The organism is Micromonospora sp. NPDC005194, from assembly GCF_040608335.1.
Lineage (GTDB): Bacteria > Actinomycetota > Actinomycetes > Mycobacteriales > Micromonosporaceae > Micromonospora.
In genome coordinates this window covers 1-52981 of sequence record NZ_JBEXIA010000041.1, presented here as the reverse complement: position 1 = coordinate 52981, position 52981 = coordinate 1, and the positions used below count along the sequence as shown (strand labels likewise).

Sequence of the window (52981 nt, the reverse complement as noted above, 5' to 3'; positions counted from 1 at the left end):
AGCTGTACCGGATGGTGCGCGAACTCGCGACCGAAGCCCGGCAGCCCATGCCGCGCCTGTACGCCTCGGCGCCGACGCGCTCGCCGCCGCCCGCGCCGGCATCCGGGTGTACGGGGTGGAGGCCGACCCGGTGACCGCCGCGATGGCCGCCGCCAACGCCGCCGCCGCGGGGCTGGCCGAGCTGTTCACGGTCGAGTGCGGCGACGCCACCGCGTTCGACGTCTCCCGGGTCGACGGCGTCTTCTGTGACCCGGCCCGACGTACGAGCGGCACCGGTCGGCGGATCTTCGACCCGCGCGCCTACTCGCCGCCGTGGGACTTCGTCACCGGGCTCGCGGAACGGGTGCCGCGCACGGTGGTGAAGGTGGCGCCGGGCCTGGACCACGCGCTCATCCCGGCCGACGCGGAGGCGGAGTGGGTAGGCGTGGACGGCGACCTGGTCGAGGCCGCGCTCTGGTGTGGCGACCTGGCCCAGGTGCCCCGCCGCGCCACGCTCTACCGGCAGGTGGGCGCCGAGACGCACCGTTTCCAGCTCACCGGCTCGGGCGCCACCGAGGCGCCGGTCGGGCCACCGCGCCGCTACCTGTACGACCCGGATCCGGCCGTGGTCCGCGCGCACCTCGTCGCCGAACTGGCCGACCAGCTGGACGCCACGCTGGGTGACCCGAGCATCGCCTACCTCTACGCCGACCGGCCGACGCCCACCCCGTACGCCCGGTGCCTGGAGATCACCGACGTGCTGCCGTTCTCGCTCAAGCGCCTGCGGGCACTGCTGCGGGAACGGCGGGTGGGCCGGGTGGAGATCCTCAAGCGGGGCTCCGCGCTCACCCCGGAGCAGTTGCGGCGGGATCTGCGGCTGGCTGGCGACCAGGCGGCGAGCCTGGTGCTCACCCGGATCGCCGGTGCCCCGACCGTGTTGGTCGGCCACCCGGTCCACTAGCGTCGTCGTTGTGGCGGGACAGGGCACTCCGGCGACGGCACTACTGGTCAAGCGTGGGATCGCGTATCGCACCCATCCGTACCGGGTCTCCCCGGACGCGCCGAACTACGGCGCGCTGGTCGCCGAGGCGCTCGGTGTGGCACCCGAGCGGGTGTTCAAGTCGCTGGTGACCGAGGTCGACGGCGCCCTGACCGTGGCGGTCGTCCCGGTCACCGGCGAGCTGGACCTCAAGGCGCTCGCGGCGGCGGTCGGCGGCAAGCGGGCGACGATGGCCGACCGGGCGGTCGCCGAGCGGGCCACCGGCTACGTGCGCGGCGGGATCAGCCCGCTCGGGCAGCGCCGGCGCCTGCCCACAGTGCTGGACGAATCCGCGCTGGATCTGCCGACGATCTACGTCTCGGCTGGTCGGCGCGGTCTGCAACTCGAACTGGCCGCAGCGGATCTGGTGGCGCTGACCGACGCCCGCGCCGCGCCGTTGCAGACCCACTGACGACAGTCGTTACGTCGACTCCCGCGTGGGATACCCGGGGAGTAACAGTCGCGTTGCTGAATTGTTATGGCTTCCAACAAACTTGGCACCTGCGCGGTCTTGTGGGACCAGTGTGACGCGAAATACGTTGCCGGACACAACAAAACAACACCTCCCCCACCTCCGAAAGGACCCTGCACATGCGTAAGGGGATCCTCACCATCGCCGCCGTGGGCCTGCTCGCGACCGGCGGTTTGACCGCCTGCGGCGACGACTCCGGCTCCGACAAGGCCAGCTCCGCCAAGACCCCCAAGATCGGCGTCATCCTCCCGGACAGCAAGTCCTCCGCCCGGTGGGAGACCGCGGACCGCAGGTTCCTGGAGGAGGCGTTCAAGGCCGCCGGCGTCCAGTACGTCATCCAGAACGCCCAGAACGACAAGACCGCCTTCCAGACCATCGCGGACCAGATGATCACCAGCGGCGTCACCGCCCTGATGATCGTCAACCTGGACTCCGGCACCGGTAAGGCCGTCCTCGACAAGGCCAAGTCGCAGGGCGTCGCCACCATCGACTACGACCGGCTCACCCTGGGCGGCTCCGCCCAGTACTACGTCAGCTTCGACAACGAGACCGTCGGCAAACTCCAGGGCGAGGGCCTGTCGAAGTGCCTGACTGAGAAGAACGCCAAGAACCCCGTCGTGGCGTACCTGAACGGCTCCCCCACCGACAACAACGCCACCCTGTTCAAGGCCGGCTACGACTCGGTGCTCAAGCCGAAGTTCGACTCCAAGGAGTACGTCAAGGGCCCCGAGGACGCCGTGCCGGCCTGGGACAACGCGCAGGCCACGACGATCTTCGAGCAGCAGCTCACCAAGGCCAACGGCAAGATCGACGGCGTGCTGGCCGCCAACGACGGTCTCGGCAACGCGGCCATCTCGATCCTGAAGAAGAACAAGCTCAACGGCAAGGTGCCGGTGACCGGCCAGGACGCCAGCACCGAGGGCCTGCAGAACATCCTCGCCGGTGACCAGTGCATGACCGTCTACAAGGCCGTCCGCGAAGAGGCGAAGGCCGCCTCCGACCTGGCCATCGCGCTCGCCAAGGGCGAGAAGAAGGACACCGGCCAGACGGTGAAGGACCCGGAGGGTGGCCGTGACGTCCCCTCGGTGCTGCTCACCCCGAAGGCCATCTACAAGGACAACATCAAGGACGTCATCGCCGACGGCTACGTGACCAAGGAAGAGGTCTGCACCGCGGCGTACGCCAAGGCCTGCGCCGACGCCGGCATCAGCTGACCGACGCCGCAGTACCCGCCGGGACGACCATCGCCGCCCGGCACGGGAGCATCCTCCCGTGCCGGGCGGCGCCCGCCGGACGGGCCCCGACCCTCCCTTAAGAAGGAGACCCCGTGTCCGCGACCCCCCTGCTGGAACTTCGCGGGATCGACAAGAGCTTCGGTCCCGTCCAGGTGCTCCGCGACGTCGCCCTGACCGTCCACCCGGGCGAAGTGACCGCACTGGTCGGCGACAACGGCGCCGGCAAGTCGACCCTGGTGAAGTGCATCAGCGGCATCTACCCCACCGACGCCGGCGAGGTCCTGTTCAACGGCGAACAGGTGCACATCGGCAGTCCCCGCGACGCCGCCGCCCTCGGCATCGAGGTCGTCTACCAGGATCTCGCGCTCTGCGACAACCTGGACATCGTGCAGAACATGTTCCTCGGGCGGGAGAAGCACAGCGGCATCGTCCTGGACGAGCCGACCATGGAACAGCTCGCCGCCGAGACTCTGGCGGGGCTCTCCATCCGCACCGTCACGTCGCTTCGTCAGCACGTGTCCAGCCTCTCCGGCGGTCAGCGCCAGACCGTGGCCATCGCCAAGGCGGTGCTGTGGAACAGCAAGCTCGTCATCCTGGACGAGCCGACCGCGGCGCTCGGTGTGGCACAGACCGCCCAGGTCCTCGAACTGGTCCGTCGCCTCGCCGACAACGGCCTGGCCGTGGTGCTCATCTCGCACAACATGAACGACGTCTTCGCCGTCTCCGACCGGATCGCCGCGCTGTACCTCGGCCAGATGGTCGCCCAGGTGAAGACCACCGACATCACCCACGCCCAGGTGGTTGAGCTGATCACCGCCGGGCGCTCGGGAGGCCTCGGCCTCGCCACGGACCCGGGCAGCAACGGCGACGGCCCGGAGCCGGCCGACTCGATCTCAGGAGGCGTCCGATGACCACCACCGCCGCCGTGCGGAAGGACGGCCCCGCAGCCGTCACACCGCCGCCGACCGTCGGGAGCCACGTCCGCAACTACCTCAGCCGGGTACGCGGCGGCGACGTCGGCGCGTTACCGGCGGTGCTCGGCCTGGTCGTGCTCTGCACCGTCTTCGCGATCATGCGGCCGTCGTCGTTCCTGTCGGCGGGCAACTTCGCCAACCTCTTCACCCAGGGCGCGGCGGTCACGCTGATCGCGATGGGTCTGGTCTTCGTACTGCTGCTCGGCGAGATCGACCTCTCCGCCGGCTTCGCCAGCGGCGTCTGCGCGGCCGTGCTGGCCAATGTGGTCACCGTGCTCGGGTACCCCTGGTGGGTCGCCGTGCTGGCCGCGGTCGCCACCGGTGTGCTCATCGGCACCAGCCTCGGCCTGCTCGTCGCGAAGATCGGCATTCCGTCCTTCGTGGTCACCCTCGCCGGCTTCCTCGCCTTCCAGGGCATCGTGCTGCTGCTCGTGAAGGAGGGCACCAACATCTCGGTCCGCGACGAGGTGCTGGTCGCGATCGCCAACCGCAACCTCGCCCCCGCGCTGGGCTGGGCGCTGACCGCCCTCGCGGTCGTCGGCTACGCGGCGGTGCAGTTGCTGCGACACCGCAACCGCGTGGCCCGTGGCCTGATCACCGACCCGCTCGCGGTGGTGGCGCTCCGGATCGGCGTGCTCGCCGTCATCCTCGGCACGGCGGTGTACGTCCTCAACCTGGAGCGCAGCCGCAACGTGCTGATCGTCTCGCTCAAGGGTGTGCCGATCGTGGTGCCGGTCATCGCGGTGCTGCTGATCATCTGGACGTTCGTACTCCAACGCACCAGCTACGGCCGGCACATCTACGCCGTCGGCGGCAACCGGGAAGCGGCCCGCCGGGCCGGCATCGAGGTCGACCGGATCCGGATCTCGGTCTTCGTCATCTGCTCGTCCATGGCCGCCATCGGTGGCATCGTCGCCGCCAGCCGGGCCAACTCGGTCGACCCGAACACGGGGGGCAGTAACGTACTGCTCTACGCGGTCGGCGCGGCGGTGATCGGCGGCACCAGCCTCTTCGGCGGCAAGGGTCGCGTCCTCGACGCCGTCCTGGGAGGCGCGGTGGTCGCGGTCATCGAAAACGGAATGGGCCTGATGGGGTACAGCGCGGGAGTCAAGTACGTGGTCACCGGTGTCGTGCTGCTGCTCGCGGCCAGCGTCGACGCCCTCTCCCGCCGCCGCGCGGCAGCCACCGGCACCCGCTGACCGCGCGGGAGGTAGCACCAGCATGCGCCCGGCACCCAGCCAGGAGGAGGTCCGGCGGCAGAATCTCGGGGCCCTGCTGCGGCACGTGCACGTCCACGGGGCGACCACCCGCGCCGAACTCACCACCACCCTGGGGCTGAACCGGAGCACCATCGGCGCGCTCACCGCCGACCTGGCCGGCGTCGGACTGGTCAGCGAGGGAACACCGAAGGAGACCGGCCGGGCCGGACGGCCGTCACTGGTCGTCCGGCCCGAGTCGGCCCGGGTGTACGCGTACGCGTACTCCGTCGAGGTGGACCGGCTGCGCGCCGCCCGGGTCGGCCTGGGCGGCGCGGTGCTCGACCGCCGGGAGCTGGACCGACCGCGCGGGCTGCTGGCCGCCGAGGCCGCGCCGCTGCTCGCCGGTGCGGTCAAGGAGATGCAGCAGGCGGTGCCCGCCGACGCGATCTGCGTCGGCACCGGCGTCGCGGTCTGCGGGATGGTCCGCCGCGAGGACGGCCTGGTCCGGCTCGGCCCCACCACGGGCTGGGTGGACGAGCCGATCGGCGCCGCGCTCGGCGCCGAACTGGGCCTCGACGTGCCGGTCACGGTCGGCAACGTGGCCGACGTGGCGGCGTTCGCCGAGCACGCCCGGGGGGTCGCGGCCGGCTGCGACAACGTCATCTACCTGTACGGCGACGTCGGCGTCGGCGCCGGCATCATCGCCGGCGGGCGTCGACTCACCGGACACGGCGGGTACGGCGGCGAGGTCGGCCACATGAAGGTGGTCCGTGACGGCATGCCCTGCGAGTGCGGCGCCCGGGGTTGCTGGGAGACCGAGATCGGCGAGCACGGCCTGCTCCGCGCGGCCGGACGATCCGACGCCCGGGGCCGCGACGCGCTGCTGGCCGTCTTCGACGCCGCCGACCGGGGAGACGCCCGCGCCCAGACGGCGGTCCGCAAGGCCGGTGACTGGCTGGGCTTCGGGGTGGCCAACCTGGTGAACGTCTTCAACCCCGAGATGGTCATCTTCGGCGGCACCATGCGGGACCTCTACCTCGCCGCGGCGGCCCAGATCCGCAGTCGACTCAACTCCAACGCCCTCGGCGCCTGCCTGGAACACGTCCGGTTGCGCACCCCCAAACTGGGCGAGGACGCGCCCCTGATCGGCGCCGCCGAACTGGCCTTCGAACGGCTCCTCGCCGACCCCCTCGACGTGGGCTGACCCGCGTACCCTGTCCGGCGTGGATGTCGAGCTGCGCGCCTCCGACGACGACCGCCACCGGGTGGTCGCCGAGCTGCACCGGCACACCACCGAGGGCCGGCTCACGCTGGACGAGTTCTCCGAGCGGGCCGGCGCGGTCTGGGCCTCCCGTACCCTCGGTGACCTGGCCGCGCTGACCCGCGACCTGCCGGCCCTGCCCGACCCCGCCGCCGCGACGGCCGGCGGCGGTGACCCGATCGGGCACGGCCGCCGGGAGCTGCTGGTGCTCTTCGCCGTCGCCGCGCTCACGCTGCTGCTGCTCGGCGGCTTCCTCGCCGTCACCCGCTGATCCGCGTCGCGCCGAGGGCTTCGGCTCGTCCACCGCACGCATTTCCACCGGGCGCGCGGATGAACTGATCGGGCGATCAGTCCGTACCAGTGGGCGGACGGGCGGCCGGCAGGGTGCGGCTGCCCGGTCCAGACGCGTTTCGGTCCGGACCGAGGAGGCACCACAGACATGGCACCGCTCAGATCCGCCCGTCGTCGGCCGGGCAACCGGATGCACCGCGCGGCGATGTTGCTCATCGCGATCGTCGCGGGGGTCGGTGTCCTGCCCGGAGTGGCCATTGCCGCCCCCTCCGGCGGGCAGCAGCTCAACGCCGCCGACATGACACTGCTCAACGGTGTGCGGTTGGCCGGGCTGTGGGAGATGCCCGCCGGTCAGATGGCCGCCGAAAAGGGACAGTCGGCGAAGGTACGGGAGATCGGCGCGGCCATCGCCGGCGAGCACCAGAAGCTCGACCAGCTCGTCGTGGACGCCGCCAACAAGCTCGGCGCGTCCATCCCCACCGAGCCGACCGCCGAGCAGAAGGGTTGGCTGTCGGAGATGCAGAACGCCTCCGGCGCCCGGTTCGACCAGATCTTCGTGACCCGGCTCCGCGTGGCCCACGGCAAGATCTTCCCGGTGATCGGCGCGGTGCGGGCCAGCACCCGCGACGCGACAGTTCGTAAGCTCTGCGAGGACGCCAACGCCTTCGTGCAGCACCACATGCAGATGCTGGAGTCCACCGGACTGGTCCGGTGGCCCGAACTGCCGCCGGCCGCGCTGCCCGCCCCCGGCAAGGACGGCCTGCTCGCCGCCGCCGGAGCGAACGCCGGCCCACAGGTCGGAGTCAGCAGCACAGTCGTCTGGCTGGTCTTCCTCGCCGCGCTCGGCACCGGCGGGATCGCCACCTACCGGATGCTGCGCCGCAGCTGATCACCCGTCTGGTGGCCCCCGTCAGCGGTCCACCTGAGTGAAATCCCAGGAGTGCGGGGCGCGGGCCACCAGCAGGGCGGGTGGATCGGGCAGCGGACGCGGGCTGCTGCGCCACTTGGAGATGACCACGACACGGTGGTCGGTGGAGGAGAAGACCTCGCTCGACACGTGCAGAGGGTCGTGCTCCAACTCGGGCAGGGCGGTGTCGCACACCCAGGTGATCAGGTCGGCGACGCCGTACGCCTCGGCGCGCGCCTCCCACATCCGCACGATCATCTCCGGTGCCCCCGTCACACGCTGACCGTTGTCAACGGCAGCGCCGAGTCGGCCGGCAGGTCCAGCCGGCTCGGCGCGACCCCGGCGGCGACCAGGTGCGATCCGAGCGCGGCCACCATCGCCCCGTTGTCGGTGCACAGCTTCGGCCGGGGCACCCGCACCCGGATGCCGTACTTCTCGGCCCGCTGCTCGGCCAGCGCCCGCAGCCGGGAGTTCGCCGCCACTCCACCGCCGATCACCAGCGTCTCGATCCCCTGCGCCCGGCAGGCGGCGAGCGCCTTGCTGGTCAGGACGTCGCAGACCGCCTCCTGAAAGGACGCGGCGACGTCGGCCACCGGCACCGGCTCGCCGGCGCGCTGGCGCGCCTCGACCCAGCGGGCCACCGCCGTCTTCAGGCCGGAGAACGAGAAGTCGTACCGGTGGGCGGCGAGATCCTTGGCGGCGGTGAGGCCACGCGGGAACGCGATCGAGGCGGCGTCACCGGCGCGGGCCTCCCGGTCGATGGGCGGGCCGCCCGGGAACGGCAACCCCAGCAGTCGGGCGACCTTGTCGAACGCCTCACCGGCCGCGTCGTCGATGGTGGCGCCGAGCGGGGTGACGCCCCGGGCCAGGTCATCGACCAGCAGCAGGGACGAGTGCCCGCCGGAGACCAGCAGCGCGATCGCGGGTTCCGGGAGCGGGCCGTGCTCAAGCGTGTCCACCGCGACGTGCGCGGCGAGGTGGTTGACGCCGTACACCGGCTTCTCGGCCGCCAGCGCGTACCCCTTGGCGGCGGCGACGCCGACGAGCAGCGCGCCGGCCAGCCCGGGCCCGGAGGTGACCGCGATGGCGTCGATGTCGGCCAGGGTGACACCGGCCTCGGTCAGCGCCCGCTGCATGGTCGGCACGATGGCTTCCAGGTGGGCCCGGCTGGCCACCTCGGGCACCACGCCGCCGAAGCGGGCGTGCTCCTCGACGCTGGACGCGAGCGCGTCGGCCAGCAGGGTGTGCCCGCGTACGATGCCGACGCCGGTCTCGTCGCACGAGGTCTCGATGCCCAGGATCAGCGGTTCGTCAGCCATGGTCGTGTGGTCCGTCCCCGGTCGGCTCGGCGTCGCGCCGCATGACCAGCGCGTCGGTGTTGCTCGGTTGGTAGTAGCCGCGACGCACCCCGATCGGCTCGAACCCGTACATCGCGTAGAGCCGCTGGGCGGCCACGTTGTCCACGGCGACCTCCAGCAGGGTGCTGCGGGCGTCACGCCGGGCCGCCTCGGCGAGCAGCTCCTCCAGCAGGACACGCCCGACACCGCGCCGCTGGACGTCCCGGCGGACCGCGATGACCTGCACCCACACCTCGTCCGGTGGGGCTCCGGCGAGCCCGGCATAGCCGAGCAGGGTGCCGTCGGTGTCGGTGGCGACCCGATAGTGGTGCCTGTTGGCCAGCTCGTTCCAGAACATCACCGGCGACCAGTGTTCCGCGCCGAAGAGGTCCACCTCGATGGGCATCGCCTCGTCGATGTGCCACCAGCGGAACGGGTCCAGCCGTACCGTCGTGCTCACGGCAGGACCGATTTGCGGCCGGTGGCCGCCACGGCGTCCGGACGGCGCAGGTAGAGCGGGGTGAGCCGCTCGCCGGGTGCGCCGGCCCGGATCCGCTCGGCGGCGAGCTGCGCCAGCACGGTGGCCTCCGGGTAGCGCGGCTCGACCCGGACCGGCAGGTCCAGGGCTTCGGCGTACCGGTGTGCCCCGTCGCCGACCGCGACCGTCGCCCCCAGTTCCCGGGCGCGCGCGGCGGCCACCGCCGGGGCGGACACCTCGGGCCCGACGATCCGCTGACCGGCGCCGTCGTAGACGGCCCAGTACAGCTCCTTGCGGCGGGCGTCGCTGGCGGCCAGCACCGGCTCGCCGGCCGCCGCCGGGTAGCCGATGCCGTCCAGGGAGCAGACGCCGTACGTCGGGACGCCGAGCACCTGCCCCATCGTGGCGGCGGTGACCAGGCCGACCCGCAGCCCGGTGAACGGCCCCGGGCCGAGGCCGGCGACGATGGCGCCCAGGTCACGCGGGCGCGCTCCGACGTCGGCGAGGACCGCGTCGACCTGGGGCGCGAGCAGTTCACCGTGCGCGCGGGCGTCGACCGTGCACCGGTGCGCCCGGGACGTCACGCCGTCCGCCGAGATCTCCACCAACGCTGCGGTCACCGCGGGGGTAGAGCTGTCCACCACGAGTACGAGCACGGTTAGCCAGCCTAGCGGCCCCGCCACCGCCGCCCGGCCACGCCCCGCCCCCTGCCTGCGCCCAGGGTCAGCCACTCACTCCTGGACGCCCTGGCACCCTGGGTGCCGGCCCCTCAAGCCCGGCCCCTCAAGCCCGGCCACTCAAGCCCGGCCACTCAAGCCCGGCCACTCAAGCCCGGCCGCCTGTCATCCTCGGCCGCCTGGGCCGCTCTAAGCGGGTCGTCCTGGCCGTTCCGACTGTCGTCATGGCCACTCCGGCCGTTCAGGCCATCGAGCAGGGCTGTCGCTATCGCCCGCATCGGCCGCCTTGGCCGTCTTGGCCGCTCTCACCGTTCTGGCCGTTCTCAGTCGACCTGTGCGGACGCCACCGCTCGGCCGGAGGCCACTTGCGGTGAGAAACGGTATACCTGTGAGTCATATTTATGACCCACAGGAATACCGCTCATCAGGGAATGGCCCACCCGACGGCGCCGGGTCGCCGGGATCTCGGACCCAGGCCACGCAGTCGTGAATCCGGCTCAGCGGTTTCTCCTCGGCCGTGCCCGGTCCACCATGTCGGCATGCCGCCGACGCGCCTCGCCACCCTGCTCGGCAGGGCTGTCCGCCAGCAACGGCACCTGCGCGACCTGACCCAGTCCGAGTTGGCAGAGGCGGCGGGGGTCACCCAGGCGGCTGTTGCCCGGATCGAGAGCGGCAGCCGCGCCGCGAGCCTTGCGGTGCTGGAGCGCTTGTTCGCCGCGATGGACGTGCAGATGGTGGTCGAGGTCGAGCCGCTGGACGCGCACCTCGACGCCCGCATCGACGAACTGGCCGCCCGGCCGATCGCCCAACGCATCGACGAGCTGGGCCTGGATGAGACGCTGGACCGACTCACCGACTTTCCGCAGGTGCTCACCGGCGGCACGGCGGCCCTGTTGCAGGGCGCGCCGGTGCCGGTGGACGCCGTGGAGATCGCCCTGCGCTGGCAGGACTCGAAACGGTTCACCGGCTGGCTGAAGGCGAACTACGGCCAGCGGTGGAACGCCCGGTGGGGCGAGTTCGGCGGGGTGTGGCTGGAGCCGGAGGAGCCGGGCGAGCACCGTTGGTCGACCCGGTACGGCGAGATCAGGGCGACCATGTGCGACGAGCTGCCCGAGACGATCGAGGTGCGCCACGGCGGGCGCGACTATCGGGTGGTGCCGCTGGTCGAGCTGGAGCTGACCGAGCCGCGGGCCGCCGAATTACTGCGCCGCTACCGGGCGCGGCAACTCGCTGCCGAGGGCTGACCCGCGCCGCGCGGCGAAGGGCCACGCGGTCTCGCCAGGCGGCACAGCCCGCACCACAACAACAGGCTGGCGGCACGGCCCGCACCACAACAACAAGCTGGCGGCACGGCCCGCGCCCCACCAACAAGCTGGCGACGCGGCCCACGCCGCAGAGCCGGCGACGCGGCCCACGCCGCAGAGGTCAGCGGCACGGCCCCCGCACCACAACAAAAAGCCGGCCGCACGGCCCACGCCTCACCAACAAGCTGGCGGCACGGCCCACGCCGCAGAGCCGGCGACGCGGCGCACGCCACAGGGGGTCAGCCCGCGGTGCGCTCCCAGTCGATGGTGGGCCGGCCGGCGTCGGCGAGCGCCTTGTTGGCCGCGCTGAACGGGCGACTGCCGAGGAAGCCGCGCGGGTTCATCGGGCTGGGGTGGCCAGCCTCCAGCACCACGTGCTGCGGGTTGGTGACCAGGGCCGCCTTCTTGCGCGCGTAGCCGCCCCAGAGCAGGAAGACCACCCGGTCCGGTGCGGCGTTCAGCGCCCGGATCGTGGCGTCGGTGAACTCCTCCCAGCCCGAGTTGGCGTGCGAACCCGGGGTGGCCTGGCGCACCGTCAGCACCGCGTTGAGCAGCAGCACGCCCTGCGCGGCCCAGCCGTCGAGGTTGCCGCTGCGCGGCTTGGCCACGCCCACGTCCTCGCCCAACTCCTTGAAGACGTTGCGCAGCGACGGCGGCACCGCCACCCCCTCGCGGACGCTGAAGCTCAACCCGTGGGCCTGCCCGGCGCGGTGATAGGGATCCTGCCCGAGGATCAGCACCCGGGTGCTCTGCGGCGGGCAGAGCCGGTAGGCCGAGAAGAGATCCTCCAACGGCGGGAAGACGGTCTGCGTCGCGTACTCCCGGGCGACGAACTCGGCCAGCGCGGCGGTGCGGGCCGGATCGAGGTGCGGGGTGAGCACGGCACGCCACTGCTCCGGCAGCAGAGCCAGCAGATCCAGGGCGGGGGCGTCGTCGGGCATCAGGAACCTCTTCCAGCGCGGGTCGGTCCCCCGCACTCTAGGCACCGGGTCCGACAACGCCGCGCCGACACGGGCCCTAACTCAGCTCGGCGAGCCGTCGGGCCCAGTCGCCACCGACCGGCTCCAGCTCGACGATCCGGGTGTCGTCGTCGCGGCGGTCGATACGGACCCGCAGGTGCGCGTCGACCAACTGCTCCACCAGGCCCTCGCCCCACTCCACCACGGTCACCGACTCGTCCACCGAGGCGTCCAGATCCAGGTCGTCGATCTCGGCACGCGGGTCGCTGGCGGCGCCCAGCCGGTACGCGTCGGCGTGCACCAGGGCCACCCGGCCACCCCGGGCCGGGTCGGGCCGGTGCACGCGGGCGATCACGAACGTCGGCGAGGTGACGTCGCCGAGAACGTGGAGCCCTGCGCCGACGCCCTGGGTGAGCGCGGTCTTGCCGGCCCCCAGCGGACCGGTCAACAGCACCAGGTCACCGGCCCGCAGCAGCCCGGCCAGCCGGCGACCGAACTCCCGAGTGTCCTCGACGGTCGGCAGTTTGACGACGAAACTCACCGGTCCTCCATGCTCTCCAGTGACTCGAGGAACCGCGCCAGCGCGGCGTTGACCTCGTCGGCGTGCTCCAGCATCACCACGTGACCACTATCTTTGATCTTGATGAACTCGGCGTGTGGCAACCGCCGGACGATCTCCTCCGAGTGTGTCACCGGAGTGATCATGTCCTTGTCACCGACGACCACCAGCACCGGCGCGTTCGCCAACGCGGCCAGCGCCGGGAAGCGCGAGTGCGTGGCAAGCGTCCGCAGGTAGCGGGTCACCGTGTCGGCGGAGGTCCGGGAGTTCATCGTCTCCACGTACGAAACGAGCGCCGGGCTGGGCTTGCGGGTGCCGAAGCCGTACTTGCGGGTGAGCAGCCAGGCCACGTTGGACGTGGACTTGCGGGCCTTGTCGATCACCGGGCCGCCGTACCGGGTGGCGTTGCTGACCATGTAGAGCACCGGCCCGCCGACCCGACCGAGCAGCGCCGGCGCGACCAGCTTGGTCTCCGCGATCAACCCGCCCGAGGTGGCCATCAGCACGGTGCCCACCACCCGGTCACCGAACAGCTCCGGAAACAGCTCGGCGAACGCCATGATGGTCATGCCGCCCATCGAGTGGCCGACCAGCACCAGCGGCCCCTCCGGGGCGGTCCGGTCGATCACCTGGCGCAGCGTCCGGCCGAGCACCGCCAGGTCGTACTCCCCGGTCTCCAACCGGCCGGACCGGCCGTGACCGGGCTGGTCGTACGCGACGACACGGTAGTCGCCGCGCGCGGCGAGCATCCGGCGCTGGAAGTGGAAGGTGCCCATGTCCAGGCAGAAGCCGTGCACCAGCACCACCGTCGGGTGCCCCGGCACCGGGCGGGTCGGCTCGACCACCTCGACGTGGATGTCGGTGCCGTCCGGCAGCTCCAGCCGGAACGCGTCGTCGTACCGCTGCTCGCCGAACCTCTCGTGCGCGTAGCGGTCGGCCGGGTCGGCCTTGAGCCGGCGGACCAGGGTGCGTTCGGTCGCGACGCCGGCGGCCAGGCCGGCCGCCGCCACTCCGACCGCGGCGCCGACCAGGCCGGCGACCCGGCCGGCGGCGGTCCGCGGCCGCGGGATGCGGTACGTCACGGCGTCACCTTTGTTCGCGACTGCGGGGCTCGCAACCCCGGCTCACTCCTCGCGCTCACGGCGAGCGCTCGCCGTCGTAGACGCGCGGCACCCGCGTGCTGCCGAACCGGGTGACGATCTCGTAGTTGATCGTGCCGACCGCCTCGGCCCAGTCGTCGGCCGTCGGCTCGCCGTCGGCACCGCTGCCGAACAGGGTCGCCACGTCGCCGTCGGCCACCGGGTCGTCACCACAGTCGATCACGAACTGGTCCATGCAGACGCGCCCGGAGATCGTCCGCCGCGCACCGGCGAGCTGCACCGGCCCGGTGTTGGACGCGTGCCGGGGCACACCGTCGGCGTACCCGAGGGGCACCACGGCGAGATTCGCGTCGGCCTCGGTCGTGTAGGTGTGCCCGTACGAGACGCCGGTGCCGGCGGGCACCCGCTTGGTGAGCATCACCCGGGCCCGCGCGGTCATCGCCGGCCGCAGCCCGTACGTCTCGCCGGCCACCGGGGACAGACCGTAGACGGCCAGCCCGGGGCGAACCAGGTCGAAGTGGGTGTCCGGGCGGGTCAGGGTGGCCGCCGAGTTGGCCAGGTGCCGCCAGCGGGGGCGCAGCCCGGCCTGCTCGACCATGGCCAGCCCCTCGTGGAAGACGGCGAGCTGCCGGTCCGTGGTCGGATGGCCGGGCATGTCCGCGTACACGAAATGGCTCCACACGCCGACCACCTCGACCAGGCCGTCGGCCTGGGCCTTCGCGGCGGCGTCGAGCAGCGCCGGCCAGTCGGCGACGGTGGCGCCGCCCCGGGACAGCCCCGTGTCGATCTTCAGGTGCAGTCGGGCCGGGCGTCCGGCACGCCGGCTCGCCTCGATCATCTCGTCCAGTTGCGGCAGGCTGGCGGCGGCGAGGTCCACCCCGGCGCCGACCCCCTCGTGCAGCGGCAGCCCCGGCGCGAGCAACCACGCCAGCACCGGCGCGGTGATCCCGGCCCGACGCAGCGTGAGCGCCTCGTCGAGGGTGCACACGCCGAGCCAGTCGGCCCCCGCGTCCAGCGCCGCGCGGGCGGACGGGATCATCCCGTGGCCGTACCCGTCGCCCTTGACCACCGCCATCAGCTCGGCGGTGGTGCCGGAGCGGAGCCGGCTCACGTTCTCGCGGATCGCATCAAGATCGACGCGTACCTCGGCCTGCCACATACGCCCAGCCTACTTTCCGCCCTGATCCGGGTGGGCGGCGACGCACGGCCCGGCCCGCCGAGCCGGCCAACCGGCCCCGAACAGCGACGATCAGCCCAGCCGGGCGACGACCGGGCGCAGGGCGGTCGCCACGTCGGGCGCGGTCACCGGGCCGCCGCGGGCCGCCTCCCGACCGGCGAGCCCGTGCAGGTACGCGGCCGAGGCCGCCGCCCGGTCCGCCGGCACCCCGGCCGCCAGGAGCGAGCCGAGCAGCCCGGCCAGCACGTCGCCGGTGCCGCCGGTGGCCAGCGCCGGGGTGCCGGTCGGGTTGACGTACGCCCGGCCGTCCGGCGTGCCGATCACCGTGCGGTCCCCCTTGAGCAGCACCACCGCGTTCATCCAGGCGGCCAGCCGCAGCGCGGCCCCGACCCGGTCGGCGCCGGGCTCCTCCCCGCACAGCCGGGTGAACTCCCGGTCGTGCGGGGTGACCACGATCGGCGCGTCCCGGCCGCGCAGCCGGTCGGCGAGCGAGCCGTCCACAAGCAGGGTCAGCGCGTCCGCGTCGAGCACCACCGGCACCGGGGCGGCCAGGACGGCCCGCAGCTCGGCCGCCGCGTCGTCGCCGGTGCCCAGCCCCGAGCCGCACACCCAGGCCTGCACCCGGCCGGCGTCGGCGACCCGCCCGGTGGCGATCACCGAGGGGTGCTGGTGCAGCACCTCGGCCCGAGCGCCGCCGGCGTAGCGGACCAGCCCTGTCGGCCCGGCGAGCGCCCCGCCGACGGAGAGCACAGCCGCGCCCGGGTACGTCGCCGAGCCGGTCGCCACCCCGACCACACCCCGGGTGTACTTCTCCGACGCCGCGCCCAGCTGCGGCCACCACTGCACGAGGTCGGACCATTCGGTGACCCGCAGCGCGGGAGTGCCCCGCAGCCAGGGCCGCAGCCCGATGTCGACCAGCTCCACGTGCCCGGCCAGGACGGCTGCCGGTCCGACGACCAGGGCGGGCTTCAACGCGCCGAAGGCCACCGTCACGTCGGCGCGGACCGCGGCGGGCCGGCCGGACGCGACCAGCGGCACGTGCCCGGTGTCCACCGCCACCCCGCTCGGCACGTCCACGGCCAGCACGGTGGCCCGAGCGCCGTCGCGCCCGCGCAGGTCGTCGAGGCGCTGGACCACCTCGTCCGCGCTCGCCCGCAGCCCGCCCGCGCCACCGATCCCGACGATGCCGTCGAGGACCAGGTCGACGGGGCCGCCCGGGCGGTCGACCAGCCGGCCACCGGCGGCGCGCAGCGCGGCCAGCCCCGCGGGGTGCGCCCGCCCCGGGCTGAGCAGCAGGGCGGACACCTCGACGCCCCGGCGGGCCAACCGTTCCCCGGCGTAGAGGGCGTCACCGCCGTTGTCGCCGGAGCCGACGAGCAGCAGCACCCGGCCGCCGTACACCCCGCCCCGCTCGGCGAGCAGCAGGGCGGCCCGGCGGGCCAACCCGGCGGCGGCCCGCTGCATCAGCGTGCCCTCCGGCAGTGTGCCCTTCAGCCCCGCCTCTGCTGCCCGTACGTCGGCCGCCCGCCACACCGCTCTCATGTCACCGTGCCCCATTCCGCTCGCGAGTGGGCCGCCCCGGCCACCCGGCCGACGTCACCGTTCCGCGACCACCATCGCCGACGCGATCCCGCCGTCGTGCGACAGCGAGAGGTGCCAGTGGTTGATCCCCCGCTCGACGGCCGCCGCCGCGACGGTGCCCGAGACGGTCAGCCAGGGCCGGCCAGCCCTATCGGGCACGATCTCGCAGTCGTGCCAGCTCAGCCCGGCCGGGGCGCCGAGCGCCTTGGCGACGGCCTCCTTCGCGGCGAACCGGGCGGCGAGCGACTCGGGCGAGCGTGGGGTGCCGGAGCGGGTGGCCCGCTCGGCCGCGGTGAAGAGCCGGTCGGCAAGCAGCGGCGTCCGCGCCAGGGACCGGGTGAACCGGTCGACCAGGACGACGTCGATGCCGACAGCGACGATCACCAGACCACCCTACCGGCGGCCGAGGCGGCAGATTAGCCGTCGGGCCCGCCGTGGGCAACGCCTGTGGACACACCGGGGTACGGCCGCAGCCGGCTGTCCACAGGGCACTCCGGCACGGCCCGACCCTGCCTAGCGTCAGCGCGTGGATGCCGATCGTGCACGGGGGTGGGGGTCATGACCGAGGAGCCGTTCGCCGTCCGGCCGCAGGAGCTGCGCGCCGTGGCCGGTGCGCTCGACGACGAGGCGTACCGGTTGGCGTGGGGTCTGGCCGGAGTGCCCGGCCTGCTGGTGCCGGCGCCGGGTTGGCGGGCCGCCACGGCTCTGGCGGGGCTGGAGTCGGCAGCGCACGCGTGGTTCTGCCGACTGGGAGCGGACGTGGCGGCGACCGCCGGTGGGGTCCGGGCCGCGGCCGAGGCGTACGAGACGGTGGACGACCGGGCGGCCGGCCGGTTCGCCGTCCTGCCCCGGTGAGCGGGGTCGGCTACCGGCAGCTCTGGGCCGCCGATCCGGGCGGCTGGCGGGCGGCCGGGGCGGCCTGGGCCGGGCTGACCGGTCCGGTCGAGCGGCACGCCGGCGAGCTGGCCGGTTCCGCCGGGCGGTTGCGGGGCGGCTGGTCCGGCGCGGCAGCGGTGGCGGCGGACGCTCGGCTGGGCGGCCTGCGGGGCGAGGTGACCTCGGTGGCGCCCGCGCTGATCGAGGCCGATCAGGTGCTGTCCGAGCTGGCCGGGTGCCTCGTGGTGGCGAAGGCGCGGCTCGCCGAGGCGGTCGCCCGGGCCGACGCGGCCGGCCTGGTGGTGGACCGGTCCGGTGGCGTGCACGTCGATCCGACTCGTCCCCGACCGACCGAGCCGGCCGGGGTGGCGGCGGCGCTGCGGGGCGCGCTGGAGTTGGCCGACGCGGCGGACCGGCAGGCCGCCGACCGGTTGGACGAGCTGGCCCGGGCCGCCGGCACCGGTTGGGCGTCCCCACCGCCGCCCGGCCGACCGGCCTCCGGGGCGACGCCGGCGCTGGTGCGCGCCTGGTGGTCCGGGTTGACCCCGGCGCAGCGACGGTGGCTGGTCGGGCACGAGCCGGCCCTCGTCGGCGGCCTGGACGGGGTGCCGGTGGCCGCCCGCGACCAGGCCAACCGCCTGCGGCTCGGTGCGCGGCGCGCGGAGTTGCTGGCCGAGCGTCGGCGGTTGCTGGCCCGGGTGCCGCCGGGGCCGCTCGCGTCGCTGCGGCTGCGCGCGGTGGCGGCGCGGCTGGCCGGCCTGGACACGCTCACCGAGCGCCTGGCGACCGGGGAACCGCGGGCGTACCTGCTGGGGCTGGACCCGGCCGGTGAGGGTCGGGTGGTGGTGGCGCTCGGCGACCCGGACCACGCCGACCGGGTGCTGACGTACGTGCCGGGAATGACCGCCGGGCTGGACGACGCCCCTGGCGAGCTGGGTCGCGCGGCCCGGGTGCTGGAGCGCTGCGCGACACTCGCGCCGGGTGAGCGCGGCGCGGCGGTGCTGTGGCTGGACTACGACGCACCGGACTTCCTGACCGAGGCGGCGTCGGCCGGCCAGGCCCGGGACGCCGGCGGGGCGCTGCACCGCTTCCAGGAGGGGCTGCGCGCCACCCACGAGGGGCCGCCGGCGCGGCAGACCGTGCTCGGGCACAGCTACGGGTCGCTGGTGGTGGGCATCGCCGCCCGGGAGCACGGGCTGGCGGCCGACGCGTTGATGTTCGTCGGCTCACCGGGGGTCGGTGCGGCGCACGCCGCCGAGCTTGGCGTACCGGCCGCAGAGGTGTGGGCCAGCAGCGCTCCGGACGACGTGATCCGCCTGGCCCGGCCGGTGGACGAGCTGGGCCGCCGGGTCCTGCTGGGCGCCGCTCCGCTCGCCGCCGTGCTGGGGTGGCCGGATCGGACCGGCCACGAGCTGTGGTTCGGTCACGACCCGGCCGACCCCGGGTTCGGCGGCCGGGTGTTCCCCAGCGGTCGCGGCGGGCACACCGGCTACTGGGAGCCGGACAACCCGGCGCTGGACGGGATGGCCCGCGTGGTGCTGGGCCGCTGACGACGCGCTACTCGACGGTGACCGACTTGGCCAGGTTGCGGGGCTGGTCCACGTCGTGCCCCCGGGCGGCGGCGATCTCGGCGGCGAGCACCTGCAGCGGCACCGTGGTGACCAGTGGGGCCAGCAGGGTCGGCGTACGCGGCACGTAGATCAGGTGGTCGGCGTACCGGACGACGGCCTCGTCGCCCTCCTCCGCGATCACGATGGTCCGCGCGCCACGAGCCCGGACCTCCTGGATGTTGGAGACGACCTTGTCGTGCAGCATCCCCCGGCCCACCGGCGACGGCACCACGCAGATCACCGGGGTGCCCTTGTCGATCAGGGCGATCGGGCCGTGCTTCAGCTCACCGGCGGCGAAGCCCTCGGCGTGCATGTACGCCAGCTCCTTCAGCTTCAGCGCGCCCTCCAGGGCCACCGGGTAGCCGACGTGCCGGCCGATGAACAGCACTGTCGGCTCGGACTTCAGCTCCCGGGCCAGCTCACGGACGGGCTCGATCCGGTCGAGCAGCTCGCGCAGCTTGCCCGGGATGTCCTGCAACTGCGCGACCACCGCGCCGACCTCGTCGGCGAACTTGATCCCGCGGACCTGGGCCAGGTGCAGACCGATCAGGTAGCAGGCGACGACCTGGGTGAGGAACGCCTTGGTGGAGGCGACGGCGATCTCCGGCCCGCCGTGGGTGTAGAGCACGGCGTCGGACTCGCGGGGGATGGTCGAGCCGTTGGTGTTGCAGATCGCCAGCACCCGGGCCTTCTGCTCCTTGGCGTGGCGCAGCGCCATCAGCGTGTCCATCGTCTCGCCGGACTGCGAGATCACCACGATCAGCGTGGACCGGTCGAGCACCGGGTCGCGGTAGCGGAACTCGCTGGCCAGCTCCACCTCGCAGGGGATCCGCGTCCAGTGCTCGATGGCGTACTTGGCGACCATGCCGGCGTGGTACGCGGTGCCGCAGGCCACGATGAAGATCTTGTCGACGTCGCGCAGATCCTGGTCGCTGAGGCGGACCTCGTCGAGGGCGATCTCACCGGTCTCGGTGAGCCGGCCGAGCAGCGTGTCGGCGATGGCCTGCGGCTGCTCCTCGATCTCCTTGAGCATGAACCAGTCGTAGCCACCCTTTTCGGCGGCCGAGGAGTCCCAGTCGATGTGGAAGTCCTTGCCGCTGGCGGGCTGACCGTCGAAGTCGGTGATCTCGATGCTGTCGCCGGTGATCAGGACGATCTGGTCCTGACCCAGCTCCACCGCCTCCCGGGTGTGCTCGATGAACGCGGCCACGTCGCTGGCCAGGTAGTTCTCCCCTTCGCCGCGGCCGACGACCAACGGCGAGTTGCGCCGGGCGCCGACGACCGCGCCGGGCACCCCGGCGTCGACCGCGAGCAGGGTGAACGCGCCCTCCAGCCGCTGGCACACGACGCGCATGCCGGCGGCGAGCAGCTGCGGACTGTCCGGCTGGCCGGCGGCGCGCAGGTCGGCCAGCGCGGCGGAGAGCAGGTGCGCGGCGCACTCCGTGTCGGTGTCGCTGGTGAACTGGACGCCGTCGGCCTCCAGTTCGGCGCGGAGCTTGGCGAAGTTCTCGATGATGCCGTTGTGGATCACCGCGACGCGCCCGTCGGGGGCCAGGTGTGGGTGGGCGTTGCGGTCGGTCGGCCCGCCGTGGGTGGCCCACCGGGTGTGCCCGATGCCGGTGGTGCCGTCACCGATGCCGATCGGGCTGGCCGCGCAGGAGGTCGGGTCGTCGGCGGCGCGCTCGGAGAGCACCTTCTCCAGGTTGGCGAGCTTGCCGGCCTTCTTCTCGGTCAGCAGCTGGTCGTCGCAGACGATCGCCACGCCCGCCGAGTCGTAGCCCCGGTATTCCAGCCGCCGCAGCCCGTCGAGCACGATGCCCAGTGCCGGGCGCGCGCCCGCGTATCCCACGATTCCACACATGGCCCGCAGCCTAACCCAGTTTCGCTCAGCATGGGTGCTCGAAAGTCGGCTAAACAAGCACCGAATTTGAGCGATCGGTGGTGGGCGGGCCGCAATGGGACGAGTGTCACCGGACCGGTCGCGGTGCCACCGCAGCAACGGGGTTGCGGACGGCCAGCGGGTACGACAGTCTTCCGGCGGGCTCGGCGCGCGCTCCCCTGGCCCGTTGGCCCCATACCCACTCCCGCCCGGAGCAGCCATGTCCGACGCGCCCCCACCCGAGGTGCCCCCGACGTCACCCCCGGAACCAACCCCGACGCCGCCGGATCCGACGGCGGGACAGCCGGCGACGCCGCCGTCCGACTGGGCCGCGCCGGGCTCCTTCCCGATGCCCGACCCACTGGCCCCGGGCCAGCCCTGGGCACCCCCACCGCCGTGGACACCCACGTCGCCCTCCGCGCCGTGGACACCCGATCCCACCGGAACCTCGTGGACGCCCACCGCGGCGGCTCCCTGGCCACCACCCCCGTCGCCGGCGCTCACCCCAGCCGCCTATCCGCCGCCGGGTTACCCACCGCCGGGTTACCCACCACCCGGCTATCCACCGCCCTACCTCTATCCCGGCTATCCGCCGGCCGGGCGCCCCTCCGGCGGCAACGGTCGCGTGGTCGGGATCGTCGTCGCGGTCGTCGCGGCGCTCACCCTCGCCGTCTGCGGCTGCTTCTGCGTGGCCGGGCCCCTGGTCGGGCAGTTGGTCGGGGAGCCGGTGGCCGAGGACCCGTACGACACCGGCCCCTTCGACGACGACGGCTGGCCGCCGAGCGTCGCGCCGGAGCCCACCGCGCCCACCGATCCGGAGACCACCACCGCCGGGCCCACCAAGAAGCCGATCACGCAACCGACGTCGGGGCCCGCGCCGGTGACCGTGGTCTACCAGGTGTCCGGCGTGGGTGAGGCGGACATCGCCTACTACGACGCCGAGAGTGATCTCATCCACGTCGACAGCGCGAAGCTGCCGTGGCGCACGACCATCCGGACCAACGGCCAGAGCCGGGTCATGGTGGAGGCGACCTGGCCCGACGGCGTGGCCGAGAAGCCCCTCGACTGCACGATCACGATCACCGGCGCCGGAAAGCCGGTGATCGACAAAAGCCAGGGGTACTGGATGACCCGCTGCGAGCCCGAGTGAGGCTGGGGTTGCGCCGCCGGGTGCCCGTAGGCTGGCGCAGGTGACGACGAGCACCGATGTCGACCCGCTGGTGGCCCGGATGCGGCCGTTCGGCACGACGATCTTCGCCGAGATGTCCGCCCTCGCCGTACGGACCGGGGCGGTCAACCTGGGCCAGGGCTTCCCGGACACGGACGGCCCACCGGAGATGCTGGCCGCCGCCGCCGAGGCGCTGCGCGGCGGGCACAACCAGTACCCGCCCGGCCCGGGGATACCCGCCCTGCGCGCGGCCGTCGCGGCCCACCAGCGGCGGTTCCACGACCTGTCGTACGACCCGGACGGCGAGATCGTGATCACGGCGGGCGCGACCGAGGCGGTGGCGGCCAGCATCCTCGCGCTGTGCGAGCCGGGTGACGAGGTGGTCTGCTTCGAGCCGTACTACGACTCGTACGCCGCCTCGATCGCGCTGGCCGGCGCGGTCCGGCGGCCGGTCACGCTGCGTCCCGCCGCGGACGGCCGGTACGCCTTCGACCCGGCGGCGCTGCGGGCGGCGTTCGGGCCGCGTACCCGACTGGTGCTGCTCAACTCACCGCACAATCCGACCGGCAAGGTGTTCACGCCGACCGAGCTGGCGCTGGTGGCCGAGCTGTGTCAGGAGTACGGCGCGTACGCGGTCACCGACGAGGTCTACGAGCACCTGGTGTTCACGGACGCGTCCGGTCCGCACGTGCCGCTGGCCGCGCTGCCCGGGATGCGGGAGCGGACGCTGCGCATCTCGTCGGCCGGCAAGACGTTCTCCTGCACCGGTTGGAAGGTCGGCTGGGCGAGCGGCCCGGCGGCGCTGGTCTCGGCCGTGCTGCGGGTAAAGCAGTTCCTCACCTATGTCAACGCCGCCCCGCTGCAACCTGCGGTCGCCGTGGCGCTGGCCCTGCCCGACGACTACTACACGGGTTTCCGCGACGGTCTCCAGCAGCGCCGTGACCAGCTCGTGGGCGGCCTCACGGACGCCGGGTTCGAGGTGCTGACGTCGGAGGCGACGTATTTCGTCACCGCCGACATCACCCCGCTCGGCGGCTCGGACGGGGTGGAGTTCTGCCGGTCGCTGCCGGAGCGCTGCGGCGTGGTGGCCGTGCCGACCCAGGTCTTCTACGACGACGCCGAGGCCGGCCGACGACTGGTCCGGTTCGCGTTCTGCAAGCGTCCGGAGGTGCTGACCGAGGCGGTCACCCGGTTGCGCGCCCTGACCCGCTGACGCGCCGGGCCAAAGCCCCGGTCCACTGGACTACGACCCGGCGGGGCTGGCGGTGCGTACCAGGTCGGCGATGCGCTCGGCGACCTCGCGGGCGGTCGCCTCGGTGGCGGCCTCGACCATCACCCGGACGAGCGGTTCGGTGCCCGACGGGCGCAGCAGCACCCGGCCGGTCTCGCCCAGCTCCGCCTCGGCCCGCTCGACCTCGGCACGGACGGCCGGCGCGGCGGCGCCGACGGTGCGGTCGCCGACCGGGACGTTGATCAGCACCTGCGGCAGCTTGGTGACGACGGAGGCCAGCTCGGCCAGGGACCTGCCGGTCGCGGCCATCCGGGCCATCAGGTGCAGGCCGGTGAGGACCCCGTCGCCGGTGGTGGCGTGCGCGGGCATGACGATGTGGCCGCTCTGCTCACCGCCGAGCGCCAGCTCGGAGGCGCGCAGCTCCTCCAGCACGTACCGGTCGCCGACCTTGGTCTCGATCAGCCGGATGCCCTGCGCGGACATCGCCAGCCGCAGGCCGAGGTTGCTCATCACGGTGGCCACCAGGGTGTCCTGGGTGAGCGTGCCGGCGTCGCGCATGGCCAGCGCGAGGATCGCCATCACCTGGTCGCCGTCGACCTCGTCGCCGTCGGCGGTGACCGCCAGGCAGCGGTCGGCGTCACCGTCGTGGGCGATGCCCAGGTGGGCGCCGTGCTCGACGACGGCCTCGCGCAGCGCCTCGATGTGGTTGGAGCCGCACTCGTCGTTGATGTTCAGCCCGTCGGGCTCGGCGTGGATCGCGATGACCTCGGCCCCGGCCTCCCGGTACGCGACGGGCGCGACCTCGGCGGCGGCGCCGTTGGCGCAGTCGACGACGACCTTGATCCCGTCGAGCCGGTGCGGCACGGTGCCGACGAGGTGCTGGATGTAGTGGTCCGCACCGTCGAGCAGGTCGTGCACCCGGCCGACGCCGGCGCCGACCGGCCGGTCCCAGGCGGTGGTGGCGTTCGTCTCGACGGCCGCCTCGATCCGCATCTCGATCTCGTCGGGCAGTTTGTGCCCGCCGGCGGCGAAGAGCTTGATGCCGTTGTCCGGCATGGGGTTGTGCGACGCGGAGAGCATCACTCCGAGGTCGGCCTTCGCCTCGGCGGTGAGGAACGCCACGGCCGGGGTGGGCAGCACGCCGACGCGTACCACGTTGGCGCCGGCGCTGGTCAGCCCGGCCACGACGGCGGCCTCCAGCATCTCGCCGCTGGCCCGGGTGTCCCGGCCGACCACGGCGAGCGGCGGGTGGCTGCGGTCCGTCTCGGCGAGTGTGTGCGCGGCGGCCACGGCGAGCGCGAGCGCCAATTCGGGGGTGAGATCCGCGTTCGCCCGCCCGCGTACGCCGTCCGTGCCGAACAACCGACCCATACCCGCCAACCTCCGATGAGCACTACCGAGAAGGAGAAAGCGGAACGGCCGGCCCACCTCCCCGGTCGAGGGGAGGCGGACCGGCCGTCCGTCAGAAGTACAACGCGCTGGGAAAGATCAGCGCTTCGAGTACTGGGGAGCCTTACGGGCCTTCTTGAGGCCGTACTTCTTGCTCTCCTTGACCCGGGCGTCCCGGGTCAGGAAGCCGGCCTTCTTGAGGGCCGGGCGGTCGTCCGGCTCGCTGATGATCAGCGCGCGGGCGATGCCCAGCCGGAGCGCACCGGCCTGGCCGGTGGTGCCGCCGCCACGCAGGTTGGCGATGACGTCGAACTGGTCGAGCTTCTCGGCGGTGACCAGCGGGTCCTTGATGAGCTGCTGGTGCACCTTGCTCGGGAAGTACGCCTCGAGGTCCTGCCCGTTGCAGGTGATCTTGCCGGTGCCCGGGACGATGCGGACCCGGACGATGGCCTCCTTGCGGCGGCCCACGGTCTGGATCGGCCGGTCACCACGAGGCGCGCGGGCGACGGGCGCCGGCGCCTCGGTAGCCTCGGGGGCTTCCGGGGCGACCTCGGTCTCGATGATGTCGGTCATGCTGCTTCCTTCGCCCGCGCTCACTGCGCGATCTGCTTGATCTCGAACGGCACCGGCTGCTGCGCGAGGTGCGGGTGCTCGGCACCGGCGTAGACCTTCAGCTTCTTGATCAGCTGACGGCCGAGCTTGTTGTGCGGGAGCATCCCCTTCACGGCCAGCTCGATGGCCCGCTCGGGGCGCTTGGTCAGCAGCTCGTCGTAGCCGACCTGCTTCAGACCACCCGGGTAACCCGAGTGGCGGTAAGCGACCTTGGTCTGGCGCTTGTTGCCGGTCAGCGCAACCTTGCCCGCGTTCACGATGACGACGAAGTCGCCCGTGTCGACGTGCGGCGCGAAAGTCGGCTTGTGCTTACCACGCAGCAACGTGGCGGCGTGGGTGGCCAGGCGGCCCAGCACGACATCAGAGGCGTCGATGACGTGCCACTGACGCTCGATCTCACCCGGCTTCGGGCTGTACGTACGCACAGGTCTACCTTGTCTCGTCGTCGGTCTGGGGTCGCGCGCCGAGGTGACCAGATCTAGCAGGCCGGACCAGCGCGCACGAACGACCAAGCGTACCTGATAGGGCACGCCTCTGGATGTCGTACAACAGCAGGCAACGATACCCGGCGCCCCATCGGCAGGTCAAAACGGGGGTGGGATGCCGCGCGGCGACGCGCCGGTCATGACCCGGATCACACCCCGGCGAGCCGATGGGACCCCGGACGCCGGTAGACGAACCAGGTCACCGCGCAGCACAGCGCGTACCAGCCGATGAACGCCAGGTAGGCGGAATCGGCGTTGCCGGAGCCGAGGAACGACTGGCGGAAGGCGATGTTGACCAGCACCCCGCCGGAGGCGCCGATCGCGCCGGCGATGCCGATCAACGCGCCGGTCATCCGCCGCGCCCACCGCGCGGCGGCCTCCGGGTCACGTGTGCCGGTGGCCACGGCGTCCGCCGCCCGGGCCCGGAAGATCGCCGGGATCATCTTGTACGTGGAGCCGTTGCCGACACCGGAGAAGACGAAGAGGGCGAGGAAGCCGGCCAGGTAGAGCCCGAACGAGCGCTCGCGGGCCGCGTACAGCACCGTGCCGGCGCCGATCGCCATCGCCACGAAGTTCCAGAAGGTCACCCGGGCTCCGCCGAGCCGGTCGGCGAGGTGGCCGCCCAGCGGCCGGATCAGCGAGCCCACAAGCGGCCCGAGGAAGGTCAGCCAGGCGGCGTCGACGGCTGTGGGAAACCGCTCGGCGAACTGGAGCTGGAGCACCTGGCCGAACGCGAAGCCGAACCCGATGAACGAGCCGAAGGTGCCGATGTAGAGCAGCGACATGATCCAGGTGTGCGGGTCCCGGGCAGCCTCGCGCAGCGACCCGGGCTCGTTGCGCGCGCCGGGCACGGTGTCCAGCCAGCGGGCCGCCGCCAGCGCGGCCAGCACGATCAGCGGCAGGTAGACCGCGGGCACCAACCGGGGGTACGCGGCGCCGGCGGTGGCGAGCACCGCCAGCCCGACCAGCTGCACCGCGGGCACGCCGAGGTTGCCGCCACCGGACTGCGGTGCTGGTGAGCGTGCTCACGGCGGCTCCTCCTCGTCGATGCGACGAGGAGGAACGCTAGGGAAGCGGGATTACCTGGCAGTGCCCGTCACGGGTCGGCCCGGAAACGCCTACCGCACCACGGGCCGGCGGCGATGGTGAGGTCCGATGGCTCAGAGCTGCTGGAGGATGCGCAGGGCGCGGCCGACCCGGAGCATGGTCTCGGTGTCGGCGACGTCCACGCAGTCGGTGAACCATTTCTTCATCGGTGCGGAGATCCGGTCGGGCATCACCACGTACCGGCCCATCGGCACGGCAAGGGGTGAGTCGCGCAGCAGTGATTCCTCGACCACCTCGACCACGATCACGATGGGCACGTCTGTGGAGTTGTAGACGTCCGAGCTGATCACGAGCCCGAGGCGTTCCCGGGCGCCCTCGATGCGCCAGACCTCACCCCTACGCAGCACGCGGCCGTCCGCCGGAGTAGAGATCGTTGACCATGCCGACCTCGCGGGCGTCGGCGAGGGCGGCGGACTCCAGGTCGAGGCCGGCACGGCCCACGGCCGCGGCGTGCGCGGTGAACACCTCGCGCAGCGCCTTCTCGCGGGCGGCCTGGTCCATCCACGCCGAGAGGGACAGCCCTTCGCGCTTGGCGAAGCGTCGGGCCTCCTCGATCGTCTCGTCCGTGAACGACAATGTCACCTTGGCAGTCATGCCGCTGAGACTACCCAGCGGTATGACCACCAGTCATCCCCACGCCCATCGACTCGCCCCGGGGCGGCGAAACGTACATTCCGCCGGGATTACCCGGCCCGGCCGCCGAACACCGCGAAGCGCCACTCCTTGAAGAAACAGTCGACGTCGACCAGACCCGCCTCGGCGAGCCACCGGCACTGGTCGGCCACGGTCGCCGGGCGGTCGTGGCTCATCCGTTCCCGGGCGGCGGCGATCTCCTCGGGGGACGAGCCCAGCTCGGTGATCCTGGCTGTCCAGACTTCGTCGTAGCGCCGGTCCAGCGCCGGGGTGAGGCCGGCGACCTGCTCGGCGTTGACGAACACCCCGCCTGGCGCCAGCGCGGCAGCGGCCCGCCGGTAGAGCGCGCGCTTGCCGGCGTCGTCCAGGTGGTGGATCGCCAGGGCGCTGACCACCGCGTCGTACCGGCCCGGCGGCAACTCGTCCGCCAGGTCGGCCCGGACCGTTCGGTGTGGCACGGACCGCGCGTTCAACTGGTCGGCGGCGCGGGCGAGCATCGCCGGTGCGGCGTCCACCAGGGTCAGCCGGACCCCGGGCACCGCCGCGGCGAGCAGCAGCGAGAGCAGGCCGGTGCCCGCGCCCAGATCCAACACCTCGGGGGTACGGCCGGTGGCCAGCGCGGCGCGCAGCGGCGGCGCAGCCACCTCGACGGCGGTGCCGTAGAACGCGTCGAAGCAGGGCACGAGCCGCCGACGGGCCTCGTCATAGGTACCGGCCACCGCGTCGAAGACGTCCACCACGCTCATCGCAGTCTCCCATAAATTGAGACAGGTTTCCCACATTATAAGCACTGATCGCAAGGTGGTCATAGACGGCGCGGCCGGCAAGGACCCGAGACCCGGCGGACCCGTTCGTGCCGGGGCCGCTCTTGCCCCGCCCCAGATCTTGGACAGTTTCCGTTACGAGCTAACGGAAACTGTCCAAGATCTCCACGGGCGAGCACTCACGGGCGCGCCCTGGCCAGCAGGGACCATCGTTCCGCCATGGCCGGTGAACCGACTCGACCGCGTCGCCGGGCAGCTCCGGGTGAACGCATGAGCGGGTCCGCGGCGAACCCACGCGCGGGTGACGTCCTTACCCGCCGCCCCGCCGCGCCGACTTACGCTGACCATCCCAGGAGATGAAGCCCGGCGCCGCCGCTGGTCACGCGTCCGTCCGGGGCCGCCATCACCCGCCCGTCACGTCCGCTGCCCCTGTGCGGTGTGAGCCCCACTTGACAGGACCGAAACAGAAGAGACCCGGACCGGAAACCGCCCGGCGGCACGCTTTCGGGACATGACAGACGGTGCATGGCCGGCAACTCGACCGGGGCGTACGCCCCGGGAGGTGGCGACGCACTGCCCGTACTGCGCCCTTCAGTGCGGCATGACGCTGCGCGAGGACGACACCGGGGTGAGCGTGCTCCCCCGCCAGTTTCCCACCAACCGGGGCGGGCTCTGCCAGAAGGGCTGGACCTCCGCCGAACTGCTCGACCACCCGGACCGGCTGACCACCCCGCTGCTGCGCGACCCGGTCAGCGGCGAGCTGCGCCCGGCGACCTGGGACGCCGCGCTGGACCGGATCGTCACCGGCCTGCGCGCCATCGGTGACAGCTCCGGTCGGGACGCGGTCGCCGTCTTCGGCGGCGGCGGGCTGACCAACGAGAAGGCGTACGCGCTGGGGAAGTTCGCCCGGGTCGCGCTGCGCACCCGCAACATCGACTACAACGGACGGTTCTGCATGTCCTCGGCGGCTGCCGCCGGGCTGCGCGCCTTCGGTGTCGACCGGGGGCTGCCGTTTCCGCTGGCCGACCTCGGCCGGGCCGACACCCTGCTGTTGGTCGGCGCCAACCCGGCGGAGACCATGCCGCCGCTGGTGCGCTGGCTCACCGAGCAGCGCCGGGGCGGCGGCCGGCTCATCGTCGTCGACCCCCGCGTCACCGCCACCGCCCGCCAGGCCGACCTGCACCTGCAACCGCTGCCCGGCACCGACCTCGCCGTGGCCAACGCGCTGCTGCACATCGCGCTCATCGAAGGGTGGGTCGACCAGGCGTACGTGGCCGAGCGGACCACCGGCTTCGACGCGGTCCGCCGCAGCGTCGCCGCCTGGTGGCCGGCCCGCGCGGAACAGCTCTCCGGCGTGCCGGTGGCCGATCTGGAGGCGACCGCCCGCGCGCTGGGCACCGGCGGCCGCGTGATCATCCTGACCGCGCGCGGCGCCGAGCAGCACGCCAAGGGCGTCGACACCGTCACCGCGTACGTCAATCTCGCTCTCGCTCTCGGCCTGCCCGGCCGCGAGGGCTCGGGGTACGGCTGCCTCACCGGCCAGGGCAACGGCCAGGGCGGGCGGGAGCACGGGCAAAAGGCCGACCAGCTCCCCGGCTACCGCAGGATCGACGACCCGGCGGCCCGGGAGCACGTCGCCGGTGTCTGGGGCGTGCCGGCCGACGACCTGCCCGGCCCGGGCGTGCCGGCCTACCAACTGCTCGACTCGCTCGGCACCCCCGACGGCCCCCGGGCGTTGCTGGTGTTCGGCTCGAACCCGGTGGTCTCCGCTCCCCGGGCCGCCCGGATCGAGGGCCGGCTGCGCGACCTCGACCTGCTGGTCGTCGCCGACCTGCTGCTCTCCGAGACGGCGGCCCTGGCCGACGTGGTGCTGCCCACCGCGCAGTGGGCCGAGGAGGACGGCACGATGACCAATCTGGAGGGCCGCGTGCTGCGTCGACGGGCGCTGCGCCCGCCTCCGCCGGGCGTCCGCACCGACCTGGCCATCCTCGCCGACCTGGCGACCAGGTTGGGCGACGCCGGGACGGCGGCGGCGCGGTTTCCGGTCGATCCGGCCACCGTGTTCGCCGAGCTGCGCCGCGCCTCCGCCGGCGGGGTCGCCGACTACGCCGGCATCGACTGGGCCCGGATCGACGAGACCGACGGTGTCTTCTGGCCCTGCCCCAGCGAGGACGGGCCGGACACGCCACGGCTCTTCGCCGACCGGTTCGGCACCCCGGACGGCCGGGCCCGGTTCCACGCCGTGGAGCACCGGCCGGCAGCCGAGGAGGTCTGCGCCACGTATCCCCTGCACTTCACCACCGGCCGGGTGCTCGCCCAGTACCAGTCCGGCACCCAGACCCGCCGGGTGGCCGCGCTGCGCCGCGCCGCGCCCGAGGCGTTCGTCGAGCTGCACCCCGACCTGGCGGCCCGGCTGGGCATCGACGACGGCGACCCGGTGCGGGTCACGTCCCGCCGGGGCGAGCTGCGCGCGCCGGCCCGCCTCAGCGCGGGGATCCGCCCGGACACGGTCTTCGCGCCGTTCCACTGGCCCGGCGCCGGCCGAGCCAACTCGGTGACGAACGACGCGGTGGACCCGATCTCCGGGATGCCCGAGTTCAAGATCTGCGCGGTCCGGGTGGAGAAGGCATGACGGCCCGGGTGGTGATCGTCGGCAACGGCATGGCCGGTGCCCGGCTCGCGGCCGAGCTGCACGCCCGCGAGGGAGACCGGAAGGTCACCGTGCTCGGGGCGGAGCCGCACCGCGCGTACAACCGGATCATGCTCTCCACGCTGCTGACCGGCCGGATCGCCGAACCGGACGTGGAGCTGACCGAGGCCGCCGGGCACGGCATCGACAGGCGCCCCGGCGTGCCGGTGACCGCGGTGGACCGGTCCGCCCGCGAGGTCCGCACCGGCGACGGCGAACGGATCTCCTACGACCACCTGGTGCTGGCCACCGGCGCGCGGGCGGTGGTGCCGCCGCTGCCCGGCCTCGACGCGACCGACCTGCCGCAGCGGGTCGTTCCCTTCCGGACCCTGGACGACTGCCGCCGGATCCTCGCCGTCGCCGACGGGGCCCGCAGCGCGATCGTGCTCGGTGGTGGGCTGCTCGGCCTGGAGGCCGCCCGCGGCCTGGCCACCCGGGGGCTCGCCACCACCGTCGTGCACCACACCGGGCACCTCATGGAACGGCAGCTCGACCCCGCGGCCGGCGCGGTGCTCGCCGGCACGCTCGCCCGGCTCGGCGTCACCATCCAGCTCGCGGTGCCGGCGACCGGAGTCGTCGCCGACGGCACCGGCGTCCGCCTCGACCTGGCCGACGGCCGGTCGCTGCACGCCGACCTGCTGGTGCTCTCCTGCGGGGTACGCCCGGACACCGCCCTCGCGCAGGCCGCCGGGCTGACCGTGCGGCGCGGCGTGGTGGTGGACGACCGGCTGCGCACCAACGACCGGAGGGTCTCGGCGCTCGGCGACTGCGCCGAGCACGACGGCGCGATCACCGGGCTGGTCGCACCCGCCTGGGCCCAGGCCCGGGTGCTCGCCGACGTGCTGACCGGCACCGACCCGCTGGCCCGCTACCGACCCCGGCCGGTGGTGACCCGACTCAAGGCGGCCGGAATCGACCTGGCCGCGATGGGCGACGCGGCGGGCGGCGGGCCGGGCGAGGAGCTGACCTTCGCCGACCCGGCCCGGGGCACGTACGCCCGGCTACGGATCCACGACGAGCGGCTGATCGGCGCGATCCTGCTCGGCGACAACCCCTCGGTCGGCACGGTGATCCAGCTCTTCGACCGGGGTCACCCGGTGCCGGCCGACCGGCGGGCCCTGCTGCTGGGCCGGGCGCTGGGCGGGGCCGTCGCGGCGCCGAGCGCGTCACCGGCGCTGATGCCGGACGCGGCAGTCGTCTGCCAGTGCAACACCGTCACCAAGGGAGCGCTGGTGCGGTGCTGGCGCTCCGGCGCGCGGACGGTCGACGCGGTGGTGGCGGGGACCCGGGCCGGCACCGGATGCGGCGGATGCCGGGACGCGGTCGGCGGCATCGTCGACTGGCTGTCCGAAGCGGAATCGGTGGAGGTGACGCGATGAGCGGTCGGGACCTGGTCGTCATCGGCAACGGCATGGTGGGGCAGCGCTTCGTCGACGCGCTGCGCGCCCGTGATCCGCAGGGCCGCTGGCGGGTGACCGTGCTGGCCGAGGAGGGGCGTCCGGCGTACGACCGGGTGCGGCTCTCGGCGTACTTCGACGGGGTGAGCGAGGACGAGCTCAACGTGCACACCCCGTACGACGGTGTGCGGCTGCGCCTGGGTGAGCCGGCCACCGCCATCGACCGCGCTCGGAGGGTGGTGACCACCGCCGTGGGCGAGTACGGCTACGACGCGCTGGTGCTGGCCACCGGGTCGTACCCCTTCGTGCCGCCGGTGCCCGGCGCCGACCTGCCCGGCGTGTTCGTCTACCGGACCCTGGACGACCTGGCGGCGATCCGGGCGTACGCGCGGGGCCGGCGGGTCGGCGCGGTGATCGGTGGCGGACTGCTCGGGCTGGAGGCGGCGAACGCCCTGCGCCTGCTCGGCCTGAGCACCGACGTGGTCGAGTTCGCGCCCCGGCTGATGCCGGTGCAGGTGGACCAGGCCGGTGGTGCGATGCTGCGCCGCTACGTCGAGGAGCTGGGTGTGCGTACCCACCTCGGGGTGGCCACCACCGCGATCCGGGCTGGCGCCGACGGCGCGGTCGACGCCCTGGAGCTGTCCGACGGCCGCGTGGTCGACGCCGAGCTGGTCGTGGTGGCCGCCGGCATCCGGCCCCGCGACGAGTTGGCGCGGGCCGCCGGCCTGCCGCTGGGTCCGCGCGGCGGGGTGCTCGTCGACGCGACCTGCCGCAGCGCCGACGAGCGCGTCTGGGCCGTCGGTGAGTGCGCGGCGGTCGACGGCACCTGCCACGGCCTGGTCGCCCCCGGGTACGCGACGGCCGAGGTGGTGGCCGACCGCCTGGTCGGCGGCGCGGCGACCTTCCCGGGCGCGGACACCGCCACCAAGCTGAAACTGCTCGGTGTCGACGTGGCGTCGTTCGGCGACGCGCACGGCACCACCGAGGGCTGCCTGGACGTCACGTTCACCGACCCGGCCACCCGGGTGTACGCGAAACTGGTCCTCTCCGACGACGCGCACACTCTGCTGGGCGGGGTGCTGGTGGGTGACGCCAGCGCGTACCCGACGTTGCGGGCCAGTGTGGGCGGCCCGCTGCCGGCCGCTCCGCTGGCGCTGCTCGCCCCGGACGGCGGCGGCGCGGACGCCGGAGCGCTGCCCGGCACCGCCCAGGTCTGCTCCTGCAACGCGGTCACCCGCGGCGACCTGGACGACGCCATCGCGAGCGGCTGCGCGGACGTGCCGGCGTTGAAGGCGTGCACGCGGGCGGGCACGAGCTGCGGCTCCTGCGTGCCGATGCTCAAGCAGCTGCTGGACGCGGCCGGCGTGGCACAGTCCACGGCGCTGTGCGAGCACTTCGACGTGAGTCGCCGCGAGCTGTTCGAGATCGTCCGCGTCCGCGGCATCCGCACGTTCTCCCGGCTGGTCGCCGAGCACGGCCGGGGACGCGGCTGCGACATCTGCAAACCGGTGGTGGCGTCGATCCTCGCCTCGCTGGGCAACGGCCACGTGCTCGACGGGGAGCAGGCGTCGTTGCAGGACACCAACGACCACTTCCTGGCCAACCTGCAACGCGACGGCAGCTACTCGGTGGTGCCCCGCATCCCCGGCGGCGAGATCACCCCGGAGAAGCTGATCGTCATCGGCGAGGTCGCCCGGGACTTCCAGCTCTACACGAAGATCACCGGCGGGCAGCGGATCGACCTGTTCGGGGCCCGGGTGGAGCAGCTGCCGCAGATCTGGCGACGCCTGGTGGACGCCGGTTTCGAGTCCGGCCACGCGTACGGCAAGGCGCTGCGCACGGTGAAGTCCTGCGTCGGCGAGACCTGGTGCCGGTACGGGGTGCAGGATTCGGTGGGGCTGGCCGTTGCGCTGGAGCTGCGCTATCGCGGGCTGCGCGCGCCGCACAAGCTCAAGTCGGCGGTCTCCGGTTGTGCCCGGGAGTGCGCCGAGGCCCGCAGCAAGGACTTCGGCATCATCGCCACCGAGACCGGCTGGAACCTCTACGTCGGCGGCAACGGCGGCTTCCGGCCCCGCCACGCCGACCTGTTCGCCACTGATTTGTCGACAGAAGCACTGATTCGACTAATCGATAGATTTTTAATGTATTACATCCGCACCGCCGACCGGCTGCAACGCACCGCCGGGTGGATCGAGGCCATGGACGGCGGCCTGGACCACCTGCGCGCGGTGATCGTGGACGACTCGTTGGGGCTCTGCGCCGACCTGGACGCGGCGATGGCCCGACACGTGGCGTCGTACTCCGACGAGTGGCGCGACGTGCTGGACGACCCGGAGCGGCTGCGCCGCTACACCTCCTTCGTCAACGCCCCCGACGTGCCCGACCCGTCGATCACCTTCGCCGTGGAACGCGGCCAGCCGGTGCCGGCCCGCGCCCTGACGACCACCCGCCCCGAGCCGGCCCACGCCCGCCGGCAGCCCGTCACGCTCGGCCTTCCGGAGGTACGGCGATGAGCCACACGACCACGCTCGACTGGACCGCTGTCTGCCCCCTCGACCGGCTGGAACCGAACCGGGGCGCCGCCGCCCTGGTCGACGGCGTGCAGGTCGCCCTCTTCCACACCGTGGACGGGCTGTTCGCGATCGACAACCGCGACCCGGTCTCCGGGGCGTACGTGCTGTCGCGGGGCATCGTGGGCAGCCGCGGCGGCGTGCCGACTGTCGCCTCCCCGCTGCACAAGCAGGTGTACGACCTGCGCACCGGGGAGTGCCTCGACCTGCCCGGGATGGCCGTGGCCCGGCACGACACGCGCTGCCACGACGGGATCGTCGAAGTGCGGTTGCGACGGGAGGGCTGATGCGGGAAGAACTGGCCGGCTTCACCATCGGGGTGACCGCCGACCGGCGGCGCGACGAGTTGGCCGCGCTGCTCGAACGCCGGGGCGCCCGCGTGGTGCTCGCCCCGGCGCTGCGGATCGTGCCGCTGTCCGACGACACGGAACTGCGCGAGGCGACCCGCGCCTGCCTGGACCAGCCACCCGACATCCTGATGGCCAACACCGGCATCGGGATGCGCGGCTGGCTGGAGGCGGCCGAGGGTTGGGGGCTGGCCGAACCACTGCGTTCGGTGCTCGCCAGCTCGTACGTCGTCGCCCGGGGCCCGAAGGCACGCGGCGCGATCCGCGCGGCCGGGCTGCACGACCAGTGGTCACCGGCGTCGGAGAGCTGCGACGAGGTGGTCGATCACCTGCGCCGCCGTGGCGTGGCCGGGCAGGTGATCGCCATGCAGCTGCACGGTGAGCGGCAACCCGAGTGCACGCTCGCGCTGGAGGCGGCCGGCGCCACGGTGATCGAGGTGCCGGTCTACCGCTGGGCGCCGCCGACCGACCCGGCGCCGCTGCACCGGTTGATCGACCTGATCGCCGGCCGGCTGGTGGACGCGGTGACGTTCACCTCGGCACCGGCGGCCGAGGCGCTGCTGCGGGCCGCCGGGGACCGTACCGACGCGGTGGTGGCCGCGCTCCGCAGCGACGTGCTGGCCAGCTGCGTCGGCGCGGTGACCGCCGAGCCGTTGCTGCGCCACGGGGTTCCGGTGAGCGCGCCCGGGCGGGCCCGGCTGGGCGCGTTGGTGCGGACCATCGTCGACGAACTGCCTCGCCGGACCCTGACGTTCAAGGCCGGCGGACACCTGCTCACCCTGCGCGGGCACGCGGCGGTGATCGACGGGGAACTACGCCCGCTGGCTCCCGCCCCCATGGCGGTGCTGCGGGCGCTGGCCCAGGCCCCCGGACGGGTGCTGTCGCGCACCGCGCTGCTGCGGACCCTCCCCCGGGGCGCCGACGAGCACGCGGTGGAGATGGCGGTGGCACGCCTGCGGGCCGGCCTGCGCGCGCCGCGCGTGGTGCAGACCGTGGTCAAGCGCGGCTACCGGCTCCGGGTCGACTGACGCGTCGTGGCCGGCCCTGGTGTGCCGGCCACGACGCGGTGGTTCAGCCGACCGGCGTGGGGAAGCCCCGACCGTGCTCGGCCTGGAGCCGGAGCATCGCGTGCTCGACCACCGTCACCAGCACCTGCTTGACCGAATCCCGGTGCCGGGCGTCGGTCATCACCAACGGCACCTGCGGCGAGATGGCCAGCGCCTCGCGGATCTCCTCCAGCTCGTACTGGGGAGCGCCGTCGAACCGGTTCAGCGCCACCACGTACGGCAGGTTGCGGTTCTCGAAGTAGTCCAGCGGGGCGAACGCGTCGGTGATCCGGCGGGTGTCCACCAGGACGGCGGCACCCACCGCACCTCGGATGATCTCGTCCCACATGAACCAGAAGCGGGTCTGACCCGGCGTACCGAACAGGTACAGGATCAGGTCCTGGGCCATGGTGATCCGGCCGAAGTCCATGGCGACCGTGGTGGTCTCCTTGCCCGGCACCTTGGACGGGTCGTCGATACCGACACCCGCGGCTGTCATCACCGCCTCGGTCGTCAGCGGCGTGATCTCGGAGATCGAGCCGACGAGGGTCGTCTTACCGACGCCGAAGCCGCCCGCGACGACGATCTTCGCGGAGACGATTCCCCGGCTCGGCCGCCCCCCAGCGGGGGGGTCATAGCCTGCGAAGTCCACTTAGCACCCTTCCAAGCAGTTCCATCCGCTCCTCGAACCCCTCGGCGGGAGCAGCAGTGTGTAACGTCAGCAGGCTCTCGGCCACCATGTCGGCGACCAGTACCCGGGCGACGCCCAGCGGCATCCGGGTGTACGCGGCGATCTCCGCCAGCGACTGTGCACGGCCCTCGCAGACGGTGGCGATGCGGTGCTTGTCGTGCCCCGCGAAACGGGACTCGGCAACCTGAGTGGGAGAGGCCGTGAGGACCGCCTCGAGGGCGATGTCCTGCCGGGGCTCGGTACGACCACGGGTGACCGCGTACGGACGCACCAGAGCGCCGCGCGGGTCAGCGCGCCGTTGGTCCATCCATGATCACCTCCTCGTCCCCAGCGGAGCCGGCCCACACCGCCTCCCATCCCTGTTCCGGCGCGCGGTCCGCGCGCCGGGTCTACCGGCGCTACGAACGCACCGCGTCCCTCGGCAGCGGCACCAGCGCGGCACCGACCCGCTCCACCAGCAGCGCCATCTCGTAGCCCACCTGGCCCACATCGCAGCTCCGCGCGGCCAGCACGGCCATCGACGAGCCGTCGCTGATCGACATGAGGAAGAGGTAACCGCTGTCCATCTCGATGACGGTCTGCAACACCCCGCCCGCGCTGAACATCCGGGCCGCGCCCTCGGTCAGGCTCACCACGCCGGAGGTGATCGCGGCGAGCTGGTCCGCCCGGTCCCCCGGCAGGTCCCGGGAGGACGCGAGCAGCAGCCCGTCGGCGGACACCGCCACCACGTGGGCGATGCCCGCCACGCTGTCGGCGAAGTTGGTGAGCAGCCAACCCATGTCCTGCATGGCAGCTGGCCTGTTCATCGGCTCTCCTTGGTCGAGGTGCTGTTCAGGTCCGTGCCGGCCGTCCGACCACGCTGTACGCCGCGGTGGTAGGCCGACAACAGGCCGCGTACTTCATCGGGGGTCCGCCGGCTGCGGTCCCGGCCACCCTTCGGTTCGATGCCACCCGGCACGAGCTGTGCCTGCGGCACCCGCTTGGGCAGACCCGAGCGGGTGGTGCCGGCGGCGGCCGGCTCGGCGGCCCGGCTGGCCAGCGACCAGCCCTCGTCAGCCGCCGTCCGCCAGGCGTCCGGGTCCGTGGCCGGCGGGGGCGTGCTCGCCGTGGCGGCGGGGGCCGCTACCGGCGCCGTCGGGACGGCCGGCGGGGTGTACGACGGCGGTGGTTTCGGCGTCGAGGCGCCGCGACCGCCGGTGCTCACACCGCCACGATTGCCGGTGCTCGCACCGCCACGACCGCCGGTGTTCGCACCGCCGAATCCGTCCATGCTTCCCACGCTCTGCGGTCCGGTGCCCTCGGAACTGCCCGGGGTGCGGGTGGGCAGTGGCGGTCGGGCCGGCGCGGTCGCCGGCGCGGACGCGGTGGCCGGTTGACCGCCGTTGGCCCCCCGCAGGCCGGCGTCGGCGGGCGCGGGCGGTGTGTCGAACTGCGGCCGGGTGAAGATCGCGGTGGCGTCGTCGCCGTGCGACCGGAACCAGACCGCCTCCATCTCCCGGAAGATCGGCGCCTCGGCGGGGAACTCCGGCCGGGTGCTGACCGGCGCGGCGGGCGTCGGCGGCGTGGCCGGCGGGGCGGGCTGCACGGGCGGGGCCGGCGTCGCGGGCGGCGCCGGCGGGGCGACCGCTCCGGGACCGGCGACCGGCCCGACGGGCAGTACCGGCGCGCTCCGACCGTCCGTGGTGTCGGCCGTCGAGCCGCGTCGAGGCAGCGCGTCGATGGTCGGGTACGCCACGGTCGGGCTGCCCACCGAGGTGCCCGCGCCGTTGCTGTACGCGGTTCGGGCGGGGGGGACCGGGGTGGCCGGCGCGGCGGCGGGCGGCACCGTCGGGCGGGCCCCGGTGTAGCCGCCGGCCTGCACGGCCGGGGCGGTGTCCCGCGCGTCGACCGGCGACTGCCACTGCGCGGGCGCAGGGGCGCTGGTCCGCCACTGGTCGGGCAGCGTCGCCGCCGCGGTGGTGGCCCCGGCGTACGACTCGGCGTGGTTGACCGGGGTGAGCGGCGTCTGCTCGACCGCCATCGGCTGGCGCGGACGGGTGAGCACCTGCTCGCGGCCCCGGTTGCTGGGCAGGAGCACGGTGGCGGCGGGCAGCGTCACCTGGGCGACGGTGCCGCCCTCGACGTTGCGGCGCAGCTCCACCCTGATGCCGTAGCGGGAGGCGAGCCGGCTCACCACGGCCAGACCCATCAACCGGAACGCGGCGACGTCCACGCTCGGCGGGGCGGCCAGCCGGCGGTTGAGCGAGTCGAGCTGCTCGTCGGTGAGGCCGAGCCCGCGGTCCTCGATCTGGATCAGGACGTAGTCGCGGATGCGGCGACCGTCGGCGACGACCGTCGTGTTCGGCGGCGAGAACCGGGTGGCGTTGTCCAGCAGCTCGGCAACGAGGCGTACCACGTCGTTGACGGCGTGCGCGGCCACCGAGATGTCGGTGTCGACGGTGCCGAACTCGATGCGGTTGTAGAGCTCCACCTCGGACTGCGCGGCGCGCAGCACGTCCACGACCAACGCGTCGTCGCGGCGCGGTGCGCCGGAGTCGGCGCCTGCCAGGACCAGCAGGTTCTCGTCGTTACGGCGCATTCGGGTGGCCAGGTGGTCCAACTCGAAGAGCTGGGCCAGCCGCTTCGGGTCCTCCTCGCCGCGCTCGATCGCGTCCAGCTCGCCGATCATCCGGTCGACGAGGGTCTGACTGCGGCGGGCCAGGTTGAGGAACATCGCCGAGACGCTGGTGCGCAGTGCGGCCTGCTCGGCGGCGACCCGCACCGCCTCCCGGTGGACGACGTTGAAGGCCAACGCCACCTGACCGACCTCGTCACGGCTGTTCAGCTGGATCGGGTCCCGGACCTGGCGGACGATCTCGTCCACGCCACCGTCACCCACGCTGCCCATGTTCTGCAGCCGCTGCACGGCGTCCGGCAGGTCGTGGTTGGCCACCGAGAGCGCGCCCTCGCGCAGCCGGCGCAGCGAGTGGTTCAGCGATCGAGCCAGCACCACGGCCAGCGACACCGCGATGATCAGGGTGAGCAGCACCAGGATCGACTCGACCACGGCCTGCCGGATGACGTCCGAACGCGCCTGGTCGGCCTGCTCGAGCAGCCGGTCCTGCAGTTGGGTCTCGGCCCAGCGCATCAGGTCGTTGACCGCGCCGATGGCGGCGGTGGCGTCCTGCGCGCTGACCAGCGGGCGCTGCCCGACGGAGCGGGTGATGTCGGTGGCGACCCGGTCGGAGAGGCCGACCGCGTCACCGGAGACGGTGCTGTCGACGAGGGCCCGCTGCACGGGGTCAGCGGCGAGCGAGAAGGCGACCAGTGCCTCCTGCTGGCTGGTCAGCGTGGCCACGAAGGAGGAGAACTGCTCCGGGTCGAGCTGGCCGGCGGTCAGCGCCGTGAAGGCGACCGCCTCCTCCTCGGCGACGGACGCCTTGGCGCGGGCGAACGCGGCGACCGCGCGACGGCTGTCCGACAGGCTCTCGTCGCCGGGCAGCTGGGCCAGCCCGTCGCCGTAGGCGACCAGGTCGGTGAGGATGACGCCGTAGCGCAGCACCGCCTCGGCGACCGCCATCTGCCGGCGGTCCAGCACCTCCTGGCGGGTGCCGTCCAGGGTGGACAGGTGGTCGTCGATCGCCGCCAGCCGGTCCCGCAGCGCCGCCGGCACGTCGCCGATGCGGCCCCGCTCGGCGTTGTACTGGTCCACACGCTGCTGCGTCTGGCGCACCCGCAGGTTGTACGCGTCGGCGGGCTGCTGCGGAGCGGCCAGGTAGGCCGCCGCGGCCATCCGCTCGGCCTGGAGATCCTGGGTCAGCGCGCTGACGTCGATGGAGAGCGCGGTGAGCGACCGGGCCCGGGTGGCGTCGTAGGCGCCCTCGCCCACCGAGATGAGCCGGACGGTGGCCAGCGCGATAACGGCGGCCACCGGAACGACCAGAATCAGCGCCAGCTTGGACCGGATCCGGGCGTCCCGCAGTCTCGGCAGGCGCCGGCGCGTACGCCGAGCATTCTCGCCGAGCGCGGGCAGGGTCGTCGGTCCGGTGCTCACGACATCGCCTCCGTCGTTTCTTCCCCGCCTGGCCCGCCGAGCCGTGCCGTAAGCGGAGGGGACCACGTGCGGCACGGCCGCGATTTCATCAGAGAAGATCGTGTTTGGGAAGCCGCAGTGAGGCAGGAAACGGTCGGACGGCGCGGAACCCCTGATCCGGTCAACTGATACCTTCATTTCCGCAAGCCCCTGAACAGGGCATGTAACTCCAGAGTGGTCACGCGTGTATGCAAAGTGAGCTTTTGCAAACATTGTGTTACCCCAGCATGTGGGATGACCGTCCCGAAAATGCAACCGGGGTCCGCGCTTGACCACAGCGCCGGCCATTGGCAAGGTTTTGCAGGCTTCGCGCACACCGTACGGCAGAGGAGATCCCGTCCTCCACTGAGGACGGATTAGCGGCGGTGACCGGGCAGCGCCCGCGCCCGCACCTGGAGGACTGAGTTGAGCCCCATCCGCTCCGCGACCATCGCGGCGCTCGCATCGGCCGTAGTGGCCACCACGCTCACCGGCTGCCAGTTCGGTGGAGCGGAGCAGGACACGAGTCCGATCGTGATCGCTGCCGATCTCGAACTCTCCGGGGCTGCGGCCCCCGTCGGTCAGACATACCAGCGGGCCCTGAAACTCAAGGTCGAGCAGTTGAACTCCTCCGGAGCACTGAACGGCCGGAAGATCGATCTGAAGGTCAAGGACAACCGTTCCGACGCCGCCGAGTCACTGCGCAACATCGCCGAGTTCAGCAGCGATTCCCAAGTCAGCGCCATCGTCATGGGCGGCTGTAACGAATGCGCGGTCGGCGCGGTCGGGATCATCAACGACAAGCGGATTCCCACCATTGCGCTCGCCGCTTCCGGTGCGATCGCCAGCCCGGTCGCCGAGCGGCGCTACGTGTTCAAACTCGGCCCGAACGCGGCGGACAGCGCCGCGGCGCTCACCACCGAACTGCGTCGCAAGAACGTCCGCAAGGTGGGCCTGCTCGCCAGCAACGACGACTACGGCCGGGAAGGCATGCTCGCACTGCGCCGCGAACTGACCAAGGCCAGCATCAAGGTGGCCGGTGAGGAGTCGGTGAAGACCACCGACACCGAGGTCGGCCAGCAGGTCGACAAACTCACCAAGCTCAAGCCCGACGCGCTGGTCGTCTGGACACCGCCGGAGCAGGCCGCGCTGGCCGCGACCAGCGCCCAACAGGCCTCGTTCCGGGGGGCGCTGTTCTTCGACGCGGGAGCGGCCGGCGATCTCTTCCTCGGCGCCGCGGCCCGAGCCACCGAGCGGGCCACGCTGATCTTCACCCAGACCATGGTGATCGACGACGTGATCGCCACCACCCCGGCGAAGGCGGCCCGGCGGCAGTGGTTCCAGGACTACACGGCCCGCTTCGGCGGCTACAACGGAGCCTCGTCCTTCGCCGCCGACGCGATCCAGCTGATCGCCGACGCCGAACTGCGGGCCGGCGGCCCGGCCGGGAAGGTCGACCGGGACGGCATCCGCGACGTGCTGGAGACGTCCCAGATCGACGGCCTCTCCGGCCCGATCCGCATGACGCCCGACAACCACTCCGGCCTCATGCCGCAGGCGCTCACCACGCTGGTCGCGCGAAACGGGCGCTGGCGGTTGGCGGGGTAGCTCGGCTCGTCGTGTGCCAGGTTGAGGGCTGTGGCCTACCGTGCCCGGCTCCGGGCGGTCAGGCTTGATCCCTCCGCCGGGCACGGTAGGCCACAGCCCTCCCGCGTCACCGTTATCGGAACGGGCCGGCCTCCTTCGTGGGGGCCGGCCCTTCGCGTTGCCTTTGTTGTTCAGCTCTGCCGATCGGGGTCAGCGGCTGCTGGTGGTTTCTCTTACCCAGGGCAGGGCGATCCGCTCGATGAGCACGAGCGCGGAGTAGAGCAGGATGCTCACCAGCGCCACCAGCAGGATGGCCGCCCAGGCGGTGGCGTAGTCGCCGACGCCCGCGTATTGGAGGATGACGTAGCCCAGGCCACTCTCCCCGGCCTGGAACTCACCGATCACCGCGCCGATGGCCGCCAGCGGCATGGCCACCTTGAGCCCGACGAAGATCTGCGGCAGCGCCGCCGGGAACCGCACCTTGCGGAACGCCTGCCAGCGGGAGGCGTTCCACGACCGGACCAGCTCGGCCAGGTCGGCCGGCGTGGTGGTCAGCCCGGTCGCGGTGGACAGCACGATCGGAAAGAAGCAGAGCAGGAACACCATGGTCAGGATCGGCTTCTGACCCCAGCCCAGCGCCACCACCAGCAGCGGGCCCAACGTGATCTTCGGCACCGCGTTCACCGCGACCAGCAGCGGCGTGAACATCCGCTCCACGGCGCGGGAACTGGCCAGGGACAGTCCGATCAGGACGCCGGCGGCCGCCGACAGGGCGAAGCCGACCAGGATCTCCAGCAGGGTGGTCCCGGTGTGCTCCAGCATCTGGGCGGGCTTGTCGACGAACGCGCTGAACACACCCCCCGGCGGCGGCAGGGCGGCCGGCGGGATCAGCTCCAGCCGGGCGATCAGCCACCACGCCGCCAGGGCGACCAGCAGACCGGCCGCGGGCAGCAGCGCCGCCCCGACCCCGGCGCGCAGGCCGGCGCCCCGACCCGCCCGTCCCGCCTCCGGGCCGGCACCCGGGGATGGGGGCACCGTCACCGCCGGCTCGACTGACCGCACGTCGGTCATCTTGTCCTCCTCGAAATCCGACGGCCCTGGGGGCCGACGAGCGACGGGGGTACGTCCCGCCGGATCCGGCGGGACGTACCCCCTGGTGGCGACCGGACGATCAGGCCTTCGGCGCGAGGCTGAAGTCGATGATCTGCTCGGGGGTGATGTTCTGCTTGAGCGCGCCCGCGCCCTGCAGGATCGCGATGCTCTTCGCGACCCGGCCGCTGTCCAGCGTGCCGATCGCGGTGCCGGAGTTGCCGGAACGCACGTACGCGGCCATCAGGTCCAGCTCGGCGGCGGCGGCCACCGGGTTGGCCGCGTCGACGTTCTTCTTCAGGATCTCGCCGGCCTCCTTGGAGTTCGCCAGGCTGTACTCGAGGCCCTTGAGCAGCGCCGCGGTGAACCGCTTCACCATCTCGGGCTTCTCCTTGGCGATCTTCGAGGAGGTGATCAGCACGTTGCCGTAGAGGTCCTGCATCACGTTGCTGTACGGCAGCATGACGGCCTTCTTCTTGGCCACCGCCTCGATCGTCGGCTGGCCGACGACGAACTGGCCGATGCCGTCCACCGAGCCGCTGGCCAGGGTGCCGATCAGCGCCTGCGCCTCACCGTTGACCCAGGTCACCTTGCTGGCGTCCACACCGGCGAGCCGGGCGTACGTCGGGAACAGGTTGCGGACCACGGAGCCGGGGGTGTCGGCGAGCTTCTTGCCCTCCAGGTCCTTGGGCGAGTTGATGTTCTTGCCCTCGACGGTGGCGATGCCCGCCATCGTGCGCTGCTGGATCGCGGCCACGGCGGTGAAGTCCTTCGCCTGGCCGTTACCGAGCTGGAGCAGACCACCGGTGAGGTCGATCGGCCCGAAGTCCGCCTGGCCGCCGACGACCGTCTGGATCACGCCGCCGGTGCCCTGGCCGGCCTTGATCTCGACGTCGAAGCCGGCCTCCTTGAAGAAGCCCTTCTCCTTCGCCACCCAGGCGTAGGAGTCACGGCCGAAGTTGCCGAAGGAGGTGAGGTAGGTCACCTTCTCCAGTGCTCCGTCTTTGCCGCCCTTGGCGTCGTCGGACGAGTCCGACCCGCTGCTGCAGGCGGAGACGAGGGCGAGGGCGGTGGCCAGCGCGGCCGTAGCGACCGTACGGGTCAGCCTTCTCATCAGTAGCACCATGTCCTTTCCGACCGGGACCGCAGGCCACCGGCGGGGGTTGTCGCGACGGTGCCGGCAGGAGGGGCAAGCCGGGCACCGCCATCGTGAGGGGACTCTTCGCGGGCACAGCGTACGAGAAACCCACAGTTGCGACGCCAGGCGTATTGGGTTGCGGAACGGATACAACATGACGACCACCCCGGACGGTGCGGAATGTCAACGGGGCAGCTAGCCTTTGTCGGATTCCTGACCGTCCACTCAGCGGAGGTACGCCGCAGATGATCCGACTGTCCGGGGTGTCGCGTACCTTCGAGGGCCGGTCCGGCCGGGTCGAAGCCCTTCGCGGCATCGACCTCGACGTCGCCGAGGGCGAGTTCGTGGCCGTGCTCGGGCGCTCCGGCTGCGGGAAGTCCACCCTGCTGCGGTTGATCGCCGGGCTGCTCCCGCTGACCTCCGGCGAGATCACCGTGGCCGGTACGCCGATCACCCGACCCCGCCGCGACATCGCCATGCTCTTCCAGAAGCCGGCGCTGCTGCCGTGGCGCAGTGTGCTGGACAACGTCCTGCTGCCGGTGGAGATCTTCGGCTGGAGCCGCGCCAAGCACCGCGAGCGAGCCCGGCAACTGCTCGACGTGGCCGGGCTCTCCGGGTTCGAGAAGCGGCTGCCGCACGAACTCTCCGGTGGCATGCAGCAGCGGGTGTCGCTGTGCCGGTCGCTGATCGGCGAGCCGCGGGTGATGCTGATGGACGAGCCGTTCTCCGCGCTCGACGCGCTCACCCGCGAGGAACTGTCCGGCGAACTCCAGCGCGTGCACATGGAGAACAAGCCCACCATCGTCTTCGTCACCCACTCGATCGACGAGGCGGTGCTGCTCGCCGACCGGGTGGTCGTGCTGAGTCCTCGCCCCGGCCGGATCCGCAAGGTGGTCGAGGTGGCCATCCCCCGACCCCGCACCCTGGGTCGCAACGCCCACCTCGCCGACGTCGCCCGGGTCAGCGCCGACCTGCACGAGCTGTTGATGGAACGCGACCAGCCGGCCGCGGCCGGCGCGGAGGGACGATGAACATGCGGGTGTCGGTCTTCACCGAGCCCCACCGGGGTGCCGACTACGACATCCAGCTCCGGTTCGCCCGACTGGTCGAGGCCGGCGGCTACGAGGGCTTCCTCCGCGCCGACCACTACCAGTCGATGGGCGCCGACCCGGGCCTGCCCGGCCCGACGGACGCCTGGCTGACCCTCGCCGCGCTGGCCCGCGAGACCCAACGGATCCGGCTCGGCACCCTGGTCACGTCGGCGACCTTCCGCCTGCCCGGCCCTCTCGCCGTGCTGGTCGCACAGGTCGACCAGATGAGTGGCGGCCGGGTCGACCTCGGCATCGGCGCCGGCTGGTACGAGCGCGAGCACACCTCGTACGGCATCCCGTTCCCGCCCGTCGGCGAGCGCTTCGATCGACTGGCCGAGCAGCTTGAGGTGATCACCGGGCTGTGGGCCACCCCGATGGGCGAGACGTACAGCTTCACCGGTGACCACTACCGGCTGGTGGACGCGCCCGCGCTGCCCAAACCGGCGCAGGTGCCCGGACCGCCGATCATCGTGGGCGGGCGCGGTCCCAAGCGGACCCCCGAACTGGCCGCCCGCTACGCCGACGAGTTCAACATGCCGTTCAAGTCCGTGGCCGAGACCGCCGGGGCGTACGACCGGGTGCGGGAGGCGTGCGACCGCGTGGGTCGCACGGAGGCCGGCCGCGCCCCGCTGGTGCTCTCCGCCGGGATCGTGGTGGCCATCGGCCGCACCGACGCCGAGGCGCAGCTGCGGGCCGCGCCACTGCACGAGAAGAGCGCGCTGCCACCGGAGGACCCGGTGGTCGGCTCGCCCGCGCAGCTCGTGCAGCGAATCGGCGAGTTCGCCGAGATCGGCGGCACCCGGGTGCACCTGCGCATGACCGACCTTGACGACCTCGACCACCTCGAGCTGATCGCCGCCGAGGTGCTTCCCCAACTGGACGGTGGACGATGACGGATGTGATCGACGGCACCGAACTCGGGCCGGTGGGCCAGGAGATCGTGTACGAGAACGACCGGGTCCGGGTCTGGCACATCCGGCTCGAACCGGGCGAGCGGCAGCCCCTGCACCGGCACGACCACCCCTACCTGGTGGTGGCGATCCAGGGCGCGAAAAACGTCGTACAGACCATCGACGGCACCCGGATCGACGCCGACGAGCCCACCGGCGGAGTCGTCTACCGGGACCCCGGTGCCGTACACATGCTCACCAATGTCGGGGACACGACATACCTGGCCCGACTGGTCGAACTCAAGTAGACCCGCCGGGAGCGCCTCGCCCCGCCGCGCGGCGTGCCGGTGGCGATCGGGTGTACCAGGTGCGTAACGTGCCGGACATGGCCTTTCGGACCTGGGGCAGATTACTGCTCACGGCGCTCGGGGTGAGCGTGCTGGCCGGAGCCGGCCAGCTCGGCGTCGCGTACGGCTTCGGCATCGTCCGACTCACCGGCGCCTTCACCGGCACGACCGTCAACCAGTGGCCGGCCCAGCTCGTCTGGGTGGGCTGGTTCGCCGCGAACGCCGCCGTCGCCGGTGCCGTCCTGACCGGGCGTCTGGCCCGCCGGGACACCCCGCCGGCCAGCATCGGCCGGCAACTGGCCATCGGCGGCGCGGCCGCACTCGGCGCCACCGCCGTGGCCCCGCTCTGCATGCAGCCCGCCCGAGCCGCCGAGTTGATCTCGGTGGACCCGGTCTGGGCGGTCGGCATCTGCGCCATTCTCGGGGCGGTCATCGGAGCGGGCGCGGCCGTCGCCGTACTGTTCCGACCGGAACTGGGCTGGAACATGGCGGCCGTGGCCGGGGCGGTCTGGCTGCTGGCGTTCATTTCCGTCCTGCCGTCGCTCGGCACGGCCGGCCCGCTGCCCACGGTCCGACTCGGCGTACTCGAACCGAACTGGCTGGACGACGCCGCCGCGCAGCGTCTGGCGCTGCTCCTGCTGCCCGTGGTGGCGCTGCTCGCGGGCGCCGCGACCGCCGGGTTGGCCCGCTGGCGCGGCCAAGTTCCGCTGATCAGCGGGGTGACCGGGGTGGCCGGTCCGGTGCTGGTGGCATTCGCGTACCTGACCGCTGGCCCCGGCGACGCGGTGGACCGCTACCAGACCACCCCCTACTACGGCGCGCTGATCGCGATCCTCGCCGGCGCCCTCGGCGCCGCGGCCGCCGCCCTGCTGCGCTGGCCCGTCGGCGCCCGCACCGCCGATCCCCAGGCGATCCAGCCGACCGACATCCTGCGCCCGCTGCCCGCCGGCCCGCCCCTGCCGGGCGCCGAAGCGGCGAGGTCGACGGGTCCGGTCGACGACCACCGTGACACCGAGCCCACCGCCGACGCGGCCCCCACCGGTGGGCACCTGACCAAGACCGGTCCGGGTCCGCGCGCCGCCGACGACACCGCCACCGTACGCACCGTCCCCGCCCACTGGGACTGGCCGGCGACCACGGCGAGCGGCCAGCACGGCGCCGTCCCCACCGACGCGACGCCCCCCGGGCAGGCGTCCCGGCCGGTCGGCCGCCGCCAGCACGCCGACACCACCCCGGACGCGCCGACGGCGGGCACCCCGACCCGGGACGCGCTCCACACGGGCGGGCAGCACGACCGCGCGACCAACCCGCCGGCCCCCGCCTCCTGGCTGACCGACCCGACCGGCGAGTTCACCGCCGGGCGACAGTCGGCCCCGTCGAGCCGGGACGCGGACCCCATCGGCCCCGCCGACCCGGCCCCTACCGTCCCGGCGTCCACCGCGGCGACGTCCACCGCTGCGGCCGGCGACACAGGGGCCGTCGGTACCGGGGCCGTCGGTCCGACGCCCGACGCGGGCGCCGACGACCCGACCGGCAGCACGACGACGACCACGGCCGGCGGGGACAAGCGGGACAGTGACCGCACGACGACCAGCGACCCGACGACCCCGGTCACGACGGCCCCAGGCACGCCGGCCCCAGGCACGCCGGCCACGGTCACGCCGGTCACGGGCACGACGGCCCCGGGCACACCGGTCACGGGCACGACGGCCCCGGGCACGCCGAGCGCGGGCGACGCGGCCACGCCGAGCGCGAGCAGCGCGGGCGAGGGCGCGGCCGACTCGCCCGCACCCAAGCCGCGCCGTACGCGCAAGCCGAAGTCCACCCCCGCCGACGTCACTCCGGGCACGACCGCCGAGCACACGGCGGCAGCCGCCGGATCGACCGCTGGGCGCACCAGGCGGCCGGCCCGGTCCGGCAAGGCCACCGACCTGACCGGCGCCGACTCCGCCGGACCCGTCGACCAGGACGCTCCCCTGCCCGGCCGGCACACCGAGCCCGGCCAGGACACCGAGCCCGGCCAGGACACCGAGCCCGGCCAGGACACCGAGCCCGGCCAGGCGAATCAGACCGGCGGCAAGGATCCGCAGGAGCAGACCGTCGGGACCGGTGGAGAGAGCCGGCGCGACGGGGCCGCCAGCACCGAGCCGGCGGTCACCACCACCCCGGTTGGGGATCCCGCACCCGTCGAGGGGTCCGGGACGGGCCGCGCCGAACGATCCGCGGCCGAGAGCGACGGCGGCGCTTCGTTGTTCGGTGAGGCGACCGCCGACGGCCCGGGGACCGCCCTGTGGGCCCCGACGGCACCGGCCTGGCCGGTCACCTCGGCGTGGACCACCGGATCGGCGACGGGGGCGGCCGACCCCGAACCGTCCGGTTCGGATGCTCCCGTCCCGGCGGAGGAGTCGACCGACTGGACGCCCCGCTTCCGGCACCGGGCGCCGCTGCCGGACCTGAGCCGCGCCAGCACCTGGGACGCCTTCAACACCACTCGACGCGCCGCCGCGTCGGATCGGACCGCCAGCACACCAGACCAGGGCAGCCCGACAGATCCGACCGCCAGCACGCCGAACCAGGACAGCCCGACCGCCGCCACGCTCGACGGGGGCTGGTCGAGAGGCCGCGCCGCCAGCACGACGGGCCAGACCAACAGCACGACCGACCCGGCCAACAGCACGACCGACCCGGCCAACAGCATGACCGACCGGGCCAGCAACGCGACGGACCGGGCCGTCGGCAGGCGCGGCCGGGTCGGCGAGGCTACCGGTGCGCCCGCCTCGGCGGGACCGGTCGTGCCGCCGTCGGCCGGTCCGGGCATACCCGAGCAGGGCCGCGCGTCCGGCACCGCCGGCAGTGGCGGGCCGGCCAGCGATGCTCGGCGGGCCGCACCGGCGTCCACGGACGACGCGGAGCAGCCCTCCCGGCGGGGACGGCTCGGTGGCCTGTTCCGGCGCAACCGGGCCCGGGCCGACGAGGAGAAGCGGCCCGCGGCGGATGCGGCGGAGCCGCTGGCCACGCAGGACGAGGAGTTCGTCGACTGGGTCGCCGGGCTCGGCAAGCCGGTCGCGGACAACGAGCCGGAGCAGGAGAACGGTCGTCGCTCGCTGCGCTCCACCGGCCGTCACCACCGCGACTGACCCGCCTGACGTCCGTTCGGGACGCCGACCCCGTCTGATCGACTCGGGTTCCCTGAATCCGGGCTGTCCACCGCGCCGGGACACCCCGACTTCAGTGAACCCGAGTCGACCATGCCGGACCGGTCAGGCGAGCGGCAGATAGACCTTCCCGCCGCCGGAGACGAACTCCGCCGACTTGTCCTTCATGCCGCGGGCCGCGTACTCCTTGAGCTCTTGCGTGATCTTCATCGAGCAGAACTTCGGGCCGCACATCGAGCAGAAGTGCGCCGTCTTCGCCGGCTCGGCAGGCAGTGTCGCGTCGTGGTACGACCGCGCCGTCTCCGGGTCCAGCGAGAGGTTGAACTGGTCCTCCCAGCGGAACTCGAACCGCGCCTTGGACAGCGCGTCGTCCCACGCCTGCGCGCCCGGGTGCCCCTTGGCCAGGTCCGCCGCGTGGGCCGCGATCTTGTACGCGATCACGCCCGCCTTGACGTCGTCGCGGTCCGGCAGGCCGAGGTGCTCCTTCGGGGTCACGTAGCAGAGCATGGCGGTGCCGAACATGCCGATCATCGCGGCGCCGATGGCCGAGGTGATGTGGTCGTACGCGGGCGCGATGTCGGTGGTCAGCGGGCCGAGCGTGTAGAAGGGCGCCTCGTGGCACCACTCCTGCTGGAGATCCACGTTCTCCTTGATCTTGTGCATGGGCACGTGGCCGGGGCCCTCGATCATCACCTGCACGTCGTGCTCCCAGGCGACCGTCGTCAACTCGCCGAGGGTGCGCAGCTCGGCGAACTGCGCCTCGTCGTTGGCGTCGGCGATCGAGCCGGGCCGCAGCCCGTCGCCGAGGGAGAACGTCACGTCGTAGCGCGCGAGGATCGCGCACAGCTCGGCGAAGTTGGTGTAGAGGAAGTTCTCCTCGTGGTGGGCCAGGCACCACGCCGCCATGATCGAGCCGCCCCGGGAGACGATGCCGGTGACCCGGTCCACGGCCAGCGGCACGTACGGCAGCAGCACCCCGGCGTGCACAGTCATGTAGTCGACGCCCTGCTCGGCCTGCTCGATCACGGTTTCCCGGAAGACCTCCCAGCTCAGCTTGACCGGGTCGCCGCCGACCTTCTCCAGGGCCTGGTAGATCGGCACCGTGCCGATCGGCACCGGCGAGTTCCGCACGATCGCCTCACGGGTCTCGTGGATCCGCTTGCCGGTGGACAGGTCCATCACGGTGTCGGCGCCCCAGCGGGTGGCCCAGGTCAGCTTCTCCACCTCGTCGGCGACCGACGAGCTGACCGCCGACGTGCCGATGTTGGCGTTCACCTTGACCAGGAACGCCTTGCCGATGATCGCCGGCTCGCACTCCGGATGGTTGACGTTGAGCGGCAGCACCGCCCGGCCGGCGGCGATCTCGGCCCGCACGAGTTCCGGGTCGACGTTCTCCCGGATCGCCACGAACTCCATTTCCGGCGTCACCACGCCGGCCCGCGCGTACGCGAGCTGCGTCGGACGTCGTCCGTCCACACCGGCGAGCGGCGTACCGGCGCCTCGTACCGGCGCCACGTCACCCCGCTCGGCGATCCACGGGCCCCGCAACGCGGGCAACCCCACCGACGGGTCCGATCCCGGGCCGGACGTGTCGTAGAGCCGCACCGGCGGATGGTCGCCGGTCAGCGCCACCTCGGCGAACGGCACCCGCACATCCGGCCGTGACCCCTCGACGTACACCTTGCCTCGTGCCTGCATGACAACCTCCCTGGTGATCAGGCGGACCAGCCGAAGTGATCCAGCGGCCCGCGCCCCGCGCCCAGCTCCCAGCCCCGCGCGCCGGTCAGCGCGCGGAGCACGTACTCCTTGGCGGCCCCCACCGCCGCCGGCACCGGATCGCCCAGCGCGAGCCGCACGGCGATCGCCGCCGAGAACGAGCACCCGGTGCCGTGGGTGTGCCGGGTGTCCACCCGTGGCCCACGCAGCAGGGTCGTGACGCCGCCCCCGTGCAGCACGTCGACCGCTTCGTCTCCACCCAGGTCACCGCCGGTGACCACCACGTGCTCCGGGCCGCCGGCGGCGAGGGCCTCCGCGGCGACGACCATCCCGGCCAGGTCGTCCACCGCGCGTCCGGTGATGGCCGCGGCCTCCGCGCAGTTCGGCGTCGCCACCCGGGCGTACGGAAGCAGCCGCTCCACCGCACCCACCACGCCGAGCCGGTGGCCGCTCGTGGCGACCAGCACCGGATCGACGACGAGTTGGGGCAGCCGGCCGTCCTGGGCAGCCTGGGCCACCGCGTCGGCGACGGCGGGTGTGCCGAGCATTCCCGTCTTGACCGCGCCGACGGTGAAGTCGGCGAGGACGCTGTCCAGCTGCTCGGTGACCGTGCGCGGCGGCAGCGGCAGGACGGCGTCGACACCGCGGGTGTTCTGCGCGGTGACCGCCGTGAGGACGCTGGTGCCGTACGCCCCGAGCGCCGCGAAGACCTTGAGGTCGGCCTGGATGCCGGCGCCGCCGCCGGAGTCGGAGCCGGCGATGGTTAGCACTGTGCTCGGGGTCATGTTGCCTCTTTGGTTGCGGTATGGGGCTGCGGCCGACCGTGCCCACTCCGGGCGGGGTCGGGGGTTAACCTCCGGTGGCCGCTGGGCGCCCCCCCCCAACCCCCTGACC

General features: G+C 73.0%; 48 protein-coding genes and 1 pseudogene. 23 read left to right on the top strand and 26 right to left on the bottom strand.

Translation table 11 applies throughout. From position 1 onward, the window contains the following. The 8 genes from ABZU53_RS27060 to ABZU53_RS27025 form a co-directional block, all read left to right on the top strand. On the top strand, nt 1-940 hold a 940-nt coding region (locus ABZU53_RS27060), incomplete at its 5' end, for an SAM-dependent methyltransferase (protein WP_355068255.1). Nucleotides 941-950: 10 nt separating this feature from the next. After that, nucleotides 951-1430 carry a Cys-tRNA(Pro) deacylase gene (gene ybaK, locus ABZU53_RS27055; protein WP_355068253.1) on the top strand — a complete coding sequence of 160 codons (480 nt, stop codon included), beginning with the start codon at nt 951-953 and terminating at the stop codon, nt 1428-1430. 179 nt (nt 1431-1609) lie between these two features. Beyond that, complete coding sequence (locus tag ABZU53_RS27050) at nt 1610-2704, top strand: substrate-binding domain-containing protein (RefSeq protein ID WP_355068251.1); 1095 nt, start codon at nt 1610-1612, stop codon at nt 2702-2704. Nucleotides 2705-2817: 113 nt separating this feature from the next. After that, complete coding sequence (locus ABZU53_RS27045; protein ID WP_354855346.1) at nt 2818-3636, top strand: ATP-binding cassette domain-containing protein; 819 nt, start codon at nt 2818-2820, stop codon at nt 3634-3636. Beyond that, nucleotides 3633-4898 (top strand): ABC transporter permease, encoded by a 1266-nt coding sequence (locus tag ABZU53_RS27040; RefSeq protein ID WP_354855345.1) that lies wholly within the window; start codon nt 3633-3635, stop codon nt 4896-4898. Before ABZU53_RS27045 ends, ABZU53_RS27040 begins: the two co-directional genes overlap by 4 nt. Before the next feature lie 22 nt (nt 4899-4920). Beyond that, entirely contained in the window at nt 4921-6102 is a 1182-nt protein-coding gene (locus ABZU53_RS27035; RefSeq protein ID WP_354855344.1) for an ROK family protein, read from the top strand. Between the two features lie 19 nt (nt 6103-6121). Then, nucleotides 6122-6430, top strand: coding sequence for a DUF1707 domain-containing protein (locus tag ABZU53_RS27030; RefSeq protein WP_354855343.1), 309 nt, complete (start codon nt 6122-6124; stop codon nt 6428-6430). A 168-nt stretch (nt 6431-6598) separates the two neighbouring features. Further along, complete coding sequence (locus ABZU53_RS27025) at nt 6599-7339, top strand: DUF4142 domain-containing protein (RefSeq protein ID WP_354855342.1); 741 nt, start codon at nt 6599-6601, stop codon at nt 7337-7339. Between the two features lie 21 nt (nt 7340-7360). Here ABZU53_RS27025 and ABZU53_RS27020 read toward each other — a convergent pair whose 3' ends face one another. The 4 genes from ABZU53_RS27020 to tsaB are packed head-to-tail and all read right to left on the bottom strand — an operon-like array spanning nt 7361 to nt 9828. Further along, a complete protein-coding gene (locus tag ABZU53_RS27020; RefSeq protein WP_039906914.1) occupies nt 7361-7615 on the bottom strand; it encodes a hypothetical protein in 255 nt (84 codons plus the stop codon). Nucleotides 7616-7629: 14 nt separating this feature from the next. Beyond that, nucleotides 7630-8676 carry a tRNA (adenosine(37)-N6)-threonylcarbamoyltransferase complex transferase subunit TsaD gene (tsaD, locus tag ABZU53_RS27015; RefSeq protein ID WP_007465128.1) on the bottom strand — a complete coding sequence of 349 codons (1047 nt, stop codon included), beginning with the start codon at nt 8674-8676 and terminating at the stop codon, nt 7630-7632. Further along, complete coding sequence (gene rimI / locus ABZU53_RS27010) at nt 8669-9154, bottom strand: ribosomal protein S18-alanine N-acetyltransferase (protein WP_355068249.1); 486 nt, start codon at nt 9152-9154, stop codon at nt 8669-8671. The genes tsaD and rimI overlap by 8 nt, the downstream gene beginning before the upstream one ends. Next, on the bottom strand, nt 9151-9828 hold the full coding sequence (gene tsaB / locus ABZU53_RS27005; protein WP_355068247.1) for a tRNA (adenosine(37)-N6)-threonylcarbamoyltransferase complex dimerization subunit type 1 TsaB: 678 nt from the start codon (nt 9826-9828) through the stop codon (nt 9151-9153). The genes rimI and tsaB overlap by 4 nt, the downstream gene beginning before the upstream one ends. A gap of 560 nt (nt 9829-10388) precedes the next feature. Here tsaB and ABZU53_RS27000 point away from each other — a divergent pair. Further along, entirely contained in the window at nt 10389-11093 is a 705-nt protein-coding gene (locus ABZU53_RS27000; RefSeq protein ID WP_354855339.1) for a helix-turn-helix transcriptional regulator, read from the top strand. Nucleotides 11094-11392: 299 nt separating this feature from the next. Here the strand turns inward: ABZU53_RS27000 and ung are convergent, their stop codons facing one another. The 6 genes from ung to ABZU53_RS26970 form a co-directional block, all read right to left on the bottom strand. Continuing rightward, the gene (gene ung, locus ABZU53_RS26995; protein ID WP_354855338.1) at nt 11393-12094 is read right to left on the bottom strand and encodes a uracil-DNA glycosylase; all 702 of its coding nucleotides are present in this window, start codon (nt 12092-12094) and stop codon (nt 11393-11395) included. Between the two features lie 76 nt (nt 12095-12170). Continuing rightward, nucleotides 12171-12653, bottom strand: a complete 483-nt coding sequence (tsaE, locus tag ABZU53_RS26990) for a tRNA (adenosine(37)-N6)-threonylcarbamoyltransferase complex ATPase subunit type 1 TsaE (protein WP_355068245.1) — start codon at nt 12651-12653, stop codon at nt 12171-12173. Next, nucleotides 12650-13753, bottom strand: coding sequence for an alpha/beta hydrolase (locus tag ABZU53_RS26985; protein ID WP_355068243.1), 1104 nt, complete (start codon nt 13751-13753; stop codon nt 12650-12652). The genes tsaE and ABZU53_RS26985 overlap by 4 nt, the downstream gene beginning before the upstream one ends. Before the next feature lie 55 nt (nt 13754-13808). Further along, a complete protein-coding gene (alr, locus tag ABZU53_RS26980; protein ID WP_354855335.1) occupies nt 13809-14930 on the bottom strand; it encodes an alanine racemase in 1122 nt (373 codons plus the stop codon). Nucleotides 14931-15020: 90 nt separating this feature from the next. Continuing rightward, nucleotides 15021-16490 (bottom strand): NAD(P)H-hydrate dehydratase, encoded by a 1470-nt coding sequence (locus ABZU53_RS26975; protein ID WP_355068241.1) that lies wholly within the window; start codon nt 16488-16490, stop codon nt 15021-15023. Nucleotides 16491-16544: 54 nt separating this feature from the next. Beyond that, on the bottom strand, nt 16545-16913 hold the full coding sequence (locus ABZU53_RS26970) for a holo-ACP synthase (RefSeq protein ID WP_354855333.1): 369 nt from the start codon (nt 16911-16913) through the stop codon (nt 16545-16547). A gap of 174 nt (nt 16914-17087) precedes the next feature. Here ABZU53_RS26970 and ABZU53_RS26965 point away from each other — a divergent pair, with 174 nt between their 5' ends. After that, a complete protein-coding gene (locus ABZU53_RS26965) occupies nt 17088-17384 on the top strand; it encodes a hypothetical protein (protein WP_354855332.1) in 297 nt (98 codons plus the stop codon). After that, entirely contained in the window at nt 17381-18955 is a 1575-nt protein-coding gene (locus ABZU53_RS26960; protein ID WP_355068239.1) for an alpha/beta hydrolase, read from the top strand. Before ABZU53_RS26965 ends, ABZU53_RS26960 begins: the two co-directional genes overlap by 4 nt. Before the next feature lie 7 nt (nt 18956-18962). Here ABZU53_RS26960 and glmS read toward each other — a convergent pair whose 3' ends face one another. Continuing rightward, nucleotides 18963-20876 (bottom strand): glutamine--fructose-6-phosphate transaminase (isomerizing), encoded by a 1914-nt coding sequence (gene glmS, locus ABZU53_RS26955; protein ID WP_355068237.1) that lies wholly within the window; start codon nt 20874-20876, stop codon nt 18963-18965. 238 nt (nt 20877-21114) lie between these two features. Here glmS and ABZU53_RS26950 point away from each other — a divergent pair, with 238 nt between their 5' ends. Further along, entirely contained in the window at nt 21115-22044 is a 930-nt protein-coding gene (locus ABZU53_RS26950) for an MmpS family transport accessory protein (RefSeq protein ID WP_355068235.1), read from the top strand. A 40-nt stretch (nt 22045-22084) separates the two neighbouring features. After that, complete coding sequence (locus ABZU53_RS26945) at nt 22085-23275, top strand: pyridoxal phosphate-dependent aminotransferase (protein ID WP_355068233.1); 1191 nt, start codon at nt 22085-22087, stop codon at nt 23273-23275. 30 nt (nt 23276-23305) lie between these two features. Here the strand turns inward: ABZU53_RS26945 and glmM are convergent, their stop codons facing one another. From glmM to ABZU53_RS26910, 7 genes and pseudogenes are all read right to left on the bottom strand, one after another. Next, the gene (glmM, locus tag ABZU53_RS26940) at nt 23306-24664 is read right to left on the bottom strand and encodes a phosphoglucosamine mutase (protein ID WP_354855327.1); all 1359 of its coding nucleotides are present in this window, start codon (nt 24662-24664) and stop codon (nt 23306-23308) included. 117 nt (nt 24665-24781) lie between these two features. Then, a complete protein-coding gene (gene rpsI / locus ABZU53_RS26935; RefSeq protein WP_355068231.1) occupies nt 24782-25255 on the bottom strand; it encodes a 30S ribosomal protein S9 in 474 nt (157 codons plus the stop codon). 20 nt (nt 25256-25275) lie between these two features. Then, complete coding sequence (rplM, locus tag ABZU53_RS26930; protein WP_007465158.1) at nt 25276-25719, bottom strand: 50S ribosomal protein L13; 444 nt, start codon at nt 25717-25719, stop codon at nt 25276-25278. Nucleotides 25720-25928: 209 nt separating this feature from the next. Further along, a pseudogene (locus tag ABZU53_RS26925) lies at nt 25929-26783 on the bottom strand (MFS transporter); the annotation flags it as partial. 156 nt (nt 26784-26939) lie between these two features. Beyond that, nucleotides 26940-27233: a hypothetical protein gene (locus ABZU53_RS26920; RefSeq protein ID WP_354855325.1), complete on the bottom strand. Its 294-nt coding sequence runs from the start codon at nt 27231-27233 to the stop codon at nt 26940-26942. Then, nucleotides 27223-27480: a DUF6364 family protein gene (locus tag ABZU53_RS26915; RefSeq protein ID WP_354855324.1), complete on the bottom strand. Its 258-nt coding sequence runs from the start codon at nt 27478-27480 to the stop codon at nt 27223-27225. The genes ABZU53_RS26920 and ABZU53_RS26915 overlap by 11 nt, the downstream gene beginning before the upstream one ends. An 89-nt stretch (nt 27481-27569) precedes the next feature. After that, on the bottom strand, nt 27570-28265 hold the full coding sequence (locus ABZU53_RS26910; RefSeq protein WP_355068229.1) for a methyltransferase domain-containing protein: 696 nt from the start codon (nt 28263-28265) through the stop codon (nt 27570-27572). A gap of 529 nt (nt 28266-28794) precedes the next feature. Here ABZU53_RS26910 and ABZU53_RS26905 point away from each other — a divergent pair. The 5 genes from ABZU53_RS26905 to ABZU53_RS26885 are packed head-to-tail and all read left to right on the top strand — an operon-like array spanning nt 28795 to nt 36314. Then, a complete protein-coding gene (locus ABZU53_RS26905; protein ID WP_355068227.1) occupies nt 28795-30915 on the top strand; it encodes a molybdopterin oxidoreductase family protein in 2121 nt (706 codons plus the stop codon). Further along, nucleotides 30912-32351 (top strand): FAD-dependent oxidoreductase, encoded by a 1440-nt coding sequence (locus tag ABZU53_RS26900; RefSeq protein WP_355068225.1) that lies wholly within the window; start codon nt 30912-30914, stop codon nt 32349-32351. The genes ABZU53_RS26905 and ABZU53_RS26900 overlap by 4 nt, the downstream gene beginning before the upstream one ends. Beyond that, nucleotides 32348-34882: a nitrite reductase large subunit NirB gene (gene nirB / locus ABZU53_RS26895; RefSeq protein WP_355068223.1), complete on the top strand. Its 2535-nt coding sequence runs from the start codon at nt 32348-32350 to the stop codon at nt 34880-34882. The genes ABZU53_RS26900 and nirB overlap by 4 nt, the downstream gene beginning before the upstream one ends. Continuing rightward, complete coding sequence (gene nirD, locus ABZU53_RS26890) at nt 34879-35226, top strand: nitrite reductase small subunit NirD (RefSeq protein ID WP_355068222.1); 348 nt, start codon at nt 34879-34881, stop codon at nt 35224-35226. The genes nirB and nirD overlap by 4 nt, the downstream gene beginning before the upstream one ends. Beyond that, the gene (locus ABZU53_RS26885; protein WP_354862012.1) at nt 35226-36314 is read left to right on the top strand and encodes a uroporphyrinogen-III synthase; all 1089 of its coding nucleotides are present in this window, start codon (nt 35226-35228) and stop codon (nt 36312-36314) included. Before nirD ends, ABZU53_RS26885 begins: the two co-directional genes overlap by 1 nt. Nucleotides 36315-36357: 43 nt before the next feature. On the opposite strand, the gene ABZU53_RS26880 is transcribed toward ABZU53_RS26885, so the two are convergent. The 4 genes from ABZU53_RS26880 to ABZU53_RS26865 form a co-directional block, all read right to left on the bottom strand. Continuing rightward, entirely contained in the window at nt 36358-36984 is a 627-nt protein-coding gene (locus ABZU53_RS26880) for an ATP/GTP-binding protein (protein WP_354862014.1), read from the bottom strand. Continuing rightward, nucleotides 36965-37330 carry a DUF742 domain-containing protein gene (locus ABZU53_RS26875; protein WP_007465174.1) on the bottom strand — a complete coding sequence of 122 codons (366 nt, stop codon included), beginning with the start codon at nt 37328-37330 and terminating at the stop codon, nt 36965-36967. Before ABZU53_RS26875 ends, ABZU53_RS26880 begins: the two co-directional genes overlap by 20 nt. A 91-nt stretch (nt 37331-37421) precedes the next feature. Beyond that, entirely contained in the window at nt 37422-37829 is a 408-nt protein-coding gene (locus ABZU53_RS26870; protein WP_007465177.1) for a roadblock/LC7 domain-containing protein, read from the bottom strand. Further along, nucleotides 37826-41056 (bottom strand): nitrate- and nitrite sensing domain-containing protein, encoded by a 3231-nt coding sequence (locus tag ABZU53_RS26865; RefSeq protein WP_355068221.1) that lies wholly within the window; start codon nt 41054-41056, stop codon nt 37826-37828. The genes ABZU53_RS26870 and ABZU53_RS26865 overlap by 4 nt, the downstream gene beginning before the upstream one ends. Before the next feature lie 444 nt (nt 41057-41500). On the opposite strand from ABZU53_RS26865, the gene ABZU53_RS26860 reads away from it, so the two are divergent. After that, on the top strand, nt 41501-42682 hold the full coding sequence (locus tag ABZU53_RS26860; RefSeq protein WP_355068219.1) for an ABC transporter substrate-binding protein: 1182 nt from the start codon (nt 41501-41503) through the stop codon (nt 42680-42682). A gap of 189 nt (nt 42683-42871) precedes the next feature. Here the strand turns inward: ABZU53_RS26860 and ABZU53_RS26855 are convergent, their stop codons facing one another. Beyond that, the gene (locus ABZU53_RS26855; protein WP_354863212.1) at nt 42872-43732 is read right to left on the bottom strand and encodes an ABC transporter permease; all 861 of its coding nucleotides are present in this window, start codon (nt 43730-43732) and stop codon (nt 42872-42874) included. A gap of 100 nt (nt 43733-43832) precedes the next feature. Then, nucleotides 43833-44864 carry an ABC transporter substrate-binding protein gene (locus ABZU53_RS26850; protein WP_354863213.1) on the bottom strand — a complete coding sequence of 344 codons (1032 nt, stop codon included), beginning with the start codon at nt 44862-44864 and terminating at the stop codon, nt 43833-43835. A 269-nt stretch (nt 44865-45133) separates the two neighbouring features. Between ABZU53_RS26850 and ABZU53_RS26845 the strand changes: the two genes are divergently transcribed. The 4 genes from ABZU53_RS26845 (at nt 45134) to ABZU53_RS26830 (ending at nt 50353) form a co-directional block, all read left to right on the top strand. Next, entirely contained in the window at nt 45134-45919 is a 786-nt protein-coding gene (locus tag ABZU53_RS26845) for an ABC transporter ATP-binding protein (RefSeq protein WP_354863214.1), read from the top strand. Nucleotides 45920-45921: 2 nt separating this feature from the next. Continuing rightward, nucleotides 45922-46872: an LLM class F420-dependent oxidoreductase gene (locus tag ABZU53_RS26840; RefSeq protein ID WP_355068257.1), complete on the top strand. Its 951-nt coding sequence runs from the start codon at nt 45922-45924 to the stop codon at nt 46870-46872. Next, the gene (locus ABZU53_RS26835) at nt 46869-47177 is read left to right on the top strand and encodes a cupin (protein WP_266246239.1); all 309 of its coding nucleotides are present in this window, start codon (nt 46869-46871) and stop codon (nt 47175-47177) included. The genes ABZU53_RS26840 and ABZU53_RS26835 overlap by 4 nt, the downstream gene beginning before the upstream one ends. Nucleotides 47178-47254: 77 nt before the next feature. Next, a complete protein-coding gene (locus ABZU53_RS26830; protein WP_355068217.1) occupies nt 47255-50353 on the top strand; it encodes a hypothetical protein in 3099 nt (1032 codons plus the stop codon). Nucleotides 50354-50476: 123 nt separating this feature from the next. Here the strand turns inward: ABZU53_RS26830 and thiC are convergent, their stop codons facing one another. Both thiC and thiD read right to left on the bottom strand, forming a co-directional pair. After that, a complete protein-coding gene (gene thiC, locus ABZU53_RS26825) occupies nt 50477-52069 on the bottom strand; it encodes a phosphomethylpyrimidine synthase ThiC (protein WP_355068215.1) in 1593 nt (530 codons plus the stop codon). 17 nt (nt 52070-52086) lie between these two features. Beyond that, entirely contained in the window at nt 52087-52872 is a 786-nt protein-coding gene (gene thiD, locus ABZU53_RS26820) for a bifunctional hydroxymethylpyrimidine kinase/phosphomethylpyrimidine kinase (protein ID WP_355068214.1), read from the bottom strand. Nucleotides 52873-52981 lie beyond the last annotated feature (109 nt).

What these genes read in the sequence shown, in the direction of transcription:
- ABZU53_RS26950 (WP_355068235.1), top strand. Translation starts at nt 21,115, where the DNA reads ATGTCCGACGCGCCCCCACCCGAGGTGCCCCCGACGTCACCCCCGGAA.
- ABZU53_RS27050 (WP_355068251.1), top strand. Translation starts at nt 1,610, where the DNA reads ATGCGTAAGGGGATCCTCACCATCGCCGCCGTGGGCCTGCTCGCGACC.
- ung (WP_354855338.1), bottom strand. Translation starts at nt 12,094, where the DNA reads ATGCCCGACGACGCCCCCGCCCTGGATCTGCTGGCTCTGCTGCCGGAG.
- rpsI (WP_355068231.1), bottom strand. Translation starts at nt 25,255, where the DNA reads ATGACCGACATCATCGAGACCGAGGTCGCCCCGGAAGCCCCCGAGGCT.
- ABZU53_RS26885 (WP_354862012.1), top strand. Translation starts at nt 35,226, where the DNA reads ATGCGGGAAGAACTGGCCGGCTTCACCATCGGGGTGACCGCCGACCGG.
- ABZU53_RS26975 (WP_355068241.1), bottom strand. Translation starts at nt 16,490, where the DNA reads ATGAGAGCGGTGTGGCGGGCGGCCGACGTACGGGCAGCAGAGGCGGGG.
- ABZU53_RS26840 (WP_355068257.1), top strand. Translation starts at nt 45,922, where the DNA reads ATGCGGGTGTCGGTCTTCACCGAGCCCCACCGGGGTGCCGACTACGAC.
- glmM (WP_354855327.1), bottom strand. Translation starts at nt 24,664, where the DNA reads ATGGGTCGGTTGTTCGGCACGGACGGCGTACGCGGGCGGGCGAACGCG.
- ABZU53_RS26850 (WP_354863213.1), bottom strand. Translation starts at nt 44,864, where the DNA reads ATGAGAAGGCTGACCCGTACGGTCGCTACGGCCGCGCTGGCCACCGCC.
- thiD (WP_355068214.1), bottom strand. Translation starts at nt 52,872, where the DNA reads ATGACCCCGAGCACAGTGCTAACCATCGCCGGCTCCGACTCCGGCGGC.
- ABZU53_RS26905 (WP_355068227.1), top strand. Translation starts at nt 28,795, where the DNA reads ATGACAGACGGTGCATGGCCGGCAACTCGACCGGGGCGTACGCCCCGG.
- ABZU53_RS27035 (WP_354855344.1), top strand. Translation starts at nt 4,921, where the DNA reads ATGCGCCCGGCACCCAGCCAGGAGGAGGTCCGGCGGCAGAATCTCGGG.
- alr (WP_354855335.1), bottom strand. Translation starts at nt 14,930, where the DNA reads ATGTGGCAGGCCGAGGTACGCGTCGATCTTGATGCGATCCGCGAGAAC.
- ABZU53_RS27020 (WP_039906914.1), bottom strand. Translation starts at nt 7,615, where the DNA reads ATGATCGTGCGGATGTGGGAGGCGCGCGCCGAGGCGTACGGCGTCGCC.
- glmS (WP_355068237.1), bottom strand. Translation starts at nt 20,876, where the DNA reads ATGTGTGGAATCGTGGGATACGCGGGCGCGCGCCCGGCACTGGGCATC.
- ABZU53_RS26870 (WP_007465177.1), bottom strand. Translation starts at nt 37,829, where the DNA reads ATGAACAGGCCAGCTGCCATGCAGGACATGGGTTGGCTGCTCACCAAC.
- thiC (WP_355068215.1), bottom strand. Translation starts at nt 52,069, where the DNA reads ATGCAGGCACGAGGCAAGGTGTACGTCGAGGGGTCACGGCCGGATGTG.
- ABZU53_RS26915 (WP_354855324.1), bottom strand. Translation starts at nt 27,480, where the DNA reads ATGACTGCCAAGGTGACATTGTCGTTCACGGACGAGACGATCGAGGAG.
- ABZU53_RS27000 (WP_354855339.1), top strand. Translation starts at nt 10,389, where the DNA reads ATGCCGCCGACGCGCCTCGCCACCCTGCTCGGCAGGGCTGTCCGCCAG.
- ABZU53_RS26965 (WP_354855332.1), top strand. Translation starts at nt 17,088, where the DNA reads ATGACCGAGGAGCCGTTCGCCGTCCGGCCGCAGGAGCTGCGCGCCGTG.
- ABZU53_RS26835 (WP_266246239.1), top strand. Translation starts at nt 46,869, where the DNA reads ATGACGGATGTGATCGACGGCACCGAACTCGGGCCGGTGGGCCAGGAG.
- tsaD (WP_007465128.1), bottom strand. Translation starts at nt 8,676, where the DNA reads ATGGCTGACGAACCGCTGATCCTGGGCATCGAGACCTCGTGCGACGAG.
- ABZU53_RS26900 (WP_355068225.1), top strand. Translation starts at nt 30,912, where the DNA reads ATGACGGCCCGGGTGGTGATCGTCGGCAACGGCATGGCCGGTGCCCGG.
- ABZU53_RS26830 (WP_355068217.1), top strand. Translation starts at nt 47,255, where the DNA reads ATGGCCTTTCGGACCTGGGGCAGATTACTGCTCACGGCGCTCGGGGTG.
- ABZU53_RS27025 (WP_354855342.1), top strand. Translation starts at nt 6,599, where the DNA reads ATGGCACCGCTCAGATCCGCCCGTCGTCGGCCGGGCAACCGGATGCAC.
- ABZU53_RS26855 (WP_354863212.1), bottom strand. Translation starts at nt 43,732, where the DNA reads ATGACCGACGTGCGGTCAGTCGAGCCGGCGGTGACGGTGCCCCCATCC.
- ABZU53_RS26875 (WP_007465174.1), bottom strand. Translation starts at nt 37,330, where the DNA reads ATGGACCAACGGCGCGCTGACCCGCGCGGCGCTCTGGTGCGTCCGTAC.
- nirD (WP_355068222.1), top strand. Translation starts at nt 34,879, where the DNA reads ATGAGCCACACGACCACGCTCGACTGGACCGCTGTCTGCCCCCTCGAC.
- nirB (WP_355068223.1), top strand. Translation starts at nt 32,348, where the DNA reads ATGAGCGGTCGGGACCTGGTCGTCATCGGCAACGGCATGGTGGGGCAG.
- ABZU53_RS27040 (WP_354855345.1), top strand. Translation starts at nt 3,633, where the DNA reads ATGACCACCACCGCCGCCGTGCGGAAGGACGGCCCCGCAGCCGTCACA.
- ABZU53_RS26845 (WP_354863214.1), top strand. Translation starts at nt 45,134, where the DNA reads ATGATCCGACTGTCCGGGGTGTCGCGTACCTTCGAGGGCCGGTCCGGC.
- ABZU53_RS26910 (WP_355068229.1), bottom strand. Translation starts at nt 28,265, where the DNA reads ATGAGCGTGGTGGACGTCTTCGACGCGGTGGCCGGTACCTATGACGAG.